A 55,006-nucleotide genomic window follows, 5' to 3' on the forward strand; every position below is an offset into this window, starting at 1 on the left:
TTGCAGAAATCGCCCAAAAAGGTGCAGCAGTTTTTTGGGAAGGATTCTGTCAAATATGCCGCTTGATTCAAGTTGTTTTATTTCTAGTCAATAATCGATCTTGCTTTGCTCCGAACTTTGAATTGGCACAAGACTGATCAATCAATCGCTGCCGTCCGTCAGCGTTTGGAGCTTCCGCAATCGTGTCATTGAAGGAACCAAAGTCATTGTTCCCCTCTGCATCCTCAAGAACAAAATTCACTCCTGTCAGATCGGTGTTTTGGAGAGATTTTGCAAGAATTAAAGAAATATCTACTTTGGCAAATGCTAAGCGAGTCGATATAAGGCTTGCCCCATCGAACATAGCGCCACCAAGATTACTGTTGTAGAACTTTGCTCCATCTAAATTTGCACCGGAAAGATTTGAGCCCTGTAGATTAGCACCAGTGAGGTTTGCGCCGCTAAGGTTGGCCGCGCGCATTGATGCTCCCTTCAAATTCGCTCCAACAAGATAGGTGTTCCGCAAATCAATTCTGTCAAGAGAAACACCGTTCTTCACCAGAATTTGAATGGCATTGACTTGTCCTCCATTGCTCCCTTTTCCTGCCATTTTGGTAACCGTATCCCAGGCTTTTGATATCCTGTCTTCATCGGTTTTTATTCTGTCTTCATTGAATTTGATGTAGGCAACAGTAAAAGCCCCAATAGCAACAGCGAGCGTAATAATGGTTGCTGACTGATTAATTCGAACCCAAACACGCACGGTTGGAGATTTTTCTAAATATTCTGCAATTTGGTTCATCATTCTATTTTTGAAAAATCTGTTGCGACCGGTGCCTGAAAATTAATGCCCTGAGTTCAGTCGCCGCGTAGCGGCCGGCTACGATGGATGGTTAGAATAAGCTAGATTTTTACGTAACGCCATGTTTTTAGACCAAGAGCTAGGGCAGCGAGCTTTGCTGTTTCTTTATCGCCGAAACAAGGCACTTCGTATAAATCCAAATTATCCAGCAAGATGAAATCACCTTCTTTTATGGATGCATCGAATTTAAATTCGTACCACTGCACTTTGTTGTGGGTGGTTGCTAAGACATAGCTCATAAAAATTTTCTAACGCCGTTAGGAAATTAGGTGTTCTTTTGATAAACAACGATCAGAATTGGATCGATAGTGTTCCCAGCAACGTGAATAATCAGATCTCATATATTCCTAACGAACTAAAGTAATCGGCAACTGGAAGCCGTCCGCTTTGACTGGTTAGGCGGCACGCGCGCCTCGGTGCTTCACGTCGCTTCATTCGGCCCCCAGAATGCCATTGACGGATTGCTCTAGCATTTCGATTAACTCAGGATCCATGTACTTGTATTCGTCGGGAATGTCGAGTACGTGAATGGGCTTGTTCTCCAGGATTCTGGTGAACTCAGCAACCAGCCTGGACTTGTGCTTCTCTTCCATGACAAAGATGATGCTGGCCCATCTAATGTCTTCGATTGAAACCTTGTGGCGTGCATTCGGGCTTGTTCCTGCGGAGCGTGCATTTATTTTTGGATGCTTACGCCACAGTTTTTCTGCAGTTGGACTCCGCCATTGATTTCTGCTACAGATGAAAAGTACGTTGATCTTCTCTTCCAACTTCGCCATGGCCTCTTCTTGTATGAGCTGCCTTTCTGTAGTTCGAGGATAGTCGAACCCGAGCTGCTGAGCGCGAGCTAGTTTGACAGAACGCGTGTACAAGTTCTTCCACTGCTTTTCTCTTGGGAGATCATCTTTGCTTGTCATGTGAATGACCTACTGATGCCTAACGTAGAGATGAGCTGCGCACAGCGGCAGGGCGCTGCGGAGCGCAAAAATCACGTGCGTGCTTTGCAGCGCCCTGCCGTTGTGTGTCCGTCTCGACCGCCATGTTAAGTTGCACCGCGTTCCTCCTCTAACTACACCTCGGCACGCCGTCTGAACTCATTCGCCGACTCCTGCCTGCTCATTGTTTGAGCCGCGAGGGTCAATTCGGACCAGAACAACGCCTGGAATGGATCGTCGGAGTATTGCTCTCCGATGTAAGCCAACTCGTCGAGCGCGAGCCCCCATTCCGTGTGATGCAAGAACTCTTGGTACTGCGCCTCAGCCCGCGCGGAGTCGGCGCGCTCCAGCGCCACTGGAAGGAAGTAGCGCGCTGCCGCCAAATGGCGCAAGGCCTGCTTCTGTTGTTCTGACCACGGACGCATATGCGCAATTTAACGTTGGAGCTAAGAGGCGACTTTGGCGTTAGCCAAAGACGTCCCACTTGAGCGACTGGTTATGCCCTTACTGCCCTCGGTATTGCCAGCAGAAGTAGCTTGATCGCATTTCTCTAACTTTGACTTTTCTATAGAAATACCGACGAATATTGAAATAGGTGCCGTAATCACTGCAGTAATAGTGGCAACGAGGATGGGCTTCCCGAGCCAATCCTTCCATGACTGGTTTTTTGATTCTTGTTGATGTATAAATGCAATGGCATCTTTAACGGGCTGATTAAGCGCATTTGGTTCGCCTAATTTTGGAAGAATGTACGCCAAATGCGCCTTCACTTCGGCGATTTCTTGCTTGGAGATATTTGAATCGTAGGCTCTCGCAATGCTATTTTGGATATCAACGGTTAGCTTACTGTAAGAATTTTTCATAGCGATGGCTCTATCAAGGGCATAACGAAAGTAGTTCTGCGACGTTGGAGCGGGGCACCCAAAAAACCTGTTTTTTTATAAGCAGACAACGCGCACCACTGACCCAAACAATGCCTGATGCCCATGCTGCGCTGTAAAGATGCGTTCACATAAACTCGCTTATGTCGCGCACTTGAGAGCGCAGCACACGCTATCAGATTTTTCTTGTTTTATAAATACCCGTTGTTTGTGTTATCAGTCGCATATTTTTAATTATGTGGTGCAGCTCTAGTGTCGAAGAACTAGAATGAGACGACCGCTCTGCATAAGCGGTCAGTCCGATAAAATCGGTAGACATCCTACCCCATACACAGGAAAAATCCAGTAGCCTGCCGTTTAGGCAAACCTAAAATTCAGCGGATATCAATCCTTGCTTGCAACCCCAACTCCAATACCTCGCGCCCACCCAAACTGCTGGAGCACATGCGTATTCACCTGCGCACGGGGCATTACAGCATTTGCACTGAACCTGCCAGACACAAAAAAGGCCCGTCGCAACGGGCCTGTGTGTTGATCAATTGCAGGGCTGGCAACGTATCGTTAGCGGGCCAGTGGTTGTGGCACCAGTTTTAAGCCAAGCGCCTGCATCACCTTGACGACAGTGGCATAACTTGGGTTGCCGGTGGCACAAAGTGAGCGGTAGAGCGCCTCACGTGCCAGGCCAGTATCGCGGGCCAGTTGCGTCATGCCACGGGCGCGGTCCACGTCGCCCAAGGCCGCTGCCAGTAGCGTAGGGTCGTTGTCTTCCAATACCACGGTCAGGTATTCGGCGATTTTTTCTTCGCTGTCGAGGTAATCAGCAACGTCGAAAATTTTCAGGTCGGCCATTTGGATCATTGGTCAATCTCTGGCTGACCGTGGAAATTTGAAAGCACTGGCGGCGCTGTGTGAGACTTGCGCCAAGCCAAGCTTTCTGATTTGAAATGGTCAGAATAAAGGCGCCATTTCAGGCAGCTTCGTGGAGTCAATGCCTTCGCACAGATCGTTTTCCACGGTCAGGTTGCCGACGGAGTCGATCCTCACCGTCCAGATCGTGTCGTAATCGTTGCCCGGCCAAGTTCGTTCTTTTTCGGTGCCGCCATAGCTGTCAAGCAACGCATTGAGAAACGGGTTGATCCGTTGCGACTCCCAGCCCAGCAGCATGACTTGATTGGAAAACTGGCCACCGTTAAAGAAAAACTGACGGGCAGACTCGGCGGCGGTGGCCGGGCTTACCAACAGGGAGAAACTGGAGGCCAGTTTGTAGGGCAATTTGTTGGCAATTGCGTAAGGTAGCACCGTCAATGAGGGCCTGACGTAAGAAATCCCGAAATTGGCTATCGATTGTGCCGGGTCGATGGAGTAAACCACGTTTGGCGCTGGGACAAGTTTGTCGTTGAGTGATTTGCCCAAATCCAATGCGCGCCATTGGCCTGCTGCGACAAAATTGCCATTTTCAAATACAAAGTTGGCGTCTGGATGCGCTTCTGCGTGGCGTACGATATACACCGTCTGATTTTTGTTGATATTCGGCGGAATAACGGCACCATTAATGCCACCGATGCGGGAGGTTTTGAAAGAAGGTTGCAGCAGGTGTGTGCAGGCAGCGCGTTCCACTGGCAACGGCAGGTCTGGGTAGCTGGTGGCGGGGTTGAGTTGGCTGTTGTAAGTCACCAGATTGGCATTTCCCGATGCCGTGATCGAGATCGCATAGACATGGTTTGAACCCATGAAGCTGGTCGGCAAATCCAGTGCGTACCCTTGCTGCTGGTTAATGTTGACTAACAGGGCACGGATGGTTTCCCAGGGGGCAGAGAAAACATGAAAACCAGGCGTTTTTTTCGCGATGATGCCGCTGACCAGCTGCGTGTTGGCGTCAGTGTTTTTGAAATCAAGCCCTTGGCACACGGTGCAGAATGTTGCAGGCACAGCCACCCCATTGGGGACAGTTGCCGGCGTATACGCTGCATGAATGGGGAAGCTGTTGGCGGTATAGGTGTTTCCGACTTTATCCAGTGGGCGCTGGTCTCGATTCAGCAGCGCAAACTGCTGAATAAACCCGATAGCCGCCATATCGGGATAATCGTTGGCGGTTTGCAGATGCGTCATCGGTGAGAGCGCATAAATAGCGTTAACGTTTTCTCCCCCCAGAACCTGATTTTTCAGATAAGTGGCCAACAGGAGTGAGCGATTGAGCCCCTGTGGGGTGAGGTTGGCGGTATTTGGGTTGATATCACCGGGTGTCTGGTATGTCAAATCCGGGCTGACCACAAAGACCAGATTGAGATTGCCCGCATTGAGCGGGGCATTTGGATTGATATTTTCTGGGTTGTCTGAGCAGCCAGTGAGCAGCGATAAGGCAAGCGCTAGCCACAACGATCCCAGATAAAAAAACTTTTTCACAAGAAACTCCTGAGGGTGGGCATACATTTTATGCGGGACAAATTACAAAAATTTCAAGATGTATCGCCAAATATTGCGCAAGCGCCTGCGCGATCCACGCAAATGTACATCTACCATTTCCGCCAAATCTATTTCTGAGCAGGGCACACAGAGGTTGCTGTTAGTGCGCTGAGGAAATACTGCAAAACCTCTATCCTTGTTTGGTGGACGTCAGCAGCCAATGGCATCCTAGCAGCCCATGAACCAAAGCAGCCTTGATCTGAATCTAAGCATCAAAAAGATTAAGCATCAAAAAGATCCGCCAGCAGGAGTTGCTGGTCCTGATGGAGGGCGTGGTTTTCTGGGCTGCATTGGTTGACCCCATTGCCCCGTATGACCCAGAAGGCACGAACGGCGGGTTGCGGTAGGGTGGGGCAGGCTACCAGGGCGTAGAAAAACGCCTGTATACCCAAAATGGCGTCATTTGGCATATAGCCATGCACATCCGCGCCAAAGTGGAGCATCCCTTGCGGGTGCTCAAACGGCAGTTTGGCTACACCAAGGTGCGCTATCGGGGGCTGAAGAAAAACACACTACAACGGAAGACGTTGTTTGCGCTATCGAACCTGTGGATGGTGCGCCATCCATGCACTTACTGATTCGAGTTATTCAGAGCATCCCTAGAGGTCAAAAAGACTTGAAGCCAGCGCACTGCCACAAGGCGAAGCCCGGCACATGGAAAAACCCAACGAATAACCGCTTGAGAAGGTAAAAGTCGGTGAATAAAACATGGGCCTAAATAATGCAGGTTTTGAGCAGGCTAACGAACAAAGTAAGCCGTTCGCCGAAGGCGAATCGGTTTGACTGATAGGTTAGAACCAGCAGTAAACAATAAAATACTGTGCACATGCAAAGCACTAAAAAACAGCTTCAAGTTCGCATGAAATACGGGTAGTGGTAAATTTGAAACCAAACCCATGAGCACCAATAAAATCTCCAAAACCTCGAATTTAATCCGCTCGTAGCATTATTTACGTCGGCTGCGTTCAGCATCCTCAAGACACTCTCTATAATGCCAATTAAGTATTTCTTGATTGATCATTCTAGGTCTCTGATCGTAGACGGAATCAATAATTGGAAAAATTGCAGGTCTAGATGACATTGCCTGCTTGAGTTGTTTTCTCTCAATCCCAGCGTCCGCTTTCTGGATGATGACTTGTACCAGTCCTTGGTAATCCTGACAAATTTCCTTGTCTTTTTTTGAAATGGCGTGAGCTGAAAAAGCGGTGAGTAATATGAATCCTGTGATGATTTTTTTTATATAAATTTTATTTAATACCATTTTTATATTTCAGCAGCCTTTTAGGCTGCATCGCTGCGCGATACTAGACGCCACTTTGAGTTCATCAATCATGCCTGCTGACGTATAACTCACTTAAAAAGCTTTGGATTCTGCTTCCGCATGATGTCTTCCATCTGGTTGCAGAGATCCGAAATCGTTGTACTTCCATCAATGATGAATGATCGATTGAAAAATCCGTTCTGCCGGTACAGATCGTCTGCGATATAGCCCGCAGGAAACTTTCCTTCGCAGACTACCGCAATGTCTTGTCCAGGCTTTGTCTTTAACCTGCTCTTGGCTTCGGTAGCTTTCCAGTTAGCAGCTGCAACTGAGCGCAACGGATTTCTGTTTGCCTTTGGATCGTTAACTTCTAACAGGACTTTGGACGTGCTATACGGTCTCTGCTGGGCAAAAGCTGAAATCGTACTCATTGAAGCCAATACTAAAATTACTGAAAATATCTTCATGGATTCTCGTTTTCTTTGAATAAATGCTGCCTAGAGTAGGCTAACGTTAAATTGAGGGGCAGGCCGCTTCTGGCCTGTCCCTCTCGAATATTAGATTAGCCGCCATAGGCAGCGAAAACGACATGGCTATTTATTTATTCGCAATTCACCTCGTTGAAACCGCTCTGAAATAATCGGAACGCAGAGTTGAAAGCCAAGAGATTCAGCCATTTCTTTTGATTGAACTGACGATGGTTTAGTATAAATTTACTCAATAATTTTTTCGTGTAGGTTGTTATCCCCCTTTGGCCTCGATTTCCCGTCAGTCCTCATCATGAATACTCCCCGAGAAATTGACTTCCAGCCGTCGCAAGCTTGCTCAATTGCCGCTGCTTGTGCAGGACTGGGGCGCCAGCCATCAGCGGCATTTGTCATAGTTGCGTAAACGGTAAGTGCAATAAAGAACACCCAATATCGTGGTGAGAAATTGATTTTCATAAATGCTCTCCGAGTTGTAATGTCCATGGATGGCGGCTAACGATAGAGGTAAGCGTGCCACCGTAGGTGGATCCGCTTGAGTGCGGGGTTAGAACCACAGCGCCAACGTAAGAAACTATCTACCTTATTCACAAGCCTAGTTGCTTTGGTATTTGCGAGCGAGGTTTTTTACGAGTGGTGCAAGCAGCAGGCGCGTTATCCTTGAGCGCAGGTTGCGTGCAATGAAATATGCAATCGGCGAACTTAAGTGGTAGTAGAAGGCAACCAAACGCCTGCCCCAAGACGAAGCCATAAAACGCTGGTCACGCCATGCCCTAAGAACATCTATTTAAATTCATCCTGTACTGTAGGCAGTCGGATGCTCAGTTCTCGAACTGATTTACATAAATATTAGCACTTTGCCGTTCGGATGGGGCTGAAAAAACTTTTTCCCACGGCTCTTTTTTGAGAAATATATTGACTTCGGAGTATTGATAAACTTGTGCAACCTTCCAGCCATCCGATTCTTTTTCGAGAATGTATTTCATTTTTTCTCCCTCTGTACGACGTTTTTTATCAGACTCTGAAAATACGACTCCCTCTGGAATTGGCGTCGAATTTTTAATCGTCACCATGGCAGTAGCGCGGGACTCCGTATCCTGTTTTATGTCAGTGATATCACGCGTATATTTATCGAACTGAATTTTCTTAGATTGATTGTCATCTTTGTGGGCCAAGAGAACATCACTAGACATGAGTTTATGTGCATCAAAGCCAATTCTGCTCTTTAGCTTCAGTATTTCAGATGCTTGCGCAGCGTACCAATCAAACTCTCCCTTTCTATAAAAATCCTTCGCAAGCCAATAAGACTTAAGGGCTCGATCAGGTGTTGAAATATCGATATTTATCGAGGGCGGAGACGGTGCTTGAGGACTGGGTGCCGCAGTGGAAGGATTCTGCTTTTGTTGACAACCAATAATCAGCAATGTGGCAAGAACAGAAAATATGAGTTTCATGTGGCATTTATACCAGAAAGAGTCGTAAATATGACAGACTTGGAGCTACCTAACGTTTGAATTCACCGGACTGCGCGGCTTTTCGCGCAGGTCCGGTGGAATGATGGGTTAGCCAGCTTTCCCTGAGCCCCTGCAACAACCACAGGGCGCACCTGAAGGGAGGGCAGATATTGTATTGGCACGGGCCTCAAACGAAAGGCTCTCTGTTGCCAGAACTCGCCGGGTACGCTCGATGGTGACGGTAATAATTTCATCAGCGTTTCCCGACACAGAGAAGGACTTCTTGAATTTTTGGTCGCCACTCTTTACAAAATCAAGAACAGTTTGGACTACGGTTTTTTCATTCATATGATTTCCTATTGGTTAAGCACGTTGAACACGATCCTGCGACAGTCTTTCACTCTCAAGCGAGTTGTAAAACTCGGTGGCAGCCTTGTTTTGTTTGAGCAGCCCCTCACCATCAACTGAGAGCCCAGGAATTGAGCGACATCTTTTGACATCGTCGTAGTGCATGATGAATTGATCTTTGAATGTTCGCCGTATAACTTTTTCATCGATCATTCCACCCTCGCAGCAAAGAGCCACTAACTCAAGCGTATTTACGACCTTGATTACATCCGGAGTAACCGGAGTGTTTGAGTCAATTTTGCTTAACGTTGCCATGTAGTCCCACAAAGGCAGGAGTAGTTGCCGCTGAGAAAGCAATTTCTGGTTTTGATGCACTTTGTAGGCAACGATGATCGCTATTGTCGTAGCAACGCCAGACAAAACAGCCCCCGCGGCCGATGAAATTGCTGTAATCAAGTTGACATCCATAGGCGATTCCTTTGCTGGCTAACGAATAAGGTAAGCCGGCCGCCGTAGGCGGATCGGCTTGAGCGAAAGGTTAGGGACGCTTCCGCCTGAGTAAAAAGTTAAGAACTTCTGAGTCATTATCCTGCGCTCTTGGAATCTCAAGAGTTTTTCCATCAAACGTTTCTATTACTATATATTAATTTTTTGGGTCTGCCATCGACATTCCACCGATGTCAATTGTGTGTACACCAAAGTATTCTTGGAGATTCTTTACATTTTTATAGGCTATCCGGATTTCCTTTTCGTCATAACCGGTTGCAACGATTTCATCTTCATCAAAGATATTCATATTTTTCCTAACTGGAATTAGACGACAACTCTGCATGAGTGCTCAGTCCGATAAAATCGTATGCATCCTACCCCATACACAGGAAAAATCCAGTAGCCTGCCGTTGAGGCAAACCTAAAATTCAGCGGATACCAATCCTGCTTACGACCCCAACGCCAATACCCCGTGCCCACCCAAACTGCTGGAGCGCATACGCATTTGATTTTGTAAGCTGCATGAAAGTATTGGTGCTGAAAACCTGTTTATCTATGGGGCGCGGAATTTTTAACCCGCTCGATGCGCTGTAAAGCAAAAAGGCCCGTTACCGGGCCTTTGGTTTTTATAGGGCAGCGCCATCCCGGCGCTGCACCAGCGTCGTTTTACGCCTCCCAATCCTCCACCGGCAGGCAGCTGCAAAACAGGTTGCGGTCGCCATACACGTTGTCCACGCGGCCCACGGGGCTCCAGTATTTGCTTTTGCGCAGCGCGGGCAGCGGGTAGGCGGCGGTTTCGCGGCTGTAGGGGCGGTTCCACTCGGCGCCCAGCAGGCTCTCTGCCGTGTGGGGCGCGTTCTTCAGCGGGTTGTTGTCCTGCGGCCAGGCGCCCGATTCGATCTGGCGGATTTCGCCTCGGATGGCGATCATCGCGGCGATGAAGCGGTTCAGCTCGGCCAGGGTTTCGCTTTCGGTGGGTTCCACCATCAGCGTGTTGGGCACGGGAAAGCTCAGCGTGGGCGCGTGGAAGCCGTAGTCAATCAGCCGCTTGGCCACGTCCTCGGCCATCACGCCGCTGGTTTCCTTGAGCTGGCGCAGGTCAAGGATGCACTCGTGGGCGACATGGCCGGGTTTGCCATCTTGGCCTTCGCTGGCGTACAGCGTGGGGTAGTGGTCTTTCAGGCGGGCGCTGATGTAGTTGGCGCTCAGGATGGCGGTTTCGGTGGCCGCTTTCAGGCCGTCTGCGCCCATCATGCGGATGTACATCCAGCTGATGGGCAAAACGGCTGCGTTGCCTAGCGGGGCTGCGCTGACTGCTCCTGTTTTGGAAGTAATGCCGCCGGTGGCATGGCCGGGCAGGTAGGGCACCAAGTCTTCTACCACGCACACGGGGCCTACGCCGGGGCCGCCGCCGCCGTGGGGGATGCAGAAGGTTTTGTGCAGGTTCAGGTGGCTCACGTCGCCACCAAACTCGCCGGGCGCGGCCACGCCCACCAGCGCGTTCATGTTGGCGCCGTCCACATAGACGCGGCCCCCGTGCTGGTGTACCAGCGCGCAGAGTTCTTTCACGCTGGTTTCAAACACGCCGTGGGTGCTGGGGTAGGTGATCATCACGCAGGCCAGGTTTTGGCTGTGTTGCTCGCACTTGGCTTGCAGGTCGGCCATGTCCACGTTGCCGTTGTCGTCGCACTTGGTGACGACGACCTGCATGCCCACCATTTGCGCGCTGGCGGGGTTGGTGCCGTGGGCGCTGCTGGGTATCAGGCAGATGTTGCGTTGGCCCTGGCCTTGGGCAGCGTGGTAGGCCTTGATGGCCAGCAGGCCCGCGTATTCGCCCTGGCTGCCGGCGTTGGGTTGCAGGCTGATGCCCGCGTAGCCCGTGGCCTGGCACAGCCAGGCACGCAGTTGTTCATCCAATGCTTGGTAGCCCTGCAATTGGTCGGCGGGGGCAAAGGGGTGGATGTGCGCAAACTCGGGCCAGGTGATGGGGATCATCTCGCTGGTGGCGTTGAGCTTCATGGTGCAGCTGCCCAGCGGGATCATGGTGCGGTCGAGCGCCAAATCCTTGTCCGACAGCTGGCGGATGTAGCGCAGCATGCCCGTCTCAGAGTGGTAGGTGTTGAACACCGGGTGCGTCAGGTAGGCGCTGGTGCGGTGCAGGTGGGCGGGAATGAGCGGCTCCACGCCGTTCTCAAACGCCTCGAAGGTGGGCAGCGGCTGGCCGTCCTGGGCAAAGATGCGCCACAGTAGCTGGATGTCATCGCGCGTGGTGGTTTCGTCCAGCGTGATGCACAGCTCGGTTTCTGAGCGAATTCGCAGGTTAACGCCCATGGAGACTGCGCGAGCAGCTATTGCTTTGGTAGCGCCTGCGGTGCGCAGCAGCAGCGTATCGAAGGCCGCTTGCGCCTGCACGGGCGCGCCCAGTTGCTGCAAGCCCTGGGCCAGGATGGCGGTGAAGGCGGCCACGCGCTGGGCGATGCGCGCCAGCCCCTCGGGGCCGTGGTAGACGGCGTACATGCTGGCAATGACGGCGGGCAGCACCTGCGCGGTGCAGATGTTGCTGGTGGCTTTTTCTCGGCGGATGTGCTGCTCGCGCGTTTGCAGCGCCAGGCGGTAGGCGGGGTGGCCGTGGGCGTCCACGCTCACGCCCACCAGGCGACCGGGCAGCGACCGTTTGAACTCGTCGCGGCAGGCCATGTAGGCGGCGTGCGGGCCACCGGCGCCCATGGGCATGCCAAAGCGCTGCGTGGTGCCCACTACGATGTCGGCGCCCCATTCGCCGGGCGGGGTCAGCAGCGTTAGCGCCAGCAGGTCGGCGGCGGCAATGAAGGCGGCTTGTTGGGCGTGGGCTTTGTCCACATCGGCGCGCAAATCGTCAATGCGGCCCGTGGTGGCGGGGTATTGCGCCAGCGCGGCAAAGTGGTCGCCGTCCAGCGCGGCCTGCCACTCTTGGGGCGACTGCGCCAGCACCACCTCGATGCCCAGCGGCGCGGCGCGGGTCTGTATCACTTCGATGGTTTGCGGGTGCGCCTCGCCCGAGACGATAAAGCGCTGGCTCTTGGATTTGACCGAGCGCTTGGCCAGCGCCATGGCCTCCGCCGCTGCCGTGGCCTCGTCCAGCATGGAGGCGTTGGCAATGGGCATGGCCGTCAGGTCGCACACCATGGTCTGGAAGTTGACCAGCGCTTCCATGCGGCCCTGGCTGATTTCTGCCTGGTAGGGCGTGTAGGCGGTGTACCAGGCGGGGTTTTCCAGCACGTTGCGCAGGATGACGCCGGGCGTGTGCGTGCCGTGGTAGCCCTGGCCGATGAAGCTCTTGAGCAGCTGGTTTTTGCGGGCGATGGCCTGCAGTTCGGCCAGCGCGGCCGCTTCGGTCACGGGCGCGGGCAAGTCCATGGCACTGGCGCGGGCGATGGAGCGCGGCACGATGGCGTCGATCAGTGTGCGGCGCGAGGCTTCGCCAATCACCGACAGCATGTGCGCCTCATCAAAGGCGTCAATGCCGATGTGGCGGGGCAGGAATTCGGTGGCGTTTTCCAACGCAGACAGGGGCAGGGCGGCGGAGGTCATGGGCGGTGATTGCTATGGATAGAGGAGCTGCTCGCGTTGAGCGGGCGCGGGCTGGGGGCGGTTTTGGTGCTGAAAATGGGGCGGGTGGTGGCCGCAATGCGCTGCGGTGGTACTGCCCAGGCCCCGGGGGCAGGGCCGGGGCCAGGCGGAAGGCGTTTTTCAAGAGCCAAATCGGCTTCTGGCCTTGATGGGGTGTGCGCTAGCAGCTATCAAAAAAGGAGTGATTCGGGCAGGCTGCCGGGCTGCGCCGCGCGGTGGGTGTGCCGCGTGGCGCTGCGCTTTAGGCGCTGGCGGCAAAGGCGCCGTAAGCGGTTTCGTCCATCAGGCCATCGAGCTGGCTGGCGTCGCTGAGCTTGACCTTGAAGAACCAGCCCGCGCCCAGCGGGTCGGTGTTGGCCAGCGAGGGGTCGGCGCGCAGGGCTTCGTTGACTTCGACGATTTCACCGCCCACGGGCATGAACACGTCGGCAGCGGCTTTCACCGACTCGACCACGCCAGCGACGTCGCCTTGCGCGAATGTGGCGCCCACTTCGGGCAGATCGACAAACACCACATCGCCCAGCGCGTCTTGCGCATGGACGGTGATGCCGACCACGGCAGCGGCGGTGTCAGCGGCGTTGACCCACTCGTGGTCTTTGGAAAATTGGATGGTCATGGGAAAAGCTCCTTGGGTGACTGGGTGATAAAAAACGGGAATCCGGAATGTAAATGGCTGGCTGCCCCGCAGCCCGTGCCAAGCGCACTGCCTTGGCGAGTGCCGCCGCGCAAGGGCCGCCCCGCCGCGCTGGCGGCGGCACCGAGGCGCGCAGCGACTCAGGGGGGCTTCTTTTTCTTAGCCCCGGTAGTAGCGCGTGGGCACGAAGGGCGTGGGCACCACCACCATGGGCACGGGCTTGCCGCGCACGATGGCGAACAGTTCGGTGCCCAGCGCTGCGTAGTCGGGCTGCACGTAGGCCAGCGCAATGGGCTGGTTCAGCGTGGGGCTGAGCAGGCCGCTGGTGACGTGGCCGATGTGCTGGCCGTCCAGGTTTTCCAGCACGGCGGGTTCGCGCACGGGCACGCGCTCCTGGGCGATCAGGGCCACGCGCTGGCGGGTCAGGCTGGCCGGGTTGTCCAGCTGGGCCAGCACCACATCGGCACCGATAAAGCCCCCGGCGCGCGCGCCGCCGCTGCGGCGCACTTTCTGCATGGCCCAGTTCAGGCCAGCCTCTACGGGGGTGGTGGTGACGTCGAGATCGTTGCCGTACAGGCACAGGCCCGCTTCCAGGCGCAGCGAGTTGCGCGCGCCCAGGCCAATGGGCTGGACTTCAGGCTGTGCCAGCAGGGTGCGCGCCAGGGCTTCGGCCTGCGCGGCGGGCACGGAGATTTCAAAGCCGTCTTCGCCCGTGTAGCCGCTGCGCGTCACCAGGCAGTCGGCACCGGCGATGGTCAAGCGGGCGCCGGTCATGAACACCAGTTGCGCCGCGCCCGGTGCCAGGCGCGCCAGCACGGCAGCGGCCTGCGGGCCTTGCAACGCCAGCAGGGCCTGGTCGGGCAGTGGCACCACCTGGCAGCGCTGGCCAATCTGCGCCTGGATGTGGGCGATGTCCCCCACCTTACAGGCGCCGTTGACGATGACGAAGATTTCATCCGGCCCCACGCGCAAGAACATCAGGTCGTCGATGATGCCGCCCGCCTCGTTCAGCAGCAGGCCGTAGCGCTGCTTGCCCACGGGCAGGTCGATCACATCGACGGGCATCAGCGTCTCGAACGCGGCGGCGGCGTCGGGGCCGATGAGGCGCAGCTGGCCCATGTGCGAGACATCGAACAAACCGGCCTGCGCGCGCGTGTGCAGGTGCTCGGCCATCAGGCCCGCCGGGTACTGCACGGGCATGGAATAACCAGCAAAGGGCACCATGCGCGCGCCCAGTTCAAGGTGCAGTGCGTTCAGGGGCGTGGTCAGCAAGGGGGCGGCGGCAGGGGCGGACATGGGCAAATCTCCAGGGCAAATAGGGGCCGTGGCCTGGGGGTGGCCACGAAATTTGCCCTGCTGTCCGCTTTACCTGAGAGATTCGCCCGGGATAGCGCGCGCTGCGCCGGGGTTGCTCCTTCGGTGGACGGCCACGGTGTGTGGGTGCAGCCGCCTCTCTCCAGCAAGGTGACGCGCGCATCACTGCGCGCGTTTGTCAGTCCTTTTGCCTGAGCGTTCGGGCTTTGCCTGCGCCTTCGGCGGCGACCTGCTGCACGGTGCGGCAGCGGGTGCGCTCTCTCCTGACCGGGCGGATTCTACGCAGTTTTGCCCCGCTTGCGCCTGGCAGGGGGCAGAAAAATTTACAGCCACATCGGGCCTTGGCACCCGCCAGGTCAGCGCCAGTAGCTATTATTCCAATAGCAAGATACAGTGCGCCCTGGCAGGCGCTGGGCGCGGTTCAGCCCAGCAGCAGCGCGTCGTCCGAGAGCTTTTCTCCGCGCACTTTTTCAAACATTTTCAGCAGGTCGGGCACGTCCAGGCGGCTGCGTTCCTCGCCCGACACGTCCAGCACCACCTGGCCCTGGTGCAGCATCACGGTGCGCTGGCCCACGTCCAGCGCCTGGCGCATGCTGTGCGTGACCATCATGGTGGTGAGTTTGTTTTCGGCCACGATGCGCGCCGTCAGTTGCAGCACGAAGTCGGCGGTGCGCGGATCGAGCGCGGCGGTGTGCTCGTCCAGCAGCAGGATGCGCGACGGTTGCAGCGCCGCCATCAGCAGGCTTACGGCCTGGCGCTGGCCGCCCGAGAGCAGGCCGATGCGGTCGGTGAGGCGGTTTTCCAGCCCCAGGCCCAGCGTGGCCAGGCGGGCGCGGAAGGTGTCGCGCAGGGCCGGTTTGACGGCGCTGCGCAGGCCGCGCAAGTTACCGCGCTCTTGCGCCAGGGCCATGTTTTCTTCGATGGTCAGGTCTTCGCAGGTGCCCGCCATGGGGTCTTGGAACACCCGCGCCACGCGCGAGGCGCGCGCCCACACGGGCTGGCGCGTCATGTCCACGCCGTCGATGGTGATGGTGCCGCTGTCCACGCCCAGGTCGCCCGAGATGGCGTTGAGGAAGGTGGACTTGCCCGCCCCGTTGGAGCCGATGACGGTCACGAACTGGCCCGCCGGAATGTTCAGCGACATGCCGCGCAGGGCGCGCGTTTCAATGGGCGTGCCGGGGTTGAAGGTGATTTGGAGGTTTTGGGCGCTCAGCATGGGTCGTCTCTGGTAGGGGGCTCACTGCGGGCGGCGTTTGGCCAGCTTGCGCTTGATTTGCGGAATCACCAGCGCGATGGTGACCAGCACGGCAGTCACCAGGTTCAGGTCTTGCGCCTTCAGGCCGATGAAGTCGCTGTTGAGCGCCATCGCAATGAAAAAGCGGTACACGATGGCGCCAATCACCACGGCCAGCGTGGCCAGCACCAGTTTGCGCGACGGCAAGATGCTCTCGCCCACGATCACGGCGGCCAGGCCAATCACGATGGTGCCAATGCCCATGGAGATGTCGGCGCCGCCTTGCGTCTGGGCAAACAGGGCGCCTGCCAGGCCCACCAGCCCGTTGGACACCGCCATGCCCAGCAGCACCATGGCGCCGGTGTTGACGCCCTGGGCGCGCGCCATGCGGGCGTTGGAGCCGGTGGCGCGAATGGCCAGACCGCGCTCGGTGGCAAAAAACCAGTCCATAGCCAGCTTGGCCGCAATGACGATGACGGCCAGCAGCAGCGGGCGGGCCACGTAATCTTCCATGCCCGCAGGTTGCAGCACGTTGAACAAGGTGGGGTCGTTGATGAGTGGCACGTTGGGGCCGCCCATGATGCGCAGGTTGATGGAGTACAGCGCAATCATCATCAGGATGCTGGCCAGCAAGTCCATGATTTTGAGCTTGACGTTGAGCCAGCCGGTGATGAGCCCGGCCACGGCGCCCGCCGCAGTGGCCGCGATGGTGGCCACAAACGGGTTGGTGCCCGTGGAAATCAAAATGGCGCAGACGGCGCCACCCAGCGGAAAGCTGCCATCCACCGTAAGGTCAGGAAAGCGCAGCAACCGGAAAGAGATAAAAACCCCCAGCGCCACCAGGCTGAAGATCAGGCCGATTTCAACGGCGCCAAGCAGAGAAAAAAAGGACATGGGGCAGCAGCAGTGGGGTGGTGAAAACAAAGCAGGAGCCAGCAATGGCTCCTGCGGTTCAGGGTGCGCGGGTGCAGCCCTTACTGGATGACTTGCGCGGCCGACTTGACCAGCGCCTCAGGCAGCTTCACGCCTTGCTTTTCAGCGGCGCCGGGGTTCACGAACAGTTCCATTTTGGTGCTGACTTCGGGCTTGATGTCACCGGGTTTTTCGCCCTTCAAGATGCGAACCACCATGCGGCCGGTTTGCTCGCCCAGATCGCGGTAGTTGATGCCAAAGGCGGCAATGGCGCCGCGCTTGACGCTGTCGGTGTCTGAAGCCACCAGCGGGATTTTGGCTTCCTGGCCCACTTTGACCAACGCTTCGTAGGCAGAAACCACGTTGTTGTCGGTGTTGGTGTAGATCACATCGACCTTGCCGATCAGGCTGCGCGCGGCGCTGCCCACGTCCACCGAGCGGGGCGCGGCGGCTTCCACCAGCGTCATGCCCAGCGTGGGCAGCAGCTTTTGCAGCTCTTTGACCACGACCACCGAGTTGGCTTCGCCAGGGTTGTAGACCATGCCCACGCGCTTGGCGTTGGGCACCACCTGCTTGAGCAGCTCCATTTGCTTGTCCAGCGCCAGCATGTCGGACACGCCAGTGACGTTGGTCTTGGAGGGCTCCCAGCTGGCGAGCAGCTTGGCCACCACCGGATCGGTCACGGCAGAGAACACCACAGGCACGGTTTTGGTGGAGGCCACCACAGCCTGGGCCGACGGCGTGGCAATGGCGACGATGGCATCGGGCTTGTCGCCCACAAACTTGCGTGCAATTTGCGCTGCCGTACCGGTGTTGCCCTGGGCGCTTTGGTACTGCCACTTGAGGTTTTTGCCGGACTCAAAGCCCGCATCTTTGAGCGCAGCCTGCACGCCGTCGCGCACGGCGTCGAGGGCAGGGTGTTCCACGATGGCGGTCACGGCCACGGATTTTTGCTGGGCCATGGCGGGTGCCACTGCGGCCACGGCCAGTGCCAGGGCTCCCAGGTGCATCCAGGGCGTTTTTTTCATGTTCATCTCCAAGCTGTCCTTTTGGTTTCCTGGTGGATCTCGCCGGCTGCGCGCAGGAAAGACGCGCGCCGGTGGGCGAGTGTACCGCCGTGCTTTCCGCCGCGCTGGTTTATAAGCCAAAAAGGCCTGCAAGGCAGGCCAGTCAAGCGCTACGTGCTATGGTTTTTACATGCCGGAGTAGTTCGGGCCGCCGCCGCCTTCGGGCGTGACCCAGACGATGTTTTGCGTTGGGTCTTTGATGTCGCAGGTTTTGCAGTGCACGCAGTTTTGGGCGTTGATTTGCAGGCGCTGGGCGTTGCCGCCCTTGGCCTCGTCGGGCACAAACTCGTACACGCCCGCTGGGCAGTAGCGGGCTTCAGGCCCAGCGTATTTCGCCAGGTTGATGCTCACGGGCACGCTGGCGTCCTTGAGCGTGAGGTGGGCGGGCTGGTTTTCTTCGTGGTTGGTGTTGCTGATGAACACGCTGGAGAGGCGGTCAAAGGTCAGCTTGCCATCGGGCTTGGGGTACTCGATGGGCTGGCATTCGGCGGCGGGCTTCAAGTAGGCGTGGTCGGGCTTGTCGCGGTGCAGCGTCCAGGGGATGTGGCCGCGCAGCACAAACTGCTCAAAACCGTTCATCACGGTGCCCACGGCCAGACCGTACTTGAACCAGTTCTTGAAGTTGCGGTCTTTGTTCAGCTCGGTGTGCAGCCAGCTGCTGTCAAAGGCCTTGGGGTAGGCGGCCAGCTCGTCGTGCTGGCGTCCGGCGGCAATGGCGTCAAAAGCGGCCTCGGCAGCCAGCATGCCGGTCTTGATGGCAGCGTGGCTGCCCTTGATGCGGCTGACGTTCAAAAAGCCCGCGTCGCAGCCCACCAGCGCGCCGCCAGGGAAGACAAACTTGGGCAGCGAGTTGATGCCGCTGGCGTTGATGGCGCGCGCGCCATACGACAGGCGCTTGGCCGTGACTTCGCCCGCGTCGTTTTCGAGGTAGTAGCGAACGCGGGGGTGCGTCTTCCAGCGCTGGAATTCTTCAAACGGGCTCAGGTAGGGGTTGCTGTAGCCCAGGCCGGTGACAAAGCCCATGGCCACCTTGTTGCCCTCCAGGTGGTAGAGGAAGGCGCCGCCGTAGGTGTCGTTTTCCATGGGCCAGCCAGCGGTGTGCATGACAAAGCCGGGCTGGTGGCGTGCGGGGTCGATTTCCCACAGCTCTTTGATGCCGATGCCAAAGCTTTGCGGGTCGCGCCCGGCGTCGAGCTGGTAGCGGGCGATGAGCTGTTTGCCCAGGTGGCCGCGTGCGCCTTCGGCAAACACGGTGTATTTGCCCAGCAGCTCCATGCCCAGCTGGAAGTTGTCGGTGGGCTCGCCGTCTTTGCCCAGACCCATGTTGCCGGTGGCCACGCCCTTGACGCTGCCGTCTTCGTTGTAGAGCACTTCGGCGGCGGTGAAGCCGGGGAAAATTTCCACGCCCAGCGCTTCAGCCTGCTCGCCCAGCCACTTGGTGACGGCGCCCAGGCTGACGATGTAGTTGCCGTGGTTGTGGGCAAACGGTGGCAAGAGCGGGTTGGGCACGCGGGTGCCGGAGGTTTCGCTCAGGAAGATGTAGGCGTCATCGGTGACGGGCTGGTTGAGCGGGGCGCCGCGCTCTTTCCAGTCCGGAAACAGCTCGGTCAGCGCCTGGGGGTCCATGATGGCGCCCGAGAGGATGTGCGCGCCCGGCTCGGAGCCTTTTTCCAGCACCACCACGGACACGTCCTGGCCTTTTTCGGCAGACAGCTGCTTGATGCGGATGGCAGTGGCCAGCCCACCGGGGCCACCGCCGACCACCACCACGTCGTATTCCATGGCTTCGCGGGGGCCGAATTGGGCAAGGATTTCTTCGTTTGTCATGGCTGTATCGTCGGGCGTTTGAGTTTGATAATGGGGAATTTTGTAATAACAGGCAACCTTACGGCTGTCTTGCACGCGACCGATTGTATGCACCGGCAGGGCAACAATCGGGCGACTGTTTCATCTGCATCAAGAGGAAGACCCCTATGGCATACAGCATCGACTTGTCTGGCCGCGTGGCCCTGGTGACCGGCGCCTCCAGCGGTTTGGGGGCGCAGTTTGCGCGCACCCTGGCCAAGGCCGGTGCGGGTGTGGTGCTGGCCAGCCGCCGCCTGGAAAAGCTCAAGGCGCTGCGCGCGCAGATTGAAGGCGAGGGCGGCGACGCCCATGTGGTGGAGCTGGACGTGACCGACCACGACTCCATCAAGGCCGCCGTGGCGCACGCTGAAACCGAGATGGGCTCCATCGACATCCTGGTCAACAACTCGGGCGTGTCCACCACGCAGCGCCTGCAAGAGGTCACGCCCGAAGACTTTGATTACATCTTCGGTGCCAACGTCAAAGGCGCTTTTTTTGTCGCACAGGAGGTGGGCAAGCGCATGCTGGCGCGCGCCACGGGCCAGGCGCCGGGCAGCTTCACGGGCGGGCGCATCATCAACATCGCGTCCATGGCCGGGCTCAAGGTGCTGCCGCAGATTGGCGCCTATTGCATGAGCAAGGCCGCCGTCATCCAGATGACGCGCGCCATGGCGCTGGAGTGGGGCCGCTTTGGTATCAATGTCAACGCGATATGCCCCGGCTACATCGATACCGAAATCAACCACCGCCACTGGCAAACCGAACAGGGGCAAAAACTGATCAACCTGCTGCCGCGCAAGCGCGTGGGCCAGCCCCAAGACCTGGATGCGCTGATCGTGATGCTGGCCAGCGACCAGAGCCACTTCATCAACGGTGCGGTGATTGCCGCCGATGATGGTTTTGCCATTTAACCCACACGAAAACCACACGACGACTGCCATGAAATTTGAGATTCCCGAGGCCAAAAAGCTGGTGCATGAAATGCGTTTTCCGGTGCGCTGGGGCGATATGGACGCGCTGGGCCATGTCAACAACACGGTGTACTTCCGCTACCTGGAAATGGCCCGCGTGGAGTGGGTGCGCCAGGTGGGCAGCAGCCTGGACCCCAGCGGTGAGGGCATGGTGATCGTCAATGCGTTCTGCAATTTTTACCAGCAGCTGGCCTACCCCGATGAGGTGCTACTCAAGTTCTACGTGAGCGACCCCGGCCGCACCACGTTCGAGACCTGGAGCACCATGGAGCGCGTGGGCCAGCCCGGCGTGGTGTGCGCTGCGGGCGGCGCCACGGCCATCTGGGTCAATTACGCACAGCAAAAAGCCGTCACCTTGCCCGACTGGCTGCGGGCGCTGGTGGCGGCTTGATCGCTATCTGGATTTAGTGCCAAAAGTGGCTCAAGTCCTTGCGTGGTAAGCGCAAGCAGCTACTAAAAAAGTAGCATTATTTTTGCCGTGGCACGCGCCCCATCAGGTAGAACTCGGGGTTGGGCTGCATGCCGGCAAAGCTGGCCATGCGGTTGGACAGGCCAAAGAACGCCGTAATGGCCGCAATGTCCCAGATGTCCTCATCGTCAAAGCCGTGGGCGTGCAGGGCCTCGAAATCGGCGTCTTCCACCTCCTGGGCACGCTGGCATACCTTCATCGCAAAGTCCAGCATGGCGCGCTGGCGTGCGGTGATGTCGGCCTTGCGGTGGTTGACGGCCACCTGGTCGGCCACAAAAGGTTTTTTTTCGTAAATGCGCAAGATGGCGCCGTGCGCCACCACACAGTACAGGCACTGGTTGGCCGCGCTGGTGGTGGTGACGATCATCTCGCGCTCGCCTTTGGTCAGGCTGCTGGTGCGGCCTGCGCTTTCGGGCTCCATCAGGGCGTCGTGGTAGGCAAAAAAGGCGCGCCACTCGGCCGGGCGGCGGGCAAAGGCCAGAAACACATTGGGAATGAATCCGGCCTTTTCCTGCACTTGCAAAATGCGCTCGCGGATGTCTTCGGGCAGGGTGTTCAGGTCGGGAAAAGGGTAGCGGCTCACACGGGTCTCCTGGGTTGGTGTCATCAAAAAAACTATGGCGCGCTTTGTACAAATCAAATGCCTGTTTTTGGCACGCCTCACTATCATGGGGCTTGCCATCATCCACTCAAGGAGCGCCCCATGACCCATGAATCCAAATGCCCATTCCACGCCGCCGGTGCCAGCAACAGCACCACCAGCCGTGATTGGTGGCCAAACCAGTTGCGCGTGGATTTGTTGAACCAGCACTCCGGGCGCTCCAACCCTTTGGGCGAGCAGTTTGACTATGCCGCAGAGTTCAAAAAGCTCGATTACGCCGCGCTCAAAGGCGATCTGAAAGCGCTGCTGACCGATTCGCAAGACTGGTGGCCTGCCGACTGGGGCAGCTACGCCGGTTTGTTCATCCGCATGGCCTGGCACAGCGCGGGCACCTACCGCGCGGTCGATGGCCGGGGCGGCGCCGGGCGGGGCCAGCAGCGTTTTGCGCCGCTCAACAGCTGGCCCGACAACGTGAGCCTGGACAAGGCGCGCCGCCTGCTCTGGCCCATCAAGCAAAAGTACGGGCAAAAAATCTCCTGGGCCGACCTCATCATCCTGGCGGGCAACGTGGCCCTGGAAAACGCCGGCTTTCGCACCTTTGGCTTTGCTGCGGGCCGCCAAGACGTCTGGGAGCCCGACCAGGACGTGAACTGGGGCGACGAGAAAGCCTGGCTGGCCCACCGCGACCCTGAGGCCCTGGCCAAGAACCCCCTGGCCGCCACCGAGATGGGCCTGATCTACGTCAACCCTGAAGGCCCCAATGCCAGCGGCGACCCACTCTCAGCGGCAGCGGCCATCCGTGCCACCTTTGGCAACATGTCCATGGACGATGAAGAAACCGTGGCGCTGATTGCCGGGGGCCACACGCTGGGCAAAACCCATGGCGCCAGCGCCGCCAGCCACGTGGGCGCCGCCCCCGAGGCCGCCTCCATCGAGCAAATGGGCCTGGGTTGGGCCAACAGCTATGGCAGCGGCAGCGGCGCTGACGCCATCACCTCGGGCCTGGAGGTGGTGTGGACGCAAACGCCCACGCAGTGGAGCAACCAGTTCTTTGAAAACCTCTTCAAGTACGAATGGGTGCAGACGCGCAGCCCCGCCGGGGCCATCCAGTTCGAGGCCCAAGATGCGCCCGAGAGCATCCCCGACCCCTTCGACCCTGCCAAAAAGCGCAAGCCCACCATGCTGGTCACTGACCTGACGCTGCGCTTTGACCCCGAGTTCGAGAAGATTTCGCGCCGCTTCCTGAACGACCCACAGGCGTTCAACGAGGCTTTTGCCCGCGCCTGGTTCAAGCTCACCCACCGCGACATGGGCCCCAAGGCACGCTACCTGGGCCCCGAAGTGCCCAAAGAAGAGCTGATCTGGCAAGACCCGCTGCCCACACCGCAGCACCAGCCCACGGCGGCGGACATTGCCGATTTGAAGGCGCAGATTGCGGCCTCGGGCCTGTCGGTCAGCGAGTTGGTGTCGGTGGCCTGGGCCTCGGCCTCCACGTTCCGGGGCGGTGACAAGCGCGGCGGTGCCAACGGTGCGCGCCTGGCGCTGGCGCCGCAAAAAGACTGGGCCGTGAATGCGGCTGCCGTGGCCGTGCTGCCCCGGTTGCAGGCGATTCAAAAGGCGTCGGGCAAGGCGTCGCTGGCCGATGTGATCGTGCTGGCCGGGGTGGTGGGTGTGGAACAAGCTGCCCAGGCAGCGGGCGTGCCGGTAGAGGTGCCGTTTGTCCCGGGTCGCGTGGACGCCCGCCAAGACCAGACCGACATTGCCGCCTTTGCCCTGATGGAGCCCGTGGCCGATGGGCTGCGCAATTACCGCCGCGTGGCCAGCAGCACCAGCACCGAGGCGTTGCTGATCGACAAAGCCCAGCAGCTCACCCTCACCGCGCCTGAACTGACGGTATTGGTGGGCGGCCTGCGCGTGCTGGGCGCCAACTACGACGGCAGTGCGCACGGTGTGCTCACCGACAAAGTGGGCGTGCTCAGCAACGACTTCTTCGTCAACCTGCTGGACATGGCCACCGTCTGGAAACCCACCGACCCGACGCAGGAGCTGTTCGAGGGGCGCGAGCGCCACACCGGCGCCTTGAAATACACAGCCACCCGCAGCGATCTGGTGTTTGGCTCCAACGCGGTACTGCGCGCCCTGGCCGAGGTTTATGCCAGCGCTGATGCGCGTGAGAAGTTGGTGCGCGACTTTGTCGCCGCCTGGAATAAGGTGATGAACCTGGATCGCTTCGATCTGGCGTGAACCGGCAGTGCCCGCGCCTTGGGCGCCGGGCATTCCCGCACCGGCCTGCCCTGCGCAACAGGGTCAGGCCGGTGGCGTTTTCAGCTGCCTGCCACCAGCTTGTGTACCAGGTCGGCCGCTGTGGAGGCGCCGTATTTGCGCATCAGCCGGGCGCGGTAAATCTCTACGGTGCGGTGGCTGATGGCCAGGGCCTTGCCGATTTCCTTGGAGGTCATGCCTTCGAGCAGGCGCGCGGCCACTTCGCGCTCGCGCCCGGTCAGATCGGCCTTGACGGGGCGCTGTGCGCTCAGGTCTTCAAAGCTCCAGATGCCCGAGGCGTGCGGCGCCTCGCGGTTGAGCGCGCGGCCCGACACGTGGCACCAGAACACCTCGCCATTGAGGCGCTTCATGATGCGGCTGTCGGCGTAATAGCCCTTGGTGTTGAGGATGGGCGTCATGCGCGCGCCCAGGCGTTCGTACTCGTCGGCGCTGGGGTAGAGGATCTGGAAAGACTGGCCAATGAGCACCTCGCGCGAAGCCCCGAACATCTCGCAGACCTGGCGATTGCAGTCGATCATCGTGCGGTTGCGCGAGAGCACCAGGCCCACGGGCGCCATATCAAAAGCCAGCCGGTAATCAACATCCATAGCGCGTAGCGGTGCCGTAGTAGTGCAAATCTTTAGGGAATACTACGTAGCAGATTACGTAGTATCTTCACGATACCAAATTTCAAGGAGACTGTTGTGAACAAGGTGTTTCCCTCCGCAGCCGAGGCCCTGGCGGGCGTGGTTGCAGACGGCCAGCTGCTGGCTGTCGGTGGTTTCGGGTTGTGCGGTATCCCCGAAGCCCTGATCGATGCATTGCGCGACTCCGGGGTGAAAGACCTCACGGTGATCTCCAACAACGCGGGCGTGGACGGCTTTGGCCTGGGCAAGCTCCTGGAGACGCGCCAGATCAAGAAAATGATCTCCTCGTATGTGGGCGAGAACAAGGAGTTTGAGCGCCAGTACCTGGCGGGCGAACTGGAGCTGGAGTTCACGCCCCAGGGCACGCTGGCCGAGAAGCTGCGTGCGGGCGGCGCGGGCATTCCGGCATTTTTTACCAAGACGGGTGTGGGCACCATCGTGGCCGAGGGCAAAGAGCTGCGCGAGTTCGATGGCGAAACCTACGTCATGGAGCGCGCGCTGGTGCCTGAGGTGTCGCTGGTCAAGGCGCACCGTGCGGACAAATCGGGCAACCTGCAATTTCGTTTGACGGCGCGCAACTTCAACCCGGCAGCAGCCACGGCGGGCAAGGTCTGCATCGTGGAAGTGGAAGAAATCGTGGAAACCGGCGCCATCGCCCCCGACGACGTTCACCTGCCCGGTATTTACGTACACCGCATCGTGCACAACCCGACCCCCGAAAAGCGCATCGAAAAGCGCACCATCACCGCAACAGGAGCCTGAACCATGCCGTGGACCCAAGACCAAATGGCCGCCCGTGCGGCGCAAGAACTCGAAGACGGCTTCTACGTCAACCTGGGCATTGGCATCCCGACGCTGGTGGCCAACTTCACCGGCGACAAGGAAGTGTGGCTGCAGTCCGAGAACGGCATGCTGGGCATTGGCCCCTTTCCGACCGAAGACAAGGTGGATGCCGACCTGATCAACGCTGGCAAGCAGACCGTGACCACCATCCAGGGCTCGTCCATCTTCGGCTCTGACCAGAGCTTTGCCATGATCCGGGGCGGCAAAATCAACCTGTCCATTCTGGGCGCCATGCAGGTCAGCGAGAAGGGCGACCTGGCCAACTGGATGATCCCCGGCAAGATGGTCAAGGGCATGGGCGGTGCCATGGACTTGGTGGCGGGCGTCAAGCGCGTGATCGTGCTGATGGAGCACGTGGCGCGCAAAAAAGACGGCACCGAAGACATGAAAATCCTGCCCCAATGCACGCTGCCCCTGACGGGCGTAGGCGTGGTCGATCGCATCATCACCGACCTGGCCGTGATGGATGTCACGCCCCAGGGCCTGAAGGTGGTGGAGCTGGCGCCAGGCGTCACGTTCGAGGCCTTGCAGGCCAAAACCGGTGTCACGCTGCTGGCCTGAGCACCTCTGCTGCGCCACTGACCGCCACTGACCGTGTGGTGGCGCACCACACCCCTCCCAAGGACGCCGTGCAAGCGTCCTTTTTTGCGTGCTGTACGCGCTTGCCCTGCGGGCATGCCGGTGCTGCACCGCCCAGGTGCCATGCCGGGTGGGGCTGCACTGGGTTTTAATAGGGCGTGATGTTTCTCTTTGCACGGCATGACCGATACCTTCCCCGTCAGTATGGACAGTTTGGCTTTTCCAGAGCGTTTGCCTGAAAGCCCGCATTACCTGCGCGCTGTCACTGAACTGGCCCAGCGCCGTGCCGTGGTGGCCCAGGAGGCGATTTATGCCGAGGGCGGCATCAAACTGGTGGAAAAAGGTACCCGGATTGATGGCCGTCTGTACGACCGGCTGGTGCAGCACAAGCTGCGCGAACCCATTGACAGCCACCTGGCGGCAGAAGACACGATAGACCATGCGGTTTTGGTGGCCGCAGCCCGTGAGGTGGCCCGCGACTCGCCCCTGGGGCAGCTGCTGGGGCCTGCTCTGGGCACAGGCTTTGATCGCATGTGGGTGTCGCTGGCGCAGGTGCCCTTGCCCAGCACCATGGCCTTCAAGCTCACGGTGATGCGCGAACAGCGCCCCAAACTGTTCCAGCACAGCCTGGAGATGGTGATTGTGGCGATGTTTCTGGGCCTGCGCAGCGCCCTGAATGACAACGACTGCATCGCGCTCACTGCGGCTGCACTGCTGCACGATGTGGGTGTTTTGCACATGCCACCCGCCTGGCGCGACCCGCAGCACAAATTCACTGGGGTCGACCGCAAGCAGCTGGTGGCCCATCCCATCACATCCATGCTGATGCTCCGCGCTGCGCAGGTTTATCCCCGTGAGGTGGAACTGGCCGTGCTGGAGCACCACGAGCGCATGGATGGCACCGGCTACCCGCGCGGGTTGCAGGGGGCCGATATTTCACCGCTGGGGCGCATCTTGCTGCTGGCCGAAGTGGTGACCGCCTTCTACGCCAAATACACCGAAGACCTGCCCGCGCAGCAACTGTCGCTGGCGCTGCGCCTGAACCACCGCAGGTTTCCGGCTGCATTGGTGGCCCATGTACTGCCGTTGCTGGGGCAGGCTGCGCCGCAAGATGCCGTGCTGCAACCCCTGGCCGCTGACGCGCCGCGCGCCATCGAAACCCTGGCGCGGGCTTTTGCCCATTGGGAAACGGCCAAAGTGGTGGCGCTGAGTCCAGACCCCGACCTCGATGGCCAGGGCATCATCACTTTTGTGGATGAACGGCTGATGGCGCTGAAAAAAATCCTGGTCGAGGCCGGTGCCCACCCCGATCAGCAGCGCGAGATGCTGCCCTTGCTCCAGGACGATGCTGCCAGCCTGGCCGAGGTGGCCTTTGTCTGCCGCGAGGCCATGTGGCAGTTGCAGAACATCGCCAACTCCTGCCTGCGCCGCTGGCCCCTGACCACCGAGCGGCGCAACCCCATCGACGCTGCCGTGGCGCAGTGGTGCGATTGGGTGCTGGGCAAGTTGTAGCCGCTGCGCCAGCGCTACCCCAGCTTTCCGTTCACACCACGCCCTCAAACACCATCACCTCGACCACCTCGCCGCTTTGCACGCTGGCCTGGTCGTGGTGCAGCACGATCAAGCCGTTGGCCTGCACCATCGAGCTGAGTACGCCCGAGCCCTGGTTGCCGGTGGTGCGCACTTGCAGCGTGCCGCCTTCGCCCACGCTGACCAGCCCACGCTGGTATTCGGTGCGCCCAGGTTTCTTGCGGATGGCCTGTGTGCTGACCGCGCGCAGCAGCGGTGGGGTGGGGTGGGTGCAGCCCATCATGCGCAGCAGGGCCGGGCGCACCAGGGCCAGAAACGTCACCATCACCGCCACCGGGTTGCCGGGCAGGCCAAACAGGATCGCCCCGTTGGGGTTTAATTCAGTATGATTTTGATAGCTGCTAGCGCCCACTGTACGGGCGTTAGAGCCTGATTTGGCTGTTATTTTTTTGCTGTCGATGCGGCCCACGGCCATGGGGCGGCCCGGGCGCATGGCGATGCGCCAGAAGGCCACGTCGCCCAGCGCTTTCATCATGGTGCGGGTGTGGTCGGCCTCGCCCACGCTGACGCCGCCGCTGGTGATGATGGCGTCGGCCTGCTGCGCGGCCTGGCAGAAAGCGGCCTCCAGCAGCGCGGGCTCGTCGCGCACCACGCCCAGGTCAATCACCTCTGCGCCCAGGCGCGTGAGCAGGCCCAGCACGGTGTAGCGGTTGCTGTCGTACACGGCGCCTTCGCGCGGTGATTCGCCCAGGCTCAGGATTTCATCGCCGGTCGAGAAGTAGGCCACGCGCAGGCGCCGCTGCACCGCCACCGTGGGCAGGCCCAGGCTGGCCAGCAGCCCCAGCGCAGCGGGGGTGATGAGCGCGCCCCGGGCCAGCGCCACGCGGCCTTGCATCAGGTCTTCGCCGCGCAGGCGGCGGTTGTCGCCCGGGCGCAGCACGTCGGCGGGGATGTGGATGTATTCGCTGGCGGTAGCGGTGGCCGTTGCGCTGGTGGTGGTGCCACCTGCGCGTTCGCCAGCGCTGTGGGCGGCAGGCGCGTTGGCTGCTTGGGTGAATTCCTGCGGCACCACGGTGTCCAGCCCGGCGGGCATGACGGCGCCGGTCATGATCTTCACGCATTCACCGGCGCCCACGCGACCCGTCCAGGCGGCGCCGGCCAGGGCTTTGCCGACCACGCGCAGCGTCAGCGGCGCGCCGGGCACCAGGGCGCTGCCGTCGAACGCGTAGCCGTCCATGGCCGAGTTGTCGTGCGCGGGCACGTCCAGGGGCGACACCACATCGCCCGCCAGCACCCGGCCCAGGGCGTCACGCAGGGGCAGGGTTTCTGTGCCGGTGATGGGCTGCACCAGTTGCTGCAAAAACGCGCTAGCGCTGGCCACCGTGAGCGATTGCGGGTCGTAGCCTTGCAGGGCGGCGGCGATGTCGGCCAGGGTGGGGGCAGTGGTCATTTCGGTCAGGGCGGTGGTGGGGGCGACTGTGGCAGCAGGGGCAGGGTCGGCGCTCATGCGGCTTGCTCCAGGCGGTGCAGTTCGGCCAGGGTGTTGGCGTTGCTGAAGGCGCGCGGGTCGTCACCGGGGGTATCGAAGGGCACCAGCACGCAGCGGTGCTGGGCCGTCCAGGCGTCGATCTTGCGGCCACCGGCCTGGGTGAACTGCACCAGGCTCTCCAGCAAGTCCACGCGCAGCAGGGTGAACACGGGCTGCGCACGCACGGCAGTGCTGCCGTGGCCGTCGTCCTCGGGGGCCGCTGCCATGGCGATGTCGGCCTGCTCGCGCGCGGCGGCCTGCGCCAGGCGTGCGGCCAAGTCCAGCGGAAACAGCGGTGTATCGCACGGCACGGTGAGCAGCCAAGGGGTTTCGCAGCGCTCCAGCCCGGTCAAGAAACCCGCCAGCGGCCCGGCGTAGTCGCTCAGCACATCGGGCCAGACGGGCGCGCCAAATGCTTCGTAGGCGGCCAGGTTGCGGTTGGCGTTGACCATGGCGGTGCCCACCTGCATTTGCAGGCGCAGCAGCGTGTGCAGCGCCAGCGGCAGGCCATGAAAGTTTTGCAGGCCCTTGTCGGCGCCGCCCATGCGCGCACCGCGCCCGCCCGCCAGCACCAGGCCGGTGATGTCCTGGGTGTCAATCGTTGCCATGTTTATCCTCCGATATAGCTCATTTCTATGCGCTGCGCGGTGCTGTCTGCGCCGTGGGGCAGGCTGGCGCGCAGCTCTGAGTAGCGGTCAGCGCGGCCCTGCCAGATGGCGGCAATGGCGCTGGCCAGGGCCTCATCGCTGGCACCGCCGCGCAGCAGGGCGCGCAGGTCGTAGCCTTGGCCCGCGAACAGGCACAGGTACATCCGGCCCTCGGTAGAGAGGCGCGCACGGTTGCACTCGTGGCAAAACGCCTGCGTCACGCTGCTGATGAGGCCGATCTCGCCCAGCGTGGCATCGTGCTGGCCGCTGGCGTTGGCCCAGCCCCAGCGCTGGGCGGTTTCGCCGGGGGCGCTGGGCTCCAGCGGCACCAGCGGCAGTTGTTCTTGCAGGCGCGCAATCACCTGCGCCGAGGGCAGCACCTCGTCCATGCGCCAGCCGTTGGTGGCGCCCACGTCCATGTATTCGATAAAGCGCAGCGCGATGCCGGTGCCGCGAAAGTGCTGGGCCATGGGCACAATTTCCTGGTCGTTGGTGCCGCGTTTGACCACCATATTGACCTTGATGCACCCCAGATTGGCCTCTTGCGCCGCCGCAATGCCCGCCAGCACATCGGCCACCGGAAAGTCCACATCGTTCATGCGCCGGAACACGGTATCGTCCAGCGCGTCCAGGCTGACGGTGACGCGGGTCAGGCCCGCCTCTTTCAGTGCATGGGCCTTGCGCGCCAGCAGGGCGCCGTTGGTGGTCAGCGTCAGCTCAGGGGGTGTGCCATCGACGGTGCGCAGCTGGGCCAGCTGCGCAATCAGCGCCTCGATGTTTTTGCGCAGCAGCGGCTCGCCGCCGGTGAGGCGGATTTTGCGCACCCCGTGGGCCAGAAACTGCTGCGCCAGCTGGGTGATTTCTTCAAAACTCAGCAGTGCGCTGTGTGGCAGGTAGGGATAGTCCTTGCCAAACACGTCCTTGGGCATGCAGTAGCTGCAGCGGAAGTTGCAGCGGTCGGTCACGCTGATGCGCAGGTCGCGCAAGGGCCGCCCGCGCGTGTCGGTCAGCAGGCCGCTGGGCGGCTGCACTGGCGCGCTGGGCAGGGATGCCGCGTGGCGCTGGTCGGTCAGGGGGATAACGCGGGGTTCAGCCATGGCTGCGGTTTGTCTGCATGGCCGGCATTCTCATTCAAGCCAGCGCACGTTTTGCAAGACTTCGGCAAAGAAGCTGCGCAGGCTCAGGGTGCTCATGCTGTAGGGGTCGAACTCAGCGGCGCCCGAGTATTTCAGGAACAGTTGGCGGTTGGTGTCCAGCGAGGGCAGCAGCCCCATGGCCCAGCCGGTGAACTGGCGGTGCGTGATCTCGGACAAATCCAGGATGGCCGTGTCGCGGTGGCGCGTGTCCTTGAGGATGCGGTGGTACAGCGCATTGACCACCGTGCGGTCGCCTTCGAGCTGTTGCAGGAAGATGCCATTGTTCAGGCACAGCGCCCCGGTCACGCCCAGGCGGGCGTTGTTGCGCTGCGAGGCGCCCAGAATGTCCTTGATATCGGCGGGCCCCAGGGCGTGGGAGCAGCGGCTGGCGTAAGTCAGTTGTATCAGCATGTCGGGCGTCGATAAAAAAACGGCAGTGTGTCATGTTCCCGGCAGCGCAGTCAGGCTGGCCCCCAGTAGCCCCCACAGCACGGCGTACACACGGCGGCAGGCGTTGACTTGAGTCATAACGCGGCAGGGGCTGGGGTTTGAGAATGGCCGCTCACACTTTGCCATGACCACGGAGCCTGCACCCATGCTTTCCATTTCTCCCCTGGGGGCGCACCACGCCCGGCGCCGCACACTGCTGCAACTTTCTGCGGCTGCACTGCTGTGCCACAGCAGTGGGGCGGCGTGGGCCCAGTCAACCCCCGTCACCAGTTTGCAAATGCACCGGGCAGCCCGGTTTCGTGCCCTGTCGCAGCGCATCGCCAAAGCCTATTGCCAGGCTTTTCTGAACGTGCAGCCTGAAGACGCTGCGATGGCCATGGCCTCGTCCCGGCAACTGTTGCGAGCGGGGCTGCAAGAACTGGGCAAACAACCCTGGCCCGATGCGCTGGCCCGCCCACTGGCCCAGGTGCGCCAGTTCAGCGAGGGCCTGGATACCGCGCTGCCCATGCCGCCCACCCGGCAGTCTGTGGCAGATGCTGCCGTGCAGGCCGACAAAATGCTCCAGTCCGCTGACGCCGTGGCCGATGGCTTGCAGAAAATCGCCCCCTTCAGCACCGACAAACTGGTCAGCACCGCAGGCCAGCAGCGCATGCTGTCGCAGCGGCTGGCCAAAAATTACTTTCTGGCCGCTGCTGGACTGGAGAGCAAAGACCTGCGTGAACAGCGCACTGCCGACGCGGCTGAATTCAAGCGTGGCCTGGCCAGCCTGGCCGCCTCCACGGTGAGCAACACCACCATCCGCAGCGAAATGACCGCCGGTGAAATGCAGTGGATGTTTTTGGAGGCTGCCCTGGCCCGCGAACCCGATTTGCGCGGCCTGCGTGCCGTGGCCAGCACCAGCGAGCGCCTGCTCGGCATCATGGACAACCTGGCGCTGCAATACGAAGTCGCCCTCAAAGACCTGCGCAGCTGAGCCCGCAGCCGGGGCAGTAGCCCCTGGCCGGCGCGGACAAGGGGGCGCGCCGTAAAATGGCCGCTTCCCCCCACACCCCATTTTCATGAACGCCCCTGTTGACGTTTCCTTTTTCGCGCGCGCCGCCAAACCCTTGAGCAGCTACCGCCCCTACTGGGCCAAGCGCTTTGGCACGGCGCCATTCCTGCCGATGAGCCGTGCCGAAATGGAGCAGCTCGGTTGGGACAGCTGCGACATCGTGCTGGTCACGGGCGACGCCTATGTCGATCACCCCAGCTTTGGCATGGCCGTGATTGGCCGGGTACTCGAAGCCCAGGGCTTTCGCGTGGGCATCATCGCCCAGCCCGATTGGCACAGCGCCGATGCCTTCAAGGCGCTGGGCAAGCCCAATTTGTTCTGGGGCGTGACGGCGGGGAACATGGACTCCATGATCAACCGCTACACGGCGGACCGCAAAATCCGCAGTGACGACGCCTACACCCCCGGCGATATCGGCGGCAAGCGCCCAGACCGCGCTGCCATCGTCTACAGCCAGCGCTGCCGCGAAGCCTACAAAGACGTGCCCATCGTGCTCGGCGGCATCGAAGGCAGCCTGCGCCGCATCGCCCACTACGACTACTGGAGCGACAAGGTGCGCCGCAGCATCGTCGTCGATGCCAAGTGCGATCTGCTGCTGTACGGCAACGCCGAACGCGCGCTCGTCGAGGTGGCCCACCGCATCGCCGCGCGCGAGCCCGTCGAGAGCATCACCGACGTGCGCGGCACCGCCTTTGTGCGCCGCGCCTCCGAGGACGGCTGGTTCGAGATCGATTCCACCAGCGTCGATGAGCCGGGCCGCGTCGAGGCGCACATCAACCCCTACCTGACCACCAGCGAGCAAGCCAGCGCCCAGGGCAGTCGCTGCGAGCCAGACGGTGCGCCCGCCAGCGCCCCTGAAAATACTCCTGATTTGATAGCTGATAGCGCATATCCAGCGGGCGTTGCAGGCCAAAAATACCTCAAATCTTCTGAGGCCGTGGCCCAGCCCATGGCCTTTGTCGCCAACCCGGCGCTCAAGGCCCGCCTCAAGGCGCCGCCGCGTGACAAGAGCGTGATCCGCCTGCCCAGCTACGAGCAGGTCAAGTCGGATGCCGTGCTCTACGCCCACGCCAACCGCGTGCTGCACCTGGAGACCAACCCCGGCAACGCCCGTGCGCTGGTGCAGGCCCACGGCGAGGGCACAACCGCCCGCGATGTCTGGATCAACCCGCCGCCCATCCCTTTGAGCACCGCCGAGATGGACTATGTGTTTGACCTGCCCTACGCCCGCAGCCCGCACCCCGCGTATGCCGACGAGCACGGCAGCCATGATGGCGCCACCAAAATCCCGGCCTGGGAGATGATCCGCTTTTCCGTGAACATCATGCGCGGCTGCTTTGGCGGCTGCACCTTTTGCTCCATCACCGAGCACGAGGGCCGCATCATCCAGAGCCGATCGGAAGACTCGATCATTCACGAGATTGAAGACATCCGCGACAAGGTCAAAGGCTTTACCGGCACCATCTCCGACCTGGGCGGGCCCACGGCCAACATGTACCGCCTGGGCTGCAAGACGCCCGAAATCGAGGCCGCCTGCCGCAAACCCAGCTGCGTGTTCCCCGGCATCTGCCAGAACCTGACCACCAACCACGACCCGCTGATCAAAATTTACCGCCGGGGCCGCGCGCTCAAGGGCATCAAAAAAATTCTGATTGGCTCGGGGCTGCGCTACGACCTGGCCGTCAAATCGCCCGAATACGTCAAAGAGCTGGTGCAGCACCACGTCGGCGGCTACCTGAAGATCGCCCCCGAGCACACCGAGAGCGGCCCGCTGGACAAAATGATGAAGCCGGGCATTGGCAGCTATGACCGCTTCAAGCAGATGTTCGAGAAGTTCAGCGAAGAGGTGGGCAAGAAGCAGTTTTTGATTCCGTACTTCATCGCCGCCCACCCCGGCACCAGCGATGAAGACATGATGAATCTGGCCATCTGGTTGAAGAAGAACGGTTTTCGGGCCGACCAGGTGCAGACCTTCTACCCCAGCCCCATGGCCACGGCCACGGCCATGTACCACAGCAACAAGAACCCGTTGCGCAAGGTCACGCGCCAGAGCGAGGTGGTGGACATCGTGCGCGGCGACAAGCGCCGTCGCCTGCACAAGGCGTTTTTGCGCTACCACGACCCGAACAACTGGCCGCTCTTGCGCGATGCGCTCAAAGCCATGGGCCGCGCTGACCTGATCGGCAACGGCAAGCACCACCTGATTCCGACCTTCCAGCCGCTCACGGACGGCAGCTACCAGAGTGCGCGGCGTACCAATTCCACGCCAGGCGCCAAAACCCGGCCCGGCACGCCGCAGCCGGGCCGTGTCCTGACGCAGCACACCGGCCTGCCGCCGCGCGCTACAGGGGCGGGCAAACCCCGCAGCACGGGCGGTGCCCGTGGCCCTGCTGGCCCGGCAGGCGCTGGTTACCAGGCAAAAAAAGGGATTTCCAAATAGACCTTGCCTGCGCGCGCACCGCAGCGAGTCCATCCACGCCTGGCAAACAAAAAGCCCCGCTCCTGTGGGGGAGGGGGCTTTTCTTGCGCCTCAACTGCGCGCAGGCGACATCGCAGTGATTCAGACCTTGTCCAGCGCCTGGGCCAGGTCGGCTTGCAGGTCGTTGATGTGCTCAATGCCCACCGACAGGCGCACCATGTTTTCGCTCACGCCGGCCTTGGCGAGTTCCTCGGGGTTGAGCTGGCGGTGCGTGGTCGATGCCGGGTGCGTGGCCAGCGATTTGGCATCGCCAATGTTGACCAGGCGCGTGAACAGCGCCAGTGCGTCCAGGAAGCGCGCACCGGCAGCGCGCGGGTCGGCATCGCTGGTTTTCAGGCCGAAGCTCAAAATGCCCGACGCCTTGCCGCCCAGCTGGCGCTGCACCAGCGCGTGGTCGGGGTGGTCGGGCAAACCGGCGTAGCGCACCCATTCGACCTTGGGGTGCTTTTGCAGGTAGTGGGCCAGCGCCAGCGTGTTGTCGCAGATGCGGTCCATGCGCAGGGGCAGGGTTTCGATGCCTTGCAGCGTGACCCAGGCGTTGAAGGGCGACAGCGCCGCGCCCATGTTGCGCAGCGGCACCACGCGGGCGCGCCCAATGAAGGCGGCGGCGCCCAGCGCCTCGGTATAGACCACGCCGTGGTAGCTCACATCGGGCTCGTTGAGGCGCTTGAAGCGCTCTTTGTGCTCGGCCCATGGGAATTTGCCGCTATCGACAATGGCGCCACCCACGCTGGTGCCGTGGCCGCCCAGGTACTTGGTCAGCGAATGCACCACGATGTCAGCGCCGTGCTCGATGGGGCGCAGCAGGTAGGGGCTGGGCACGGTGTTATCGACAATCAGCGGCACGCCATGCGCGTGGGCCACATCGGCCAGGGCACGGATGTCGGTCACGTTGCCCAGCGGGTTGCCAATCGATTCGATAAAGATGGCTTTGGTGCGCGCATCAATGTGCTGGGCAAAGCTGGCCGGGTCGCGCGGATCGGCAAAGCGTACTTCGATGCCTTGCTGCGGGAAGGTGTGGGCAAACAGGTTGTAGGTGCCGCCATACAGCGTGCTGGCGCTGACGATGTTGTCACCGGCCTCGGCAATGGTCTGGATGGCTGCCGTAATGGCCGCCATGCCCGAGGCCACGGCCAGCGCGGCCACGCCGCCCTCCAGGGCCGCCACGCGCTTTTCCAGCACGTCGGTGGTGGGGTTCATGATGCGCGTGTAGATGTTGCCCGCCACCTTCAGGTCGAACAGGTCGGCGCCGTGCTGGGCGCTGTCAAACGCGTAGGCCACCGTCTGGTACAGCGGCACGGCGGCAGACTTGGTGGTGGGGTCGGGTGTGTAGCCGCCATGGACGGCCAGGGTTTCGATGTGCATGGATGGGTGTCCCTTGGTGTGTAAGTGTGGCAAGGCCCCGCACGGGTGCAGGGCCTGGGTGCATTGTGCATGGCACACCGGGCGGGCCTTGCAAATCGTTTGTCATGTGCTTATGTGCTGCTGCGCACGCGGGCGCTCAGCGGCGGTGCGGCGGGGGCGGCTCGTCCATGGCGATGGCGGCAGGCTGGCGGTTGCGGCGCCAGGCTTTTTCCAGCTCCACTGCCACATACACCACCAGCGCCGCACCCAGGCAGATGGCCAGCTCGCCCAGGCTCAGGGGCGCGGTCTTGAAGATGGGGTTGAGCCAGGGCACGTAAATGGTGGCCATTTGCAGCAAGAAGGTCAGCAGCACGGCGTAGAGCAGCGGCTGGTTGCTGCGCAGGCCCAGGCGCCACAGCGGCTCGCTCTCGGAGCGGATGGCCACCACATGGGCCATTTGCGCCAGCGTCAGCACCGTGAACACCATGGTCTGCCAGTGGGCGTTGTCACTGGCAATGGCCCAGGCCTGCACGCCCAGGCACAGCCCGGAAATCAGCAGCCCCATGAACAGAATGTGCTGCCACATGCCGTGGGCGAACAGGCTCTCGCCGGGCGCGCGCGGCGGGCGTTGCATGATGCCGCGCTCGGCGGGTTCGGCGGCCAGCGCCAGGCCGGGCAGGCCATCGGTCACCAGGTTGACCCACAGGATGTGGATGGGCAACAGCGGAATGGGCAGCAGCAACAGCGGCGCCAGGAAGATCGTCCAGATCTCGCCCGAGTTGCCGGTCATGGAGTAGCGCACAAACTTGCGGATGTTGTCGTAAATGCGCCGCCCCTCTTTGACGGCGGCCACGATGGTGGCGAAGTTGTCGTCCAGCAAGACCAGGCTGGACGCTTCGCGTGCCACGTCGGTGCCGCCCTGGCCCATGGCCACGCCGATGTCGGCGCGCTTCAAGGCCGGGGCATCGTTCACGCCGTCGCCGGTCATGGCAACGAAGTGGCCCTGCGCTTGCAGGGCCTCGACGATGCGGATTTTTTGCGCCGGATCGACGCGTGCATACACCCGCACCCGCTCTACCTGCCGGGCCAGCGTGGCAGCGTCCAATTCGCTCAGGTCGGTGCCGGTGAGCACAGGGGCGTCCAGGCTATCGACAATGCCCAACCGGTGGGCAATGGCGCGCGCGGTGGCCGGGTGGTCGCCGGTGATCATCACTGGCACGATGCCGGCGCTGATGCAGTCGCGCACGGCGGCCAGGGCCTCGGGGCGGGGTGGGTCGATGAGGGCGATCAGGCCCAGCAGTTCAAGCTCGCTCTCGACGGCATCGATGGCGTTGGTGTCGGGCAGGCGCGTGTGCTGGCGCCGGGCCAGGGCCAGCACGCGCAGGCCTTGCGCGGCCAGCTGGTCGGCGCTGGCCAGCACGGCGGGCCTGTCCAGCGGCGCGCCGCCGCCTGCCGTCCACTGCGCGGTGCAGCAGAGCAGCACCGATTCGGGCGCGCCCTTGGTGTAGGCGACAAAGCGATCGCCTTGCGGGTGGAAGGTGGTCATGCGCTTGCGGTCGGAGTCAAAGGGCTGCTCTTGCACGCGCGGGTGGGCGGCATCGAGCTGCGTTTTGTCCAGACCACCGGCGTGGGCGGCCAGCACCAGGGCCGTTTCGGTGGGGTCGCCCAGCCAGGCGCCGGGCACATCGCCGTCGCCGTTTTGGTGGCGTGCGTCGTTGCACAGGGAGGCTGCGCGCAGGGTCTCACAGTGGATGGCGCTGGGCAGCGCATCGCCCGGTGTCCAGCGCTGGCCGTGCGCCAGCAGCAGTTCGGCGTGCATGCGGTTTTGCGTCAGCGTGCCGGTTTTGTCGGAGCAGATGTGGGTGACGGAGCCCAGCGTTTCTACCGACGGCAGGCGCCGCACCAGCGCGTTGATGGCCACCATGCGCCGCGCGCCCAGCGCCAGCAGCACCGTGACCACGGCGGGCATGGCCTCGGGGATGGCGGCCACGGCCAGGCTGATGGCGGTGAGCGCCATCAGGAGCGGCGCCTCGCCGCGCAGCACGCCCACCACAAAGACGATGGCGCAAATGGCCAGCACGGCCAGCGCCAGTCGCTTGCCAAAGGCCGCCAGGCGCCGTTGCAGCGGGGTGGTGCGGTCGCCCGTATCGAGCAGCGTGGCCACCTTGCCCAGCTCGGTGCGCATGCCGGTGGCCACCACCAGGCCGCGTGCGCGCCCGTGCGTGGCCGTGGTGCCTTTGAAGGCCATGTTCAGGCGGTCGCCCAGTGCGCTGTGGCCAGCGCCCGCCAGGGTGCCCGATTGCTTGGTCACCGTGACCGATTCACCCGTGAGCGCCGATTCATCCACCTGCAGCTGCGCAATCTCGATCAGGCGCAGGTCGGCGGGTATCTGGTTGCCCGCCTCCAGCAGCACGATGTCGCCGGGCACCAGTGTGCTGGCGGGCACCACCTGGGCCTCGCCTGCGCGCAGCACGGTGGCGTGTGCCGCCGCCAGCTGGCGCAGCGCGGCCATGGCCTGGTCGGCGCGCCAAGCCTGCACAAAGCCAATCACGGCATTGAGCACCACGATGACGAGGATGACGAGGGTGTCCGTCAGTTCGCCCACCAGCCCCGCCACCACGGCTGCGCCCAGCAGCACCAGCACCATGAAGTCCTTGAACTGGTCGGCCAGCAGGCCCGGCCAGCTGCGGCCCTGGGTGCTGGTCAGCTCGTTGGCGCCGTGCTGCGCGGCGCGGCGCTGGGCTTCGTCGGCGCTCAGGCCGTGGTCGGGGTTGACGGCGTGCTGTTGGGCCAGGGCATCGGCATCTTGCAAGTGCCAGTCGCTGCGGTGGGGTGGGGGCGCTGGAGTGGGCTGCATAGATGCTGACGTTTTAAGTATAAAAAGTGCCTCTGAGGCCCGTGCAGTGGGCGCAGCCAGCTATCAAATTGATAACTTCAGGGGCGCTGCGGCGTGCTGGGGCGCGTGCGGTAAAACTGCATAGGCTGGGCCTGCATGTCTTTGTGGTGCTGGTTCAGCACCGAGCGCTTGATCTTGCCCACCACGTGCATTTCGCAGGGTTTGCAGTCAAAACGCAAGGTGAGTTTTTCTTTGCCGTTGATGAGGTGCAGCGGCTCGGCCTTGATGGTGCCTTTGACGCCGATCACGCCCTTGGCTTGTTTGGGGCACAGGCTCAAAGAATAGCGCACGCAGTGCTTGGTGATCATCAGGCTGACTTCGCCTTCTTCTTCCTGGCTTTCGTAGGCGGCGGCAATTACCTGCACGCCGTGGCGGGCGTAAAAGTCGCGCGCCTTGTGGTTGAAGACGTTGGCCAGGTAGGTCAGGGTGTCGTCGGGGTAGGGCGTGGGCGGCTGCACGGGCTGGGCGCGCGGCAGGCGCTGCAAGCCTGCGGCGCGCGCGGCCTCCAGCGCGGCCACGGCGTCGCGGCGCAGGGTGTTGAGCGCCGAGGCGGGCACAAACCACGGCTGCGACCATTGCACGCTGGTGTCTATGGCGTCAAAAATCGTGGCGCCCAGGCGGCCCAGTTGCTCGCGCAGCGCGGCCTCGGCCCGGGCAGCATCGCTGGCCGCTTGCAGCGGCTGCTGCAGCTGGGCCTGCGCGCTGAAGCCGTCCTCGTCGGTCAGGGTCAGTTGCAGGCCCTGGGCGCCGGGCAGCTCGGACAATTGCAGCCAGACGCCAATGCGCCGTTCGCTGGATTTTTTGTCCAGCGTGCGCACCCAGTCCATGTCGCGGTTGCGGTTGATCTCCACGCCTTTGCGCAGGTCTTTGAACCCGGCCATCGGGTCTTTGGGGAACACGCGCCACTGGCCCACGCTGCGCGCTGATGCAGGCTCGGCCCGGTTGATTTGCAGGCCCACCAGCTCTTTTTGCAGGTTGTAGTAGCACAGGCCGTCGCCGTTGTGCAGCACGGTGGCGCTGTCGCTCACTTCCAGTTCGACAAAATCGGCGCCCACCTGCGTGACCCAGCCAATGGCCTGGCCGGGGTTTTTGGGCGTGTCAAAGGCGCCGATATCGTCTTTGCGGCCATTGACGAAGTAATCGGTGAACTCGCGGTTGAAGTTTTGCAGCGGGTCGGGCGTGAAGGTAAAGCGCGTCTGGCCGCTCGACGCCCGCGCCAGCGGGCTGCCCGAGAACTCGCCTTGTTCGATGATCTCGTCCAGCAGCGTGCGGTAGTGGGCCGTGATGTTCTTCACATAGGCCATGTCCTTGTAGCGCCCTTCAATTTTGAAGCTGCGCACGCCCGCTGCAATCAGGGCGCGCAGGTTGTCGCTCTGGTTGTTGTCTTTCATGCTCAGCACATGCTTGTCGTGCGCCACAAAGCGGCCCGTGTCGTCCATGACCTGGTAGGGCAGGCGGCAGGCCTGGCTGCAGTCGCCCCGGTTGGCACTGCGGCCCGTGTGGGCATGGCTGATGAAGCACTGGCCGCTGTAGGCCACGCACAGCGCGCCGTGAATGAAGAACTCGATGTTGCAGCGCGCGGGGTCGGTGGCGGCGCGGATGGCGGCAATCTGCTCCACCGTCAGCTCGCGCGCCAGCACGATCTGGCTCAGGCCCGCGTCTTGCAGAAAGCGGGCTTTTTCTGGCGTGCGGATATCGGTTTGCGTGCTGGCGTGCAGCTGGATGGGGGGCAAATCGAGTTCGAGCAGGCCCATGTCCTGGATGATGAGGGCGTCGGCCCCGGCGTTGTAGACCTGCCAGGCCATTTGCCGGGCGCCTTCGAGTTCATCGTCGCGCAGGATGGTGTTGAGGGTGACGAAGATGCGGCTGCGAAAACGGTGGGCGTGCGCAATCAGGCGCTCCAGGTCGCGCAGATCGTTGCCGGCGCTGGTGCGTGCGCCAAAGGCGGGGCCACCGATATAGACGGCGTCGGCGCCGTGGTTGACCGCTTCAATGCCGATGTCGGCATCGCGCGCAGGAGAGAGGAGTTCGAGTTGGTGGGGCAGCAAAGACATGGGGGCAATTATCCGTTGCGGTGCAGCAATTCCCCTGGTGTGCGGTGGCCATCGAAGTTATTTGGCCAATAGGGGTGGTGGGCGCGATAGCATCGGGCCAATGAGTCCAGTGCAGTCAATGACAAAAAAAAAGGTCGAAGGCGCCATCGCTTTTGCTGACCGAGAAAAGACTTTCAGGATGCCTTTGTTTCGCCCTGGCACGGTCGTCATGCGGGGCAAAAGCCGCTACACCGTCAGCTACGTGATGGTGCGCCGGGGGGAGTTGTGGGTGTACCTTGCGGGTAAAGATGTACCCGTGCGCTCGGACAGCTTGCAGGTGGAGCCCACGATTTTCTCTACCGTGCGCCAACCAGAGCCTCGGTTGTTGTAGCGCACCCCGGCGCTGGAGGCGCTACAGCGGCAGGGCGTTGCGGATCAGGCCCACGGCCACGCCCTCAATGGCAAAAGTCTCGTCGTGGGCCACCACGATGGGCGGGTAGTCGGGGTTTTCGGCCAGCAGCTGCACGCCCTGCGCCGTGCGCCGGAACCGCTTGACGGTGACTTCATCGTTCAGTCGCGCCACCACAATCTGGCCATTGCGTGCCTCGGGGGTGGCTTGCACTGCCAGCAGGTCGCCATCCATGATGCCCGCATCGCGCATCGACACGCCGCGCACCTTGAGCAAATAGTCGGGCTTGTGCTGGAACAGGCTGCTCTCCACACAATAGGTTTGTGTGACGTGCTCCTGCGCCAGAATGGGCGACCCGGCTGCCACCCGGCCAATCAGCGGCAGCACCAGTTGCGAGGTGCCCGACAGCGGCAGGTTCAGGGCAGTACCCTGGGCGGCGTGCAGGGCGCGCACCGCACTGCCGCACAGGCGAATGCCGCGCGAGGTGCCACTGACCAGCTCGATCACGCCTTTGCGGGCCAGCGCTTGCAGGTGTTCTTCGGCGGCGTTGGCCGATTTGAAGCCCATTTCAGCGGCAATTTCAGCGCGCGTGGGCGGCGCGCCCGTGTGGCGGATAGCGCTCTGGATCAAATCCAGAACTTGCTGTTGTCGGGCAGTGAGCTTGGCAGGCGTGGGCATGGCGGGTGGGTGCAAATGCGCAAAGGTGGGTAGGGGCAGACAGAGGCTGTATGTTAGTCCAGTGGCTGTGCTTTTACACAGTTTGAAAGGGGGGCGAAATGGATTCAGGAACCGTGGTCATTCTGGGCACTGGCGGCACGATTGCGGGCACCGCAGGCAGCGCCCACGACCATATCGGTTACAGCGCCGCGCAGGTGGGCGTGCAGGCGCTGGTGCAGGGCGTGGCCAGCCTGGCCGATGCGGGTGTGCCGCTGGTAGGCGAGCAGGTAGCGCAAATCGACAGCAAAGACATGGACTTTGCCGTCTGGCAGGCCCTGGCCCTGCGCTGCCAGCAGCTGCTGGACGATGCGCAGGTGCGCGCCATTGTCATCACGCACGGCACCGATACGTTGGAAGAAACCGCCTGGCTGCTGCACTGCGTGCTGGACGCCGCCCGCAAGCCCGTGGTGCTGACCTGTGCCATGCGCCCGGCCACCGCCCTGGTGCCCGACGGGCCGCAAAACCTGCTCGATGCGATGGCTGTGGCCACCACGCCCGGCGCCTGCGGTGTGCTGGTGGTGTGTGCGGGCGAAGTGCATGGTGCGCGCCAGGTGCAAAAAATCCACCCGTACCGGCTGCACGCCTTCAGCTCGGGCGAGAGTGGCCCGCTGGGCTGGGTGGAAGCTGGCCACCTGCGCTGGGCAGAAAATTTCATGCCAAATCAGCCTCCAGGCCATGCCAGTAAAGCGCAAGCAGCTCTTGAAAAGATAGCGTCTGGCGCCCCGTGGCCGCGCGTGGAAGTGCTGCTGAGCTACGCCGGGGCCAGCGGCACCACGGTGGATGCGCTCGCTCAAAGTGGTGTGCAGGGGCTGGTGATCGCCGCCACGGGCAACGGCACGCTGCACCACACCCTGCACGCGGCCCTGCTGCGCGCCCAGGCCGCTGGCGTGGTGGTGTGGGTTGCCACCCGCTGCCCCTTGGGCCAGGTGCTGGAGCAGCCGGGCAGTGCCTTTGCCAGCGCGCAGGGCCTGAGCCCGGTCAAGGCCCGCATCAGCCTGATGCTGGCGTTGATGGGCGCCGCCCCCGTGTCGGTGTAGAGCGCTTTTACCCTGCGTTGCCATAGCCGCATGGGCGGGTGTCGTTGGCACACTTGGCGCGCGCGAAAACGCTCCAGGCGATTGCCCGGCGCTTGCTGCGTGGCAGCGCAGCGTGTCAAAGCGGCGTGCCCCATGCAAAACGCCCCGCCAGCGGCTGCTGCGGGGCGTTGTGTTCAGGGCCTGGCCCTGGTGCGGTGCCGGGGTATCAGCCTGCCAGCGCGGCCATGGCGCGGGCCGTGATTTCTTCCACCGTGCCGGTGCCGCTGATGGCGCGGTACTTGGGTGCGTTGACCGCATCTTGCGCCGCCCAGTTGGCGTAGTAATCGACCAGCGGACGGGTTTGCGCGCTGTACACGTCCAGGCGTTTTTTGACGGTTTCTTCCTTGTCGTCCTCGCGCTGCACCAGGTCTTCGCCGGTCACGTCGTCTTTGCCAGCCACTTTGGGCGGGTTGAAGGTGACGTGGTAGGTGCGGCCACTGGCGGGGTGTGAGCGGCGACCACTCATGCGCTCGATGATGGCGTCGAAGGGCACGTCGATTTCGAGCACGTAGTCGAGCTTGACACCGGCGGCCTTCATGGCGTCGGCCTGCGGAATGGTGCGTGGGAAGCCGTCAAACAAGAAGCCCTGGGCACAGTCGGGCTGGGCGATGCGCTCTTTGACCAGGTTGATGATCAGGTCGTCGCTGACCAGACCGCCAGCGTCCATCACGGCCTTGGCTTGCAGGCCCAGTGGCGTGCCCGCTTTGACGGCGGCGCGCAGCATGTCGCCCGTGGAGATTTGCGGGATGCCGTACTTCTGGCAGATGAAGGTGGCTTGCGTGCCCTTTCCAGCGCCGGGGGCGCCGAGCAGAATCAGTTTCATGGGAGTCCTCTAAGTGATGAAATCGGCAGGCACCACTGGCCGGGTTGGCAACCCTGGGCGCGGCGCTCTAGTGAGTTTTCAAGGATAGCACGCGATTTTTTGCCACAGCTTACACCGGTGACAGTTGGTAAAAATGGGCGTTCAGGCCAGCAAAGCGCGCACGCGCTCCAGGTCTTCGGGGGTGTCCACGCCGGGGCCGGGCGCGCTGGCGCTCTGGTAAACGGCGATGCGGTGGCCGTGCCACAGGGCGCGCAGTTGCTCCAGCGCCTCGATGGCTTCGGTGGGCGCTTGCGCCAGGGTGGGGAACTGGCGCAAAAAACCGGCGCGGTAGCTGTAAATGCCGATGTGGCGCAGTGGCGCAAAGCCTGCCAGCGCCGCCACGCCGGGCTGGGCCTGGGCGGCAGCGCCATCCCACCAGCTGCTGCCAGCGTGGTCGCGGGCGCATGGAATGGGGGCGCGGCTGAAGTAGCTGGCCAAGCCGCGCGCATCGCACACCACCTTGACCACGTTGGGGTTGGTGTAGTCGGCCAGGCTAGCGATGGGGTGGGCGGCGGTGCCCATGCTGGCTTCGGGGTGGGCATGGAGCAGCGCGGCCACGGCGGCGATGAGCGCGGGGTCGATCAGCGGCTCATCGCCCTGCACGTTGACCACGATGTCGTCGCCATCGAGCCCGAGCAGCGTGCAGGCTTCGGCCAGGCGGTCACTGCCGCTGGGGTGGGTGTCGCGCGTGTTCATGGCTTCGATGCCGTGCTGGCGGCAGGCGTGCAGGATGCGCGCGTCGTCGGCAGCCACGATGGTGCGCAGGGCACCGCTTTGCGCTGCGCGCCGGGCCACGTGCACCACCATGGGCACACCGGCAATGTCGGCCAGGGGCTTGTTGGGCAGGCGGCTGGAGGCCATGCGGGCCGGAATCAGCACGGTGAAGGGCGTGGCTGCGGCTGCGGTGGCGGCTAACGGTGCGCTGGTGTCCACGGGGGTGCTGGCGCTGATGGGCGCAGGGACGGGCGTGGCGCTGGGCATGGCGCTCACTGCTCCAGCTCGTCGTCGGTCAGGGTGCGGGCTTCGTCTTCGAGCAGCACCGGAATGCCGTCGCGCACCGGGTAGGCCAGGCGGGCGCTGCGCGAGATCAGTTCCTGGTGTTCGCGGTCGTAGGTGAGCGGGCCCTTGGTGACGGGGCAGACCAGCAGTTCAAGCAGTTTGGGATCCATGGTGGGGCGGTGGTGAAGGGTTTTCAGGGGGCGATGATAGGCGGCGCGGGAGCCGGGCGTCCAGCGCGGCGAAGAAACCGGCGGCTATGCGCACTTGCAGTGGCACGGCCAGCGCGTCGGGGTGGTAGCGCCAGAGCTTCGCGGCATCTTTTTCAGTACAAATCAGGGTGTAGCCCTTATCGGATGGGCGCTTCCAGCTATCAAAATCGAAGTGATCGGGCAGGGCCTGGGTGGCGGCCAGCGTGAGGTGGCGGGCGCGCAGCATGGCAAAAAAGTCATCGGGCCGGGCAATGGCGGCCACGGCCAGCAGGGGCTGCTGGCGCAGGTCGTGCAGCGCCACCCGCGTGCCATCCTGGCGCACGGCGTGGTCGGCCAGCTGGCGCTGCAAGGCAAAGGCGGGGGCGCTGCTGTGGGGCGGGGCGGCGCCGTGGTCTGGGCGGGGCGCAGCGTTGGGCGCCAGGCCAGGCGCAGTGGCGTTGGGCGCGGTGCCGGATGCGGCAGCGCCATCGGGCGTGGCGGGCGCGTTGGTGCTGTACACCACCAGATCGACCGGGCGCGGCCAGGGCTCGCGCAAAGGCCCAGCGGGCAGCAAAAAACCGTTGCCAATGCCCTGGTCGTTGAAGACGCAAATATCGATGTCGCGTGCCAGCGGCCAGTGCTGCAAGCCGTCGTCGCAGACCAGCACATCGGTGTCGGGGTGTTGGGCCAGCAGGGCGCGCGCGGCATCCATGCGCCGGGCGGCCACCACCACGGGCACGGCGCAGCTGCGGGCGATCAGGGCGGGCTCGTCGCCCACTTCGCTGGCCGGGCTGTCGGGCAGCACGGCGCGGCAGTCGTGCGTGCTGCGGCCATAGCCGCGCGAGATCACACCCGGGCGCCAGCCCTGCGCCTGCAAATGCCGCACCACGGCCATCACCACGGGGGTTTTGCCCGCGCCCCCGGCAATCACGTTGCCGACCACGATGGTGGGCACGCCCGCGTGCTGCGCGCGCCGCAGGCCGCTGCGGTACAGCCAGCGGCGCAAGGCGCTCAGCGCGCCATACAGCTGTGACAGTGGCCACAGCGCCCAGGCCAGCGGCCCGCGCTGGCGCCAGGCGTGCTGCACGGCGGCGTGCGCCCGTGCCTGAAAAGAAGGGGAAGAGGGCGGCTGCGGTGCGGCAGCCATGCCAGGGCTTACGGTGCGCCAGCGCCCGCGCGGGCGGACGACTGGGTGGCAAAGGTGATCTGCGTCAGGCCCACGCGGCGCGCGGCCTCCATCACGGTGATGACCGACTGGTGCGGCGCACTGGCATCGGCGCTGATGATGATGACCTGGCCTGCTGCGCCCGACTGGGCGGCTTTGGCCAGCGCCTGGGCCATGGGCTCGACGCCCTTGCCATCGACGGTGGCTTTGTTGACGGCGTAGCGGCCATCGGCGCCCACGGCCACGATGATTTCCAAGGGGCGGTCGCGCTGCTGCTCGGTGTCGGCCACGGGCAGCGTCAGTTGCATTTCGGTGAACTTGCTGTAGGTGGTGGTCAGCATCAGGAAGATGAGGATCACCAGCAACACGTCGATGAACGGGATCAGGTTGATCTCGGGCTCATCTTTTTTGCGCGGGCTGAAGTTCATGGGCGCCTCGGCATCATTTGCGCAGTTGCAGCAGGTGGCGGGCAAAGCGGTCGGCTGACAGCTCCAGCGTGAGCAGGTAGGCATCGACGCGGCTGCGGAAATAGCGCCAGAAAATCAGTGCCGGAATGGCCACGATCAGACCAAACGCGGTGTTGTACAGCGCAATCGAGATGCCGTGCGCCAGCTGCGCCGGGTTGCCCCCGCCCATGGCCTGACCGATGCCGCCGCCGCCCGCCTGCGAGCCGAAAATTTCGATCATGCCGATGACGGTGCCCAGCAGGCCCAGCAGCGGCGCCGCCGAGGCAATGGTGGCCAGTGCGCTGAGGTATTTTTCCAGGCGGTGCGCCACGCTGCGGCCAGCGCCTTCCATGGAGGCGCGCAGGTCGGCCTCGCTGCACTTGGGGTTTTGCTGCAATGCGCGCAGGCCACTGGCCAGCACCTCGCCCAGGGCGGAGTTTTGCGCCAGCTGGCCCACTACATCGGGGCCAGGCACGGTGCTGGAGGAGACAGTGATGGCTTCATCGAGTAATTTGGCTGGGGCGACGCGTGCAGTCCGGAGGGCTGCAAAGCGCTCCAGAATCAGCGCCAGCGCCAGAACGGAGCAGGCAATCAAGGGCCAGATGGGCCAGCCTGCGGCTTGTATGATCGACAACAATTCTCTCTCCGCTCGGGTAAGGAAAGCGGCGATTATGGCCCAGCTTGCTGGGGCTTTTGCGTTGCAGCAAAGCCGCCAGCGGGCGCTGGCGCACCGTGCGGGCACCGGCTATGCCGCTCTGGCTGCCCCAGGCGGGCGCGGCCCGCGACCCGCGTTCTTCGGGCGCACTGGCGCCGCCTGGCCAGCGCCGGCTGACTGCCTGTTTCATCCACAAAATCTGTGGATAACTTTGTGGAAAACCCCGTGTACAAAGCCTGCCAACCAGCGCCAATGCGTGCAAATGACAGATTGATGAAAATTTAATCACAAAAATTCTTATATAAATCAATGACTTGCACGTATTTGCTGGGTTTGGCGGGGGTGTTTTGTGGCGTTTTTCATAGGCTGGGGCGCGCCGTGGCACTGTGGAGTAATGCACCGCACCATGGCTGAGCCCGATTCCATCACTCCGAACGTCCCGACCGACAGTGCCCCCCGCATTTGGGCCGTGGGCGCTTTGTGTCTGGCCGTGGCCGATGTTTTGCAGGCGCGCTTCAACCCGGTGGCCGTGCGCGGCGAGATCACCGGGTTTTCGCGCGCGGCCAGCGGGCATTGCTACTTCACGTTGAAAGACGCGCAGGGCCAGATCCGCTGCGCCATGTTCAAGCGCGCCGCCAGTGCGCTGGCCTTTGCCCCGCGCGATGGCGAGCTGGTGGAGCTGCGCGGTCGCCTGGGCGTCTATGAGCAGCGCGGCGATTTGCAGCTCATCGTGGACAGCATGCAGCGCGCCGGGCAGGGCGCCTGGTTTGAGCAGTTTCTGCGGCTCAAGGCGCAATTGCAGGCCGAGGGTCTGTTTGACGCCGAGCGCAAGCGCCCCCTGCCGCTGATGCCGCGCGGCATCGGGCTGGTGACTTCGCCGGGTGCGGCGGCACTGCACGATGTGGTGGTGGCGCTGCGCCGGCGCGTGCCGCACATCCCGGTGGTGCTGGTGCCCGCGCTGGTGCAGGGTGCGGGTGCGCCCGCATCGCTGTGCGAGGCGCTATCAAAACTGTATCTGCTAGCGCAGGCTGGGCAAGGGCCAGAGGCCGATTTGACCAAAAATCCGCCCATCGACGTCATCATGCTGGTGCGCGGTGGCGGCTCCATGGAAGACCTGTGGGCCTTCAACGACGAGCAGTTGGCCCGCACCATTGTGCAAAGCCCGGTGCCACTGGTGTGCGGCGTGGGCCACGAAACGGATTTCACCATCGCTGATTTTTGTGCCGACCTGCGCGCGCCCACGCCCACCGCCGCTGCCGAGCTGGTGGCACAGCCGCGCGAGGTCTGGCTGGGGGCGCTGGGCCTGTTGGCCGGGCGTTTGCAGAACGGCGTACAGCGCCAGCTGGAGCAGCGCGCCCAGCGGTTGGACCAGGCCAGCGCACGCCTGGGGCGGCCCTCGGGTCTGGTGGCGGCGCAGCACCAGCGCCTGGCGCAACTGGCCCAGCGCATGCGCCAGGCCGTGCTATTGAAATTGCAGCTGCTCGCGCACACCCAGAAAGCCCTGGAGGCCGATTTGCCTCTCAAAGTTCAGCGCAGCCTGGCCCAGCGCCAACAGCGCCTGGAGCGCGCGGCGCTGCGCCTGCAACTGCTCGATCCGCGCCTGGTGCTGCAACGCGGCTACGCCCTGCTCACCGATACCGAGGGCGCCGTCGTCAGCAGCGTGCGCCAGGCACCGCCGGGCGTTGCCCTGCGCGCCACGCTGGCCGATGGGGTGGTCGATGTCAGCGTGGTGCAGCCGCGCCTGCTGTAGTGCTGTGCCAAGGCCCAGCGGTCGCTGCTTGCCGTGCAGCGCGGGGGTTCGCCAGCCCCAGGCAGCACAGGTTGATTGATCTTTCTACAATGCCAGCTCTTGCGTGCCCGGTGGCCTTGTCGCCGGGCCACCCTGATATTTCAACCCCAAGGAACCACGATGGAACATACCCTGCCCGCGCTGCCCTACGCCATTGACGCTCTGGCCCCCCACTACAGCCAGGAAACCCTGGAGTACCACCACGGCAAGCACCACAACGCCTACGTGGTCAACCTGAACAACCTGCAAAAGGGCACCGAATTCGAGGCCATGACCCTCGAAGAGATCATCAAAAAGTCCAGCGGCGGCATCTACAACAACGCTGCGCAAATCTGGAACCACACCTTCTTCTGGAACTGCATGGCCCCCCAAGGCGGCGGCGAGCCCACCGGCGCGCTGGCTGACGCCATCAACGCCAAGTTCGGCTCCTACGCTGCGTTCAAGGAAGCGTTTGTCAAGAGCGCCGTGGGCAACTTCGGCTCGGGCTGGACATGGCTGGTGAAGAAGGCCGACGGCAGCGTCGATATCGTCAACACCGGCGCCGCTGGCACGCCCCTGACCACCGCCGACAAGGCCCTGCTGACGGTGGACGTGTGGGAACACGCCTACTACATCGACTACCGCAACATGCGTCCCAAGTTTGTCGAGACGTTCCTGGACAAGCTGGTGAACTGGAAGTTTGCTGAAGCCAACTTCGCCTGATAGCAGGCGCTGTAGCGCTGCCATCTCCCCCAAACGGCCCTCTGGGCCGTTTTTTCAGACGAGCTTGAAATCACCCTCTTGGGCCAGTGCGCGCGCGCCCAGCGCAGCGGTGATGGCGTCGTCCACCGTTTCCAGCCATGTGAAGTGCAATGCCTGGCGTGTGCTCTCGGGAACATCGTGCAGGTCTTTGCGGTTGCGGGTGGGCAGCAGCACCTCGCGCAGTCCGGCCCGTTGCGCGGCCAGCACCTTCTCCTTGATGCCGCCCACGGGCAGCACCAACCCGCGCAGGCTGATTTCGCCCGTCATCGCCAGATCGTGGCGCACTGGCCGGTCGCAGAACAAAGAGGCCAGCGCAATGAACATCGCCACACCGGCACTTGGCCCGTCTTTGGGAATCGCCCCGGCGGGCACATGAACATGCACATCCACATGCTCGAAGAGGGCTGCTGACAAGCCAAGGTCGGGCGCCCGCGACTTCACCAGCGTCAAGGCGGCCTGGGCGCTTTCCTTCATCACGTCGCCCAGCTGCCCGGTGAGGATCAGGCGTCCGCTGCCCGCCACCCGGGTGGCCTCTATGAAAAGGATGTCCCCGCCCGCTGGTGTCCAGGCCAGTCCGGTGGCCACCCCGGCCAAGCCGCTACGCAGGGCAACATCGTGCTCCACCGTGGGCGGCCCCAGCAAAGCCTCCAGATCGGCGGCATCGACGCGCACATGCGTGGCAGTGCCTTCGGCCACGCGCAGCGCCACCGCACGCATCACGCGCCCTATTTCGCGCTCGAACTGGCGCACGCCGGCCTCGCGGGTGTAACCGGTGGCCATCGCGTGCAGCGCCGCTTCGGTCAGTTCGCACTGGTCGGCACGCAAACCGCAGGCCTGCAACTGGCGGGCAAGCAGATACCGTTGAGCGATTTGTAGCTTGTCTTCCAGCGTGTAGCCGGGCAGTTCGATCACCTCCATGCGGTCGCGCACGGGTGGCGGCAGGTTGTCGATGACGTTGGCGGTGGCGATGAACAACACCCGGCTCAAGTCAAAAGGCACACCCAGGTAGTTGTCGCGGAAGGTCGAGTTCTGCTCGGGGTCCAGCACCTCCAGCAGGGCGGCGTAGGGGTCGCCGTGCAGGCTCGCTGACATTTTGTCGATTTCGTCCAGCATCATGACGCCGTCGCGTGCGCCCGCCTTGCGCAGACTCTGGACGATATTGCCGGGCATCGCGCCCACATAGGTGCGGCGGTGGCCGCGCAATTCGGCTTCGTCGTGCACACCACCGAGAGAGACCCGGACAAAAGGCCGTCCGATGGCGCGCGCCACGCTCTGGCCGAGCGAGGTCTTGCCCACGCCCGGCGGCCCCACGAAGCACAGGATCGGCGCACGGCCCTGCGGATTGAGCTTCTTCACCGCCAGGTACTCGACGATGCGTTGCTTGGCGCGCGCCAGGCCGAAGTGGTCGTTCTCCAGCGTTTGCCGCGCGGCGGCCAGGTCAATTACCCGCTCGCCCGGTTCTGCCCAGGGCATTTCGGTCATCCACTCGATCCAGGTGCGCAGCGCCGAGGCCTCGCCAGCCGCATCGTGCATGCGTTCGAGCCGCTGCAACTCCTTGCGCACATGAGCGTCCACCTCCGGGGGCATGTGCGCTGCGGAGATGGCCTCGCCGAGGCTGGCCATCTCGCGCGCGCCCTCACCGTTCTCGCCGAGCGCCTTCTTGATGGTGCGCAACTGCTCTTCCAGCAGGATGCGGCGTTGTCGGTCGTCCAGTTGCTCCTTGGTGCGGGCACCGATCTCGCGCGACAGCCGCAACACCTCCAGGCGGTGGGTCACGGTCTTCAGCATGGCACCCAAGCGCTCCTCGGTGGACAGCATCTCCAGCAGGGCCTGCTTTTCGGGCAGCTCCGTGTCCAGCAGGCTGGCCGCCAGATCGACCAGTTGCGAGGGGGAACGGGTGCCTTGCAGCAGGTGCGCCAGCTCGGCCGGTACGCCCGGCAGCAACGACAGGATCTCCGTACCGCGTTCCCGCAGCTGGATCGCCAGGGCCTCGGCCTCTGTTGAATGTTCACCGATCTCCGCCAGACGCTCGATGCGCGCAGCTAGGAAGGGATACCCCTCCACCAGTTCGATGATCCGTATGCGCTGCAACCCTTGGCACACGGCGTGGGCCTGACCATCGTCGGCCAGCTTGTGTTGCAGCACGGTGGCCAGCGTACCCACACTGCACAGGCCCGACAGCCCCGGATCGTCCTCCTGGGCATCCTTTTGCAGCACCAGCCCCACAGGTGCCTTGCAGGCCACCGCTTGCTGTAGCGCCGCGACCGATTTCGGCCTGCCCAGCGCCACGGGTGCCAGCACGTGGGGAAAAAGCACCAGATTGCGCATGGGCAGCAGCGCCACCACATCAGCCGGCAGGGCGCTGGTGCAGGCCAATGGTCTGGATTCTTCGTTCATGGGAGGTTCCTCCATCTGCTGCCGGGTTCGTCACGGCGAACGTCGCAATGCGCAGAGTGGCTTTTCGCATCGCACTCTGCGGTTTCGCATCACCCGGCCGCGCGCACCGGGATGCGTCGGCCGCGCTCGCGGTCGGCACGCGGCATCTCAATGCGCAACACGCCGTTGCGGTAGCGGGCCTGGGTGCGCTGCGCATCGACGGCGTGCGGCAGGATCAGATCGCGCTGGAAGCTGCCGTAGGCGCACTGCACCAGACGGTAGCTGCCATCGCCACTTTCCTGTTCGAGGTGCTTCTCCCCCGAGACGCTGAGCCGGTCGCCATTGATGTCGATTTGCAGGTCTTCCCGGTTCATGCCGGGCAACTCCATGCGCACGACAATGCGCTCGTCCTCCACGCGCAGGTCGGTGGCCACCAAGCCCCAACCAGCGTCATCCTCACGGCCCGCTGCATCGCTGTGGCGAAAGCGGGTGAGTGCTCCACCGGCGCGCCGGCGCAGGTCGCGCCAACCTTCTGCCAGTGAAGCCCAGGCGTGCTGTGCGCCCTGGCGCCAAGGTGCGGTCAGTGTGCCCATGGCGTTCACTGGATCGCGATCCGTTTGCTGGAGATGTCGGCCTTTTTGGGCAGGGTCAGCGCCAGGATGCCGTCTTTGTAGCTGGCCTCGACCTTGCTTTCGTCCACCGGACAGGCCAAGCTGAAGGTACGGCTGGCGTAGCCCTCCTGGCGCTCGCGGCGCAGCACGCGGCCCCCATTGCCTTTCTCTTCTTTTTCGGACTTCACCTCGGCGCTGATGGTGACTGTGTTGCCATCGACGCGCACGTCGATGTCGTCTTTCTTCACGCCGGGAATTTCGGCCTTGACGGCGTAGCTGCCGTCCTGCTCCGAAAGATCAATCTTGATGCGCGGTGCTGTTTCCGGCATGTCAAAGCGCCATGGGCGAATGAGTGAGCGGAATGCGTCGTCAAAGGGATCGAGAGCCAAGGGGTCGAGGGTGCGAAGTTCGTTCATGGTGATGCTCCTGTAAGGCAGTGGAAACAGGCCTGAGCTGGCAAGTTCGGGCTCCGAAACGCCAACACAGAAGCAATATTGCGGCGGTGGATTCTGGGCGCCATTGAGTCTGCGCAACGAGGGCACATTGAACGCTGCCCACAGCTTTCCCAAGGCCCAGGGGCAATACGACCCCGGGAGCTTCCATTGATGATAAGAATGCTCCTACCCGTTCCGGGAAATATTCCGACCTGAAGAGGTTGGGGCGTCCGACGTTTTCTTGCCACCTCGTCCGATATTCCGATCGCGATACCTGCCACATGCTGGTGGTAACCCATCTCGATCCGGAACCCCTCTTCCAGGAGCGCCCCATGGAAACCATTCCGCCCGCCATTCCTTGTCCGAACCAAGCGCCGCAGTGTGCTGCGGCATCCATTTCCACCCACGAGACGATGGCCAGGGTGCTGCAAATGTTTGAACCCGACAGCGCCGACCAGCCTGTGGCCGCGAAGTTTCCGGTGCTTCTGCGCCGCGTACATGCTGGCGAAAGCCTGGTGCATGAAGGTGCGCCAGCCGATGCGATATTTTTCGTGCGCTTGGGCACGTTCAAGGTGTTCCGGATCGCCGAGGATGGCTACGAACAGGTGCTCGCCTTCGCCGTCCGCCGCGAGGTGTTGGGGTTTGAGGCGCTCTGCGCGGCGTCCTATCCGGCTGCGATGCAGGCCCTGGAGGACTCCACTGTTTATGTGATCCCGCGGTGCGAGATCGCCCAGCTCAGCCATGCTCTGCCATCGTTTGCCCTTGTGCTACAGCGGGCGGGTAGCCTGACGCTCACCCACAGCCGTGAGCTGGTTGACATTCTGGCGGCCGTGGCTTCCGATGTGCGGCTGGCGCGCTTTCTGATTCAGCTGTCCAAACGGATGGCGGCCTGCGGTCAGTCGCCCCGTCGGTTTTTGCTGCGCATGGGGCGCCGTGAAATTGCCAGCCTGCTGGGCGTTGCGCACGAAACGGTCAGCCGGTGTTTCAGCGCGCTGGCTGCGATGGGGTTCTTGTATGTGAACGATCGTGAGATCGATATTCTCGACATGAACGGGCTCAAGGCTTTTTCGCGCAGCACCCGCCGACAGACAGACGATGCCCCCGGGCCACGCCATCCCGGCCTGGTTCGGCCAACTGCCCGCACGCCAGTACGCGCCCTGGCGCACCCCAGCGGTTTGATGCCCGGCGGTGCGATATGAACGCCTTGTCCCACTTGGCTGCATCGCTCGTTGATCGGCTTGCGGTGCCCATCGCGCTGGAATGGCCCGGCGGGCGGGCTGGCCCGGCCAACGCCCCAGTG

At 62.3% G+C, this 55,006-nt stretch carries 56 protein-coding genes, 1 pseudogene and 2 riboswitches (1 of these 59 cut by a window edge); of the genes and pseudogenes, 15 read left to right on the top strand and 42 right to left on the bottom strand.

Features of this window, described 5'->3' with window-relative positions:
* Positions 1–67 precede the first annotated feature (67 nt).
* From EV674_RS04525 to EV674_RS04555, 7 genes are all read right to left on the bottom strand, one after another.
* The gene (locus EV674_RS04525; protein ID WP_241524874.1) at positions 68–781 is read right to left on the bottom strand and encodes a pentapeptide repeat-containing protein; all 714 of its coding nucleotides are present in this window, start codon (positions 779–781) and stop codon (positions 68–70) included.
* A 101-nt stretch (positions 782–882) separates the two neighbouring features.
* A complete protein-coding gene (locus EV674_RS04530; RefSeq protein WP_119012212.1) occupies positions 883–1,080 on the bottom strand; it encodes a hypothetical protein in 198 nt (65 codons plus the stop codon).
* Between the two features lie 192 nt (positions 1,081–1,272).
* Positions 1,273–1,620 (bottom strand): low molecular weight protein tyrosine phosphatase family protein, encoded by a 348-nt coding sequence (locus EV674_RS04535; RefSeq protein ID WP_119012318.1) that lies wholly within the window; start codon positions 1,618–1,620, stop codon positions 1,273–1,275.
* A 290-nt stretch (positions 1,621–1,910) separates the two neighbouring features.
* Positions 1,911–2,201: a hypothetical protein gene (locus tag EV674_RS04540; RefSeq protein WP_119012213.1), complete on the bottom strand. Its 291-nt coding sequence runs from the start codon at positions 2,199–2,201 to the stop codon at positions 1,911–1,913.
* Positions 2,202–2,222: 21 nt separating this feature from the next.
* The gene (locus tag EV674_RS04545) at positions 2,223–2,639 is read right to left on the bottom strand and encodes a hypothetical protein (protein ID WP_132750366.1); all 417 of its coding nucleotides are present in this window, start codon (positions 2,637–2,639) and stop codon (positions 2,223–2,225) included.
* Between the two features lie 579 nt (positions 2,640–3,218).
* Positions 3,219–3,506: an addiction module antidote protein gene (locus tag EV674_RS04550; RefSeq protein ID WP_119012319.1), complete on the bottom strand. Its 288-nt coding sequence runs from the start codon at positions 3,504–3,506 to the stop codon at positions 3,219–3,221.
* Between the two features lie 99 nt (positions 3,507–3,605).
* Positions 3,606–5,060: a hypothetical protein gene (locus EV674_RS04555; protein ID WP_119012320.1), complete on the bottom strand. Its 1,455-nt coding sequence runs from the start codon at positions 5,058–5,060 to the stop codon at positions 3,606–3,608.
* A gap of 413 nt (positions 5,061–5,473) precedes the next feature.
* Here EV674_RS04555 and EV674_RS04560 point away from each other — a divergent pair.
* Positions 5,474–5,698, top strand: a pseudogene (locus EV674_RS04560) (transposase); the annotation flags it as partial.
* A 161-nt stretch (positions 5,699–5,859) separates the two neighbouring features.
* Here the strand turns inward: EV674_RS04560 and EV674_RS17985 are convergent.
* From EV674_RS17985 to EV674_RS04625, 16 genes are all read right to left on the bottom strand, one after another.
* A complete protein-coding gene (locus tag EV674_RS17985) occupies positions 5,860–6,018 on the bottom strand; it encodes a DUF1010 domain-containing protein (RefSeq protein ID WP_374761663.1) in 159 nt (52 codons plus the stop codon).
* Positions 6,019–6,066: 48 nt separating this feature from the next.
* On the bottom strand, positions 6,067–6,381 hold the full coding sequence (locus EV674_RS04565; RefSeq protein WP_132750367.1) for a hypothetical protein: 315 nt from the start codon (positions 6,379–6,381) through the stop codon (positions 6,067–6,069).
* 89 nt (positions 6,382–6,470) lie between these two features.
* The gene (locus EV674_RS04570) at positions 6,471–6,848 is read right to left on the bottom strand and encodes a hypothetical protein (RefSeq protein WP_132750368.1); all 378 of its coding nucleotides are present in this window, start codon (positions 6,846–6,848) and stop codon (positions 6,471–6,473) included.
* A gap of 246 nt (positions 6,849–7,094) precedes the next feature.
* Positions 7,095–7,325, bottom strand: a complete 231-nt coding sequence (locus EV674_RS04575) for a hypothetical protein (protein ID WP_132750369.1) — start codon at positions 7,323–7,325, stop codon at positions 7,095–7,097.
* A gap of 136 nt (positions 7,326–7,461) precedes the next feature.
* On the bottom strand, positions 7,462–7,653 hold the full coding sequence (locus EV674_RS17990) for a CFI-box-CTERM domain-containing protein (RefSeq protein ID WP_374761665.1): 192 nt from the start codon (positions 7,651–7,653) through the stop codon (positions 7,462–7,464).
* A 34-nt stretch (positions 7,654–7,687) separates the two neighbouring features.
* The gene (locus EV674_RS04580) at positions 7,688–8,320 is read right to left on the bottom strand and encodes a hypothetical protein (RefSeq protein ID WP_132750370.1); all 633 of its coding nucleotides are present in this window, start codon (positions 8,318–8,320) and stop codon (positions 7,688–7,690) included.
* A gap of 108 nt (positions 8,321–8,428) precedes the next feature.
* Positions 8,429–8,668 (bottom strand): hypothetical protein, encoded by a 240-nt coding sequence (locus EV674_RS04585; RefSeq protein WP_132750371.1) that lies wholly within the window; start codon positions 8,666–8,668, stop codon positions 8,429–8,431.
* A gap of 15 nt (positions 8,669–8,683) precedes the next feature.
* Positions 8,684–9,136, bottom strand: a complete 453-nt coding sequence (locus tag EV674_RS04590; RefSeq protein WP_119012215.1) for a DUF4760 domain-containing protein — start codon at positions 9,134–9,136, stop codon at positions 8,684–8,686.
* A 175-nt stretch (positions 9,137–9,311) separates the two neighbouring features.
* Positions 9,312–9,464: a hypothetical protein gene (locus EV674_RS17340; RefSeq protein WP_157983662.1), complete on the bottom strand. Its 153-nt coding sequence runs from the start codon at positions 9,462–9,464 to the stop codon at positions 9,312–9,314.
* A gap of 359 nt (positions 9,465–9,823) precedes the next feature.
* Complete coding sequence (gene gcvP, locus EV674_RS04595; protein ID WP_119012216.1) at positions 9,824–12,727, bottom strand: aminomethyl-transferring glycine dehydrogenase; 2,904 nt, start codon at positions 12,725–12,727, stop codon at positions 9,824–9,826.
* Positions 12,728–13,007: 280 nt separating this feature from the next.
* The gene (gene gcvH / locus EV674_RS04600; protein WP_119012217.1) at positions 13,008–13,382 is read right to left on the bottom strand and encodes a glycine cleavage system protein GcvH; all 375 of its coding nucleotides are present in this window, start codon (positions 13,380–13,382) and stop codon (positions 13,008–13,010) included.
* 177 nt (positions 13,383–13,559) lie between these two features.
* Positions 13,560–14,696: a glycine cleavage system aminomethyltransferase GcvT gene (gene gcvT / locus EV674_RS04605; protein WP_119012218.1), complete on the bottom strand. Its 1,137-nt coding sequence runs from the start codon at positions 14,694–14,696 to the stop codon at positions 13,560–13,562.
* Between the two features lie 50 nt (positions 14,697–14,746).
* Positions 14,747–14,870: riboswitch (glycine riboswitch) on the bottom strand.
* Between the two features lie 21 nt (positions 14,871–14,891).
* Positions 14,892–14,982, bottom strand: a riboswitch (glycine riboswitch).
* Between the two features lie 153 nt (positions 14,983–15,135).
* Entirely contained in the window at positions 15,136–15,930 is a 795-nt protein-coding gene (locus tag EV674_RS04610; RefSeq protein WP_119012219.1) for an ABC transporter ATP-binding protein, read from the bottom strand.
* A gap of 21 nt (positions 15,931–15,951) precedes the next feature.
* Complete coding sequence (locus EV674_RS04615; protein ID WP_119012220.1) at positions 15,952–16,842, bottom strand: ABC transporter permease; 891 nt, start codon at positions 16,840–16,842, stop codon at positions 15,952–15,954.
* Between the two features lie 80 nt (positions 16,843–16,922).
* Positions 16,923–17,894: an ABC transporter substrate-binding protein gene (locus EV674_RS04620; RefSeq protein WP_374761664.1), complete on the bottom strand. Its 972-nt coding sequence runs from the start codon at positions 17,892–17,894 to the stop codon at positions 16,923–16,925.
* 159 nt (positions 17,895–18,053) lie between these two features.
* Positions 18,054–19,754, bottom strand: a complete 1,701-nt coding sequence (locus tag EV674_RS04625) for an electron transfer flavoprotein-ubiquinone oxidoreductase (RefSeq protein ID WP_119012221.1) — start codon at positions 19,752–19,754, stop codon at positions 18,054–18,056.
* A gap of 146 nt (positions 19,755–19,900) precedes the next feature.
* Here EV674_RS04625 and EV674_RS04630 point away from each other — a divergent pair, with 146 nt between their 5' ends.
* Positions 19,901–20,683, top strand: coding sequence for an SDR family oxidoreductase (locus EV674_RS04630; protein WP_119012222.1), 783 nt, complete (start codon positions 19,901–19,903; stop codon positions 20,681–20,683).
* Positions 20,684–20,711: 28 nt separating this feature from the next.
* Complete coding sequence (locus tag EV674_RS04635) at positions 20,712–21,134, top strand: acyl-CoA thioesterase (RefSeq protein WP_119012223.1); 423 nt, start codon at positions 20,712–20,714, stop codon at positions 21,132–21,134.
* A 76-nt stretch (positions 21,135–21,210) separates the two neighbouring features.
* Here EV674_RS04635 and EV674_RS04640 read toward each other — a convergent pair whose 3' ends face one another.
* A complete protein-coding gene (locus EV674_RS04640; protein ID WP_119012224.1) occupies positions 21,211–21,795 on the bottom strand; it encodes a peroxidase-related enzyme in 585 nt (194 codons plus the stop codon).
* Between the two features lie 120 nt (positions 21,796–21,915).
* Between EV674_RS04640 and katG the strand changes: the two genes are divergently transcribed.
* Complete coding sequence (gene katG / locus EV674_RS04645) at positions 21,916–24,057, top strand: catalase/peroxidase HPI (protein WP_119012225.1); 2,142 nt, start codon at positions 21,916–21,918, stop codon at positions 24,055–24,057.
* 80 nt (positions 24,058–24,137) lie between these two features.
* Here katG and EV674_RS04650 read toward each other — a convergent pair whose 3' ends face one another.
* Complete coding sequence (locus tag EV674_RS04650) at positions 24,138–24,683, bottom strand: PAS and helix-turn-helix domain-containing protein (RefSeq protein WP_119012226.1); 546 nt, start codon at positions 24,681–24,683, stop codon at positions 24,138–24,140.
* Between the two features lie 96 nt (positions 24,684–24,779).
* On the opposite strand from EV674_RS04650, the gene EV674_RS04655 reads away from it, so the two are divergent.
* From EV674_RS04655 to EV674_RS04665, 3 genes are all read left to right on the top strand, one after another.
* A complete protein-coding gene (locus EV674_RS04655) occupies positions 24,780–25,484 on the top strand; it encodes a CoA transferase subunit A (RefSeq protein WP_119012227.1) in 705 nt (234 codons plus the stop codon).
* Positions 25,485–25,487: 3 nt separating this feature from the next.
* Entirely contained in the window at positions 25,488–26,126 is a 639-nt protein-coding gene (locus EV674_RS04660; protein WP_119012228.1) for a 3-oxoacid CoA-transferase subunit B, read from the top strand.
* Positions 26,127–26,324: 198 nt separating this feature from the next.
* On the top strand, positions 26,325–27,656 hold the full coding sequence (locus EV674_RS04665) for an HD-GYP domain-containing protein (RefSeq protein ID WP_241524875.1): 1,332 nt from the start codon (positions 26,325–26,327) through the stop codon (positions 27,654–27,656).
* Between the two features lie 31 nt (positions 27,657–27,687).
* Here the strand turns inward: EV674_RS04665 and moeA are convergent, their stop codons facing one another.
* From moeA to EV674_RS04685, 4 genes are read right to left on the bottom strand one after another with little or no spacing between them, the layout of a single operon-like run.
* Positions 27,688–29,124, bottom strand: a complete 1,437-nt coding sequence (gene moeA, locus EV674_RS04670) for a molybdopterin molybdotransferase MoeA (RefSeq protein ID WP_119012323.1) — start codon at positions 29,122–29,124, stop codon at positions 27,688–27,690.
* A gap of 53 nt (positions 29,125–29,177) precedes the next feature.
* Positions 29,178–29,810 (bottom strand): molybdenum cofactor guanylyltransferase MobA, encoded by a 633-nt coding sequence (gene mobA, locus EV674_RS04675; protein ID WP_119012229.1) that lies wholly within the window; start codon positions 29,808–29,810, stop codon positions 29,178–29,180.
* Positions 29,811–29,812: 2 nt separating this feature from the next.
* Positions 29,813–30,946: a GTP 3',8-cyclase MoaA gene (gene moaA / locus EV674_RS04680; protein ID WP_119012230.1), complete on the bottom strand. Its 1,134-nt coding sequence runs from the start codon at positions 30,944–30,946 to the stop codon at positions 29,813–29,815.
* Between the two features lie 30 nt (positions 30,947–30,976).
* Positions 30,977–31,396 (bottom strand): BLUF domain-containing protein, encoded by a 420-nt coding sequence (locus EV674_RS04685; protein ID WP_119012231.1) that lies wholly within the window; start codon positions 31,394–31,396, stop codon positions 30,977–30,979.
* 184 nt (positions 31,397–31,580) lie between these two features.
* Between EV674_RS04685 and EV674_RS04690 the strand changes: the two genes are divergently transcribed.
* Positions 31,581–32,408 (top strand): type IV pili methyl-accepting chemotaxis transducer N-terminal domain-containing protein, encoded by an 828-nt coding sequence (locus EV674_RS04690; RefSeq protein WP_119012324.1) that lies wholly within the window; start codon positions 31,581–31,583, stop codon positions 32,406–32,408.
* Between the two features lie 85 nt (positions 32,409–32,493).
* On the top strand, positions 32,494–34,926 hold the full coding sequence (locus EV674_RS04695) for a YgiQ family radical SAM protein (RefSeq protein WP_119012232.1): 2,433 nt from the start codon (positions 32,494–32,496) through the stop codon (positions 34,924–34,926).
* A 120-nt stretch (positions 34,927–35,046) separates the two neighbouring features.
* Here the strand turns inward: EV674_RS04695 and EV674_RS04700 are convergent, their stop codons facing one another.
* From EV674_RS04700 to EV674_RS04710, 3 genes are all read right to left on the bottom strand, one after another.
* Positions 35,047–36,330 (bottom strand): O-acetylhomoserine aminocarboxypropyltransferase/cysteine synthase family protein, encoded by a 1,284-nt coding sequence (locus EV674_RS04700; protein WP_119012233.1) that lies wholly within the window; start codon positions 36,328–36,330, stop codon positions 35,047–35,049.
* 136 nt (positions 36,331–36,466) lie between these two features.
* Positions 36,467–39,166, bottom strand: a complete 2,700-nt coding sequence (locus EV674_RS04705) for a cation-translocating P-type ATPase (RefSeq protein ID WP_119012234.1) — start codon at positions 39,164–39,166, stop codon at positions 36,467–36,469.
* Between the two features lie 77 nt (positions 39,167–39,243).
* A complete protein-coding gene (locus tag EV674_RS04710; RefSeq protein ID WP_119012235.1) occupies positions 39,244–41,259 on the bottom strand; it encodes a peptidase U32 family protein in 2,016 nt (671 codons plus the stop codon).
* A gap of 178 nt (positions 41,260–41,437) precedes the next feature.
* On the opposite strand from EV674_RS04710, the gene EV674_RS04715 reads away from it, so the two are divergent.
* On the top strand, positions 41,438–41,629 hold the full coding sequence (locus EV674_RS04715; RefSeq protein ID WP_241524876.1) for a hypothetical protein: 192 nt from the start codon (positions 41,438–41,440) through the stop codon (positions 41,627–41,629).
* Between the two features lie 21 nt (positions 41,630–41,650).
* On the opposite strand, the gene lexA is transcribed toward EV674_RS04715, so the two are convergent.
* Positions 41,651–42,325: a transcriptional repressor LexA gene (gene lexA / locus EV674_RS04720; RefSeq protein ID WP_119012236.1), complete on the bottom strand. Its 675-nt coding sequence runs from the start codon at positions 42,323–42,325 to the stop codon at positions 41,651–41,653.
* Between the two features lie 98 nt (positions 42,326–42,423).
* On the opposite strand from lexA, the gene EV674_RS04725 reads away from it, so the two are divergent.
* Positions 42,424–43,401, top strand: coding sequence for an asparaginase (locus tag EV674_RS04725; RefSeq protein ID WP_119012237.1), 978 nt, complete (start codon positions 42,424–42,426; stop codon positions 43,399–43,401).
* A 205-nt stretch (positions 43,402–43,606) separates the two neighbouring features.
* On the opposite strand, the gene adk is transcribed toward EV674_RS04725, so the two are convergent.
* From adk to EV674_RS04755, 6 genes are all read right to left on the bottom strand, one after another.
* Positions 43,607–44,263, bottom strand: coding sequence for an adenylate kinase (gene adk, locus EV674_RS04730; RefSeq protein WP_119012238.1), 657 nt, complete (start codon positions 44,261–44,263; stop codon positions 43,607–43,609).
* A 141-nt stretch (positions 44,264–44,404) separates the two neighbouring features.
* Positions 44,405–45,283 carry a 3-deoxy-manno-octulosonate cytidylyltransferase gene (gene kdsB / locus EV674_RS04735; RefSeq protein WP_119012239.1) on the bottom strand — a complete coding sequence of 293 codons (879 nt, stop codon included), beginning with the start codon at positions 45,281–45,283 and terminating at the stop codon, positions 44,405–44,407.
* A gap of 5 nt (positions 45,284–45,288) precedes the next feature.
* Positions 45,289–45,471 (bottom strand): Trm112 family protein, encoded by a 183-nt coding sequence (locus tag EV674_RS04740; RefSeq protein WP_119012240.1) that lies wholly within the window; start codon positions 45,469–45,471, stop codon positions 45,289–45,291.
* Positions 45,452–46,636 carry a tetraacyldisaccharide 4'-kinase gene (lpxK, locus tag EV674_RS04745; protein ID WP_119012241.1) on the bottom strand — a complete coding sequence of 395 codons (1,185 nt, stop codon included), beginning with the start codon at positions 46,634–46,636 and terminating at the stop codon, positions 45,452–45,454. Before lpxK ends, EV674_RS04740 begins: the two co-directional genes overlap by 20 nt.
* Before the next feature lie 8 nt (positions 46,637–46,644).
* On the bottom strand, positions 46,645–47,082 hold the full coding sequence (locus EV674_RS04750) for an ExbD/TolR family protein (RefSeq protein ID WP_119012242.1): 438 nt from the start codon (positions 47,080–47,082) through the stop codon (positions 46,645–46,647).
* A 13-nt stretch (positions 47,083–47,095) separates the two neighbouring features.
* Positions 47,096–47,737 (bottom strand): MotA/TolQ/ExbB proton channel family protein, encoded by a 642-nt coding sequence (locus EV674_RS04755; protein WP_119012243.1) that lies wholly within the window; start codon positions 47,735–47,737, stop codon positions 47,096–47,098.
* A 424-nt stretch (positions 47,738–48,161) separates the two neighbouring features.
* On the opposite strand from EV674_RS04755, the gene xseA reads away from it, so the two are divergent.
* Both xseA and EV674_RS04765 read left to right on the top strand, forming a co-directional pair.
* A complete protein-coding gene (gene xseA, locus EV674_RS04760) occupies positions 48,162–49,505 on the top strand; it encodes an exodeoxyribonuclease VII large subunit (RefSeq protein WP_119012326.1) in 1,344 nt (447 codons plus the stop codon).
* Positions 49,506–49,664: 159 nt separating this feature from the next.
* Positions 49,665–50,246 carry a Fe-Mn family superoxide dismutase gene (locus EV674_RS04765; RefSeq protein WP_119012244.1) on the top strand — a complete coding sequence of 194 codons (582 nt, stop codon included), beginning with the start codon at positions 49,665–49,667 and terminating at the stop codon, positions 50,244–50,246.
* A gap of 54 nt (positions 50,247–50,300) precedes the next feature.
* On the opposite strand, the gene lon is transcribed toward EV674_RS04765, so the two are convergent.
* The 3 genes from lon to EV674_RS04780 all read right to left on the bottom strand — a co-directional run bounded on the left by lon (position 50,301) and on the right by EV674_RS04780 (position 53,688).
* A complete protein-coding gene (gene lon / locus EV674_RS04770; RefSeq protein ID WP_119012327.1) occupies positions 50,301–52,682 on the bottom strand; it encodes an endopeptidase La in 2,382 nt (793 codons plus the stop codon).
* A gap of 89 nt (positions 52,683–52,771) precedes the next feature.
* Positions 52,772–53,254: an Hsp20/alpha crystallin family protein gene (locus EV674_RS04775; RefSeq protein WP_119012328.1), complete on the bottom strand. Its 483-nt coding sequence runs from the start codon at positions 53,252–53,254 to the stop codon at positions 52,772–52,774.
* 5 nt (positions 53,255–53,259) lie between these two features.
* Positions 53,260–53,688, bottom strand: coding sequence for an Hsp20/alpha crystallin family protein (locus tag EV674_RS04780; RefSeq protein WP_119012245.1), 429 nt, complete (start codon positions 53,686–53,688; stop codon positions 53,260–53,262).
* 350 nt (positions 53,689–54,038) lie between these two features.
* Here EV674_RS04780 and EV674_RS04785 point away from each other — a divergent pair, with 350 nt between their 5' ends.
* Together EV674_RS04785 and EV674_RS04790 are read left to right on the top strand one after the other, a co-directional pair.
* On the top strand, positions 54,039–54,905 hold the full coding sequence (locus EV674_RS04785; protein ID WP_165887069.1) for a Crp/Fnr family transcriptional regulator: 867 nt from the start codon (positions 54,039–54,041) through the stop codon (positions 54,903–54,905).
* Positions 54,902–55,006, top strand: partial view of a class I SAM-dependent methyltransferase gene (locus tag EV674_RS04790; RefSeq protein WP_119012247.1) — the 5' portion only. 1,179 nt of this gene lie beyond the right edge of the window; the window shows 105 of its 1,284 coding nt (coding positions 1–105); the start codon lies at positions 54,902–54,904; its stop codon lies off the right edge, out of view. The genes EV674_RS04785 and EV674_RS04790 overlap by 4 nt, the downstream gene beginning before the upstream one ends.

The sequence above is a fragment of the Simplicispira metamorpha genome (genome assembly GCF_004341365.1).
Taxonomy (GTDB): domain Bacteria; phylum Pseudomonadota; class Gammaproteobacteria; order Burkholderiales; family Burkholderiaceae_C; genus Simplicispira; species Simplicispira metamorpha.

Bases quoted from the DNA above. Each gene is read 5' to 3' on its own strand.
- katG (WP_119012225.1), top strand. From the start codon at position 21,916: ATGACCCATGAATCCAAATGCCCATTCCACGCCGCCGGTGCCAGCAAC.
- moeA (WP_119012323.1), bottom strand. From the start codon at position 29,124: ATGACCACTGCCCCCACCCTGGCCGACATCGCCGCCGCCCTGCAAGGC.
- gcvP (WP_119012216.1), bottom strand. From the start codon at position 12,727: ATGACCTCCGCCGCCCTGCCCCTGTCTGCGTTGGAAAACGCCACCGAA.
- EV674_RS04590 (WP_119012215.1), bottom strand. From the start codon at position 9,136: ATGGATGTCAACTTGATTACAGCAATTTCATCGGCCGCGGGGGCTGTT.
- EV674_RS04530 (WP_119012212.1), bottom strand. From the start codon at position 1,080: ATGAGCTATGTCTTAGCAACCACCCACAACAAAGTGCAGTGGTACGAA.
- EV674_RS04625 (WP_119012221.1), bottom strand. From the start codon at position 19,754: ATGACAAACGAAGAAATCCTTGCCCAATTCGGCCCCCGCGAAGCCATG.
- EV674_RS04765 (WP_119012244.1), top strand. From the start codon at position 49,665: ATGGAACATACCCTGCCCGCGCTGCCCTACGCCATTGACGCTCTGGCC.
- EV674_RS04690 (WP_119012324.1), top strand. From the start codon at position 31,581: ATGCTTTCCATTTCTCCCCTGGGGGCGCACCACGCCCGGCGCCGCACA.
- EV674_RS04565 (WP_132750367.1), bottom strand. From the start codon at position 6,381: ATGGTATTAAATAAAATTTATATAAAAAAAATCATCACAGGATTCATA.
- EV674_RS04750 (WP_119012242.1), bottom strand. From the start codon at position 47,082: ATGAACTTCAGCCCGCGCAAAAAAGATGAGCCCGAGATCAACCTGATC.
- EV674_RS04585 (WP_132750371.1), bottom strand. From the start codon at position 8,668: ATGAATGAAAAAACCGTAGTCCAAACTGTTCTTGATTTTGTAAAGAGT.
- mobA (WP_119012229.1), bottom strand. From the start codon at position 29,810: ATGGCAACGATTGACACCCAGGACATCACCGGCCTGGTGCTGGCGGGC.
- kdsB (WP_119012239.1), bottom strand. From the start codon at position 45,283: ATGCCCAGCGCCACGCCCGTCCCTGCGCCCATCAGCGCCAGCACCCCC.
- EV674_RS04545 (WP_132750366.1), bottom strand. From the start codon at position 2,639: ATGAAAAATTCTTACAGTAAGCTAACCGTTGATATCCAAAATAGCATT.
- EV674_RS04570 (WP_132750368.1), bottom strand. From the start codon at position 6,848: ATGAAGATATTTTCAGTAATTTTAGTATTGGCTTCAATGAGTACGATT.
- EV674_RS17340 (WP_157983662.1), bottom strand. From the start codon at position 9,464: ATGAATATCTTTGATGAAGATGAAATCGTTGCAACCGGTTATGACGAA.
- gcvH (WP_119012217.1), bottom strand. From the start codon at position 13,382: ATGACCATCCAATTTTCCAAAGACCACGAGTGGGTCAACGCCGCTGAC.
- EV674_RS17985 (WP_374761663.1), bottom strand. From the start codon at position 6,018: ATGGGTTTGGTTTCAAATTTACCACTACCCGTATTTCATGCGAACTTG.
- EV674_RS04725 (WP_119012237.1), top strand. From the start codon at position 42,424: ATGGATTCAGGAACCGTGGTCATTCTGGGCACTGGCGGCACGATTGCG.
- lpxK (WP_119012241.1), bottom strand. From the start codon at position 46,636: ATGGCTGCCGCACCGCAGCCGCCCTCTTCCCCTTCTTTTCAGGCACGG.
- EV674_RS04615 (WP_119012220.1), bottom strand. From the start codon at position 16,842: ATGTCCTTTTTTTCTCTGCTTGGCGCCGTTGAAATCGGCCTGATCTTC.
- EV674_RS04785 (WP_165887069.1), top strand. From the start codon at position 54,039: ATGGAAACCATTCCGCCCGCCATTCCTTGTCCGAACCAAGCGCCGCAG.
- EV674_RS04710 (WP_119012235.1), bottom strand. From the start codon at position 41,259: ATGTCTTTGCTGCCCCACCAACTCGAACTCCTCTCTCCTGCGCGCGAT.
- EV674_RS04525 (WP_241524874.1), bottom strand. From the start codon at position 781: ATGAACCAAATTGCAGAATATTTAGAAAAATCTCCAACCGTGCGTGTT.
- EV674_RS04705 (WP_119012234.1), bottom strand. From the start codon at position 39,166: ATGCAGCCCACTCCAGCGCCCCCACCCCACCGCAGCGACTGGCACTTG.
- EV674_RS04685 (WP_119012231.1), bottom strand. From the start codon at position 31,396: ATGCTGATACAACTGACTTACGCCAGCCGCTGCTCCCACGCCCTGGGG.
- EV674_RS04550 (WP_119012319.1), bottom strand. From the start codon at position 3,506: ATGGCCGACCTGAAAATTTTCGACGTTGCTGATTACCTCGACAGCGAA.
- EV674_RS04695 (WP_119012232.1), top strand. From the start codon at position 32,494: ATGAACGCCCCTGTTGACGTTTCCTTTTTCGCGCGCGCCGCCAAACCC.
- lon (WP_119012327.1), bottom strand. From the start codon at position 52,682: ATGAACGAAGAATCCAGACCATTGGCCTGCACCAGCGCCCTGCCGGCT.
- moaA (WP_119012230.1), bottom strand. From the start codon at position 30,946: ATGGCTGAACCCCGCGTTATCCCCCTGACCGACCAGCGCCACGCGGCA.
- gcvT (WP_119012218.1), bottom strand. From the start codon at position 14,696: ATGTCCGCCCCTGCCGCCGCCCCCTTGCTGACCACGCCCCTGAACGCA.
- EV674_RS04610 (WP_119012219.1), bottom strand. From the start codon at position 15,930: ATGCTGAGCGCCCAAAACCTCCAAATCACCTTCAACCCCGGCACGCCC.
- EV674_RS04660 (WP_119012228.1), top strand. From the start codon at position 25,488: ATGCCGTGGACCCAAGACCAAATGGCCGCCCGTGCGGCGCAAGAACTC.
- EV674_RS04580 (WP_132750370.1), bottom strand. From the start codon at position 8,320: ATGAAACTCATATTTTCTGTTCTTGCCACATTGCTGATTATTGGTTGT.
- EV674_RS04780 (WP_119012245.1), bottom strand. From the start codon at position 53,688: ATGAACGAACTTCGCACCCTCGACCCCTTGGCTCTCGATCCCTTTGAC.
- EV674_RS04775 (WP_119012328.1), bottom strand. From the start codon at position 53,254: ATGGGCACACTGACCGCACCTTGGCGCCAGGGCGCACAGCACGCCTGG.
- EV674_RS04575 (WP_132750369.1), bottom strand. From the start codon at position 7,325: ATGAAAATCAATTTCTCACCACGATATTGGGTGTTCTTTATTGCACTT.
- EV674_RS04620 (WP_374761664.1), bottom strand. From the start codon at position 17,894: ATGAACATGAAAAAAACGCCCTGGATGCACCTGGGAGCCCTGGCACTG.
- adk (WP_119012238.1), bottom strand. From the start codon at position 44,263: ATGAAACTGATTCTGCTCGGCGCCCCCGGCGCTGGAAAGGGCACGCAA.
- lexA (WP_119012236.1), bottom strand. From the start codon at position 42,325: ATGCCCACGCCTGCCAAGCTCACTGCCCGACAACAGCAAGTTCTGGAT.
- EV674_RS04630 (WP_119012222.1), top strand. From the start codon at position 19,901: ATGGCATACAGCATCGACTTGTCTGGCCGCGTGGCCCTGGTGACCGGC.
- EV674_RS04535 (WP_119012318.1), bottom strand. From the start codon at position 1,620: ATGGCGAAGTTGGAAGAGAAGATCAACGTACTTTTCATCTGTAGCAGA.
- EV674_RS04740 (WP_119012240.1), bottom strand. From the start codon at position 45,471: ATGGATCCCAAACTGCTTGAACTGCTGGTCTGCCCCGTCACCAAGGGC.
- EV674_RS04635 (WP_119012223.1), top strand. From the start codon at position 20,712: ATGAAATTTGAGATTCCCGAGGCCAAAAAGCTGGTGCATGAAATGCGT.
- EV674_RS04700 (WP_119012233.1), bottom strand. From the start codon at position 36,330: ATGCACATCGAAACCCTGGCCGTCCATGGCGGCTACACACCCGACCCC.
- EV674_RS04665 (WP_241524875.1), top strand. From the start codon at position 26,325: ATGACCGATACCTTCCCCGTCAGTATGGACAGTTTGGCTTTTCCAGAG.
- EV674_RS04540 (WP_119012213.1), bottom strand. From the start codon at position 2,201: ATGCGTCCGTGGTCAGAACAACAGAAGCAGGCCTTGCGCCATTTGGCG.
- xseA (WP_119012326.1), top strand. From the start codon at position 48,162: ATGGCTGAGCCCGATTCCATCACTCCGAACGTCCCGACCGACAGTGCC.
- EV674_RS04650 (WP_119012226.1), bottom strand. From the start codon at position 24,683: ATGGATGTTGATTACCGGCTGGCTTTTGATATGGCGCCCGTGGGCCTG.
- EV674_RS04715 (WP_241524876.1), top strand. From the start codon at position 41,438: ATGCCTTTGTTTCGCCCTGGCACGGTCGTCATGCGGGGCAAAAGCCGC.